The 57671-nt window shown below is 67.4% G+C and carries 47 protein-coding genes (2 of these 47 running past the window's edge); 22 read left to right on the forward strand and 25 right to left on the reverse strand.

Going from position 1 to position 57671, the window contains the following annotated elements; translation table 11 throughout:
- On the forward strand, positions 1–795 hold the 3' portion of the coding sequence (locus ACZ75I_RS16270; protein WP_180867611.1) for an LpxL/LpxP family Kdo(2)-lipid IV(A) lauroyl/palmitoleoyl acyltransferase. It extends 123 nt beyond the left edge of the window; 795 of the gene's 918 nt are visible here — the last part of the coding sequence; its start codon lies off the left edge, out of view; the stop codon is at positions 793–795.
- A 147-nt stretch (positions 796–942) separates the two neighbouring features.
- On the opposite strand, the gene ACZ75I_RS16275 is transcribed toward ACZ75I_RS16270, so the two are convergent.
- The 4 genes from ACZ75I_RS16275 to ACZ75I_RS16290 form a co-directional block, all read right to left on the reverse strand.
- On the reverse strand, positions 943–1392 hold the full coding sequence (locus tag ACZ75I_RS16275) for an REP-associated tyrosine transposase (protein WP_072167598.1): 450 nt from the start codon (positions 1390–1392) through the stop codon (positions 943–945).
- 150 nt (positions 1393–1542) lie between these two features.
- Positions 1543–2874 (reverse strand): O-antigen ligase family protein, encoded by a 1332-nt coding sequence (locus ACZ75I_RS16280; protein WP_180867615.1) that lies wholly within the window; start codon positions 2872–2874, stop codon positions 1543–1545.
- The gene (locus ACZ75I_RS16285) at positions 2855–3970 is read right to left on the reverse strand and encodes a glycosyltransferase (protein WP_061479571.1); all 1116 of its coding nucleotides are present in this window, start codon (positions 3968–3970) and stop codon (positions 2855–2857) included. The genes ACZ75I_RS16280 and ACZ75I_RS16285 overlap by 20 nt, the downstream gene beginning before the upstream one ends.
- A gap of 15 nt (positions 3971–3985) precedes the next feature.
- On the reverse strand, positions 3986–4183 hold the full coding sequence (locus ACZ75I_RS16290) for a zinc-finger domain-containing protein (RefSeq protein WP_005410967.1): 198 nt from the start codon (positions 4181–4183) through the stop codon (positions 3986–3988).
- Positions 4184–4601: 418 nt separating this feature from the next.
- Here ACZ75I_RS16290 and ACZ75I_RS16295 point away from each other — a divergent pair, with 418 nt between their 5' ends.
- Positions 4602–7946, forward strand: coding sequence for a GH92 family glycosyl hydrolase (locus ACZ75I_RS16295; protein ID WP_472958307.1), 3345 nt, complete (start codon positions 4602–4604; stop codon positions 7944–7946).
- The gene (locus ACZ75I_RS16300; protein ID WP_472958308.1) at positions 7943–8686 is read left to right on the forward strand and encodes a basic secretory protein-like protein; all 744 of its coding nucleotides are present in this window, start codon (positions 7943–7945) and stop codon (positions 8684–8686) included. The genes ACZ75I_RS16295 and ACZ75I_RS16300 overlap by 4 nt, the downstream gene beginning before the upstream one ends.
- Positions 8687–9071: 385 nt before the next feature.
- On the opposite strand, the gene ACZ75I_RS16305 is transcribed toward ACZ75I_RS16300, so the two are convergent.
- Positions 9072–11363 (reverse strand): NADP-dependent malic enzyme, encoded by a 2292-nt coding sequence (locus ACZ75I_RS16305; protein ID WP_012481213.1) that lies wholly within the window; start codon positions 11361–11363, stop codon positions 9072–9074.
- Positions 11364–11593: 230 nt separating this feature from the next.
- A complete protein-coding gene (locus ACZ75I_RS16310; RefSeq protein WP_180867619.1) occupies positions 11594–12937 on the reverse strand; it encodes a dicarboxylate/amino acid:cation symporter in 1344 nt (447 codons plus the stop codon).
- A gap of 332 nt (positions 12938–13269) precedes the next feature.
- Here ACZ75I_RS16310 and ACZ75I_RS16315 point away from each other — a divergent pair, with 332 nt between their 5' ends.
- Both ACZ75I_RS16315 and ACZ75I_RS16320 read left to right on the forward strand, forming a co-directional pair.
- On the forward strand, positions 13270–14439 hold the full coding sequence (locus tag ACZ75I_RS16315) for an OprO/OprP family phosphate-selective porin (RefSeq protein WP_180867621.1): 1170 nt from the start codon (positions 13270–13272) through the stop codon (positions 14437–14439).
- Between the two features lie 66 nt (positions 14440–14505).
- Positions 14506–17148 (forward strand): hybrid sensor histidine kinase/response regulator, encoded by a 2643-nt coding sequence (locus tag ACZ75I_RS16320; RefSeq protein WP_180867623.1) that lies wholly within the window; start codon positions 14506–14508, stop codon positions 17146–17148.
- A gap of 444 nt (positions 17149–17592) precedes the next feature.
- Here ACZ75I_RS16320 and ACZ75I_RS16325 read toward each other — a convergent pair whose 3' ends face one another.
- From ACZ75I_RS16325 to ACZ75I_RS16340, 4 genes are read right to left on the reverse strand one after another with little or no spacing between them, the layout of a single operon-like run.
- Positions 17593–18243 (reverse strand): response regulator, encoded by a 651-nt coding sequence (locus ACZ75I_RS16325; RefSeq protein ID WP_154351399.1) that lies wholly within the window; start codon positions 18241–18243, stop codon positions 17593–17595.
- A 28-nt stretch (positions 18244–18271) separates the two neighbouring features.
- Entirely contained in the window at positions 18272–19327 is a 1056-nt protein-coding gene (locus ACZ75I_RS16330) for an ABC transporter substrate-binding protein (RefSeq protein WP_180867625.1), read from the reverse strand.
- Entirely contained in the window at positions 19324–20715 is a 1392-nt protein-coding gene (locus tag ACZ75I_RS16335; RefSeq protein ID WP_072167687.1) for a sensor histidine kinase, read from the reverse strand. The genes ACZ75I_RS16330 and ACZ75I_RS16335 overlap by 4 nt, the downstream gene beginning before the upstream one ends.
- Entirely contained in the window at positions 20708–21397 is a 690-nt protein-coding gene (locus tag ACZ75I_RS16340) for a response regulator transcription factor (protein WP_005419188.1), read from the reverse strand. Before ACZ75I_RS16340 ends, ACZ75I_RS16335 begins: the two co-directional genes overlap by 8 nt.
- A gap of 242 nt (positions 21398–21639) precedes the next feature.
- On the opposite strand from ACZ75I_RS16340, the gene ACZ75I_RS16345 reads away from it, so the two are divergent.
- The 4 genes from ACZ75I_RS16345 (at position 21640) to ACZ75I_RS16360 (ending at position 27448) form a co-directional block, all read left to right on the forward strand.
- Positions 21640–22779, forward strand: a complete 1140-nt coding sequence (locus tag ACZ75I_RS16345) for an OprO/OprP family phosphate-selective porin (RefSeq protein ID WP_472959064.1) — start codon at positions 21640–21642, stop codon at positions 22777–22779.
- Between the two features lie 75 nt (positions 22780–22854).
- Positions 22855–24183: a CitMHS family transporter gene (locus ACZ75I_RS16350; RefSeq protein ID WP_005419191.1), complete on the forward strand. Its 1329-nt coding sequence runs from the start codon at positions 22855–22857 to the stop codon at positions 24181–24183.
- A gap of 24 nt (positions 24184–24207) precedes the next feature.
- A complete protein-coding gene (gene phbB / locus ACZ75I_RS16355; protein WP_005419193.1) occupies positions 24208–24948 on the forward strand; it encodes an acetoacetyl-CoA reductase in 741 nt (246 codons plus the stop codon).
- Between the two features lie 202 nt (positions 24949–25150).
- Positions 25151–27448: a TonB-dependent receptor gene (locus ACZ75I_RS16360; RefSeq protein ID WP_472958311.1), complete on the forward strand. Its 2298-nt coding sequence runs from the start codon at positions 25151–25153 to the stop codon at positions 27446–27448.
- Positions 27449–27889: 441 nt separating this feature from the next.
- Here ACZ75I_RS16360 and ACZ75I_RS16365 read toward each other — a convergent pair whose 3' ends face one another.
- On the reverse strand, positions 27890–29143 hold the full coding sequence (locus tag ACZ75I_RS16365; protein ID WP_472958313.1) for a flavohemoglobin expression-modulating QEGLA motif protein: 1254 nt from the start codon (positions 29141–29143) through the stop codon (positions 27890–27892).
- Positions 29144–29266: 123 nt separating this feature from the next.
- Positions 29267–30376, reverse strand: coding sequence for a ribosome small subunit-dependent GTPase A (gene rsgA / locus ACZ75I_RS16370; RefSeq protein ID WP_472958314.1), 1110 nt, complete (start codon positions 30374–30376; stop codon positions 29267–29269).
- 113 nt (positions 30377–30489) lie between these two features.
- Here rsgA and ACZ75I_RS16375 point away from each other — a divergent pair, with 113 nt between their 5' ends.
- The 3 genes from ACZ75I_RS16375 to ACZ75I_RS16385 are packed head-to-tail and all read left to right on the forward strand — an operon-like array spanning position 30490 to position 33109.
- A complete protein-coding gene (locus ACZ75I_RS16375; RefSeq protein WP_061479586.1) occupies positions 30490–31764 on the forward strand; it encodes a pyridoxal phosphate-dependent aminotransferase in 1275 nt (424 codons plus the stop codon).
- Positions 31765–31767: 3 nt separating this feature from the next.
- Positions 31768–32385, forward strand: a complete 618-nt coding sequence (locus ACZ75I_RS16380) for an SGNH/GDSL hydrolase family protein (RefSeq protein ID WP_472958315.1) — start codon at positions 31768–31770, stop codon at positions 32383–32385.
- Positions 32386–32389: 4 nt separating this feature from the next.
- Entirely contained in the window at positions 32390–33109 is a 720-nt protein-coding gene (locus ACZ75I_RS16385; RefSeq protein WP_180867633.1) for a class I SAM-dependent methyltransferase, read from the forward strand.
- 125 nt (positions 33110–33234) lie between these two features.
- Here ACZ75I_RS16385 and ACZ75I_RS16390 read toward each other — a convergent pair whose 3' ends face one another.
- Positions 33235–34014 (reverse strand): polysaccharide deacetylase family protein, encoded by a 780-nt coding sequence (locus ACZ75I_RS16390; RefSeq protein ID WP_472958318.1) that lies wholly within the window; start codon positions 34012–34014, stop codon positions 33235–33237.
- Between the two features lie 59 nt (positions 34015–34073).
- On the opposite strand from ACZ75I_RS16390, the gene grxD reads away from it, so the two are divergent.
- Positions 34074–35000 (forward strand): Grx4 family monothiol glutaredoxin, encoded by a 927-nt coding sequence (grxD, locus tag ACZ75I_RS16395; protein WP_180867637.1) that lies wholly within the window; start codon positions 34074–34076, stop codon positions 34998–35000.
- Positions 35001–35121: 121 nt separating this feature from the next.
- On the opposite strand, the gene ACZ75I_RS16400 is transcribed toward grxD, so the two are convergent.
- From ACZ75I_RS16400 to ACZ75I_RS16410, 3 genes are all read right to left on the reverse strand, one after another.
- A complete protein-coding gene (locus ACZ75I_RS16400) occupies positions 35122–35661 on the reverse strand; it encodes a DUF924 family protein (RefSeq protein ID WP_005419210.1) in 540 nt (179 codons plus the stop codon).
- A 43-nt stretch (positions 35662–35704) separates the two neighbouring features.
- A complete protein-coding gene (locus tag ACZ75I_RS16405) occupies positions 35705–36481 on the reverse strand; it encodes an AMP nucleosidase (RefSeq protein ID WP_049415280.1) in 777 nt (258 codons plus the stop codon).
- Positions 36482–36606: 125 nt separating this feature from the next.
- Positions 36607–40200, reverse strand: a complete 3594-nt coding sequence (locus ACZ75I_RS16410; RefSeq protein WP_472958320.1) for an autotransporter domain-containing protein — start codon at positions 40198–40200, stop codon at positions 36607–36609.
- 245 nt (positions 40201–40445) lie between these two features.
- Between ACZ75I_RS16410 and ACZ75I_RS16415 the strand changes: the two genes are divergently transcribed.
- The 5 genes from ACZ75I_RS16415 to ACZ75I_RS16435 all read left to right on the forward strand — a co-directional run bounded on the left by ACZ75I_RS16415 (position 40446) and on the right by ACZ75I_RS16435 (position 45228).
- Entirely contained in the window at positions 40446–41855 is a 1410-nt protein-coding gene (locus ACZ75I_RS16415; protein ID WP_235646793.1) for an amidohydrolase, read from the forward strand.
- The gene (locus ACZ75I_RS16420) at positions 41855–43117 is read left to right on the forward strand and encodes an amidohydrolase family protein (protein ID WP_472958321.1); all 1263 of its coding nucleotides are present in this window, start codon (positions 41855–41857) and stop codon (positions 43115–43117) included. The genes ACZ75I_RS16415 and ACZ75I_RS16420 overlap by 1 nt, the downstream gene beginning before the upstream one ends.
- A 25-nt stretch (positions 43118–43142) precedes the next feature.
- On the forward strand, positions 43143–43775 hold the full coding sequence (locus ACZ75I_RS16425) for a DsbA family protein (protein WP_472958323.1): 633 nt from the start codon (positions 43143–43145) through the stop codon (positions 43773–43775).
- Positions 43776–43870: 95 nt separating this feature from the next.
- Positions 43871–44812, forward strand: a complete 942-nt coding sequence (locus ACZ75I_RS16430; protein WP_019662081.1) for a DegV family protein — start codon at positions 43871–43873, stop codon at positions 44810–44812.
- 77 nt (positions 44813–44889) lie between these two features.
- Positions 44890–45228 (forward strand): hypothetical protein, encoded by a 339-nt coding sequence (locus ACZ75I_RS16435; protein ID WP_006469105.1) that lies wholly within the window; start codon positions 44890–44892, stop codon positions 45226–45228.
- A gap of 114 nt (positions 45229–45342) precedes the next feature.
- Here the strand turns inward: ACZ75I_RS16435 and ACZ75I_RS16440 are convergent, their stop codons facing one another.
- The 5 genes from ACZ75I_RS16440 to frmR form a co-directional block, all read right to left on the reverse strand.
- Positions 45343–46788, reverse strand: coding sequence for a GGDEF domain-containing protein (locus ACZ75I_RS16440; RefSeq protein ID WP_180867651.1), 1446 nt, complete (start codon positions 46786–46788; stop codon positions 45343–45345).
- A gap of 188 nt (positions 46789–46976) precedes the next feature.
- Positions 46977–47807: an S-formylglutathione hydrolase gene (fghA, locus tag ACZ75I_RS16445; RefSeq protein WP_180867653.1), complete on the reverse strand. Its 831-nt coding sequence runs from the start codon at positions 47805–47807 to the stop codon at positions 46977–46979.
- Positions 47808–47829: 22 nt separating this feature from the next.
- Positions 47830–48177, reverse strand: a complete 348-nt coding sequence (locus ACZ75I_RS16450; protein ID WP_111190672.1) for a YqcC family protein — start codon at positions 48175–48177, stop codon at positions 47830–47832.
- A gap of 8 nt (positions 48178–48185) precedes the next feature.
- Positions 48186–49295 (reverse strand): S-(hydroxymethyl)glutathione dehydrogenase/class III alcohol dehydrogenase, encoded by a 1110-nt coding sequence (locus ACZ75I_RS16455; RefSeq protein ID WP_134970494.1) that lies wholly within the window; start codon positions 49293–49295, stop codon positions 48186–48188.
- 59 nt (positions 49296–49354) lie between these two features.
- The gene (frmR, locus tag ACZ75I_RS16460) at positions 49355–49630 is read right to left on the reverse strand and encodes a formaldehyde-responsive transcriptional repressor FrmR (RefSeq protein WP_005411009.1); all 276 of its coding nucleotides are present in this window, start codon (positions 49628–49630) and stop codon (positions 49355–49357) included.
- Between the two features lie 331 nt (positions 49631–49961).
- Between frmR and ACZ75I_RS16465 the strand changes: the two genes are divergently transcribed.
- Positions 49962–50849 (forward strand): hypothetical protein, encoded by an 888-nt coding sequence (locus ACZ75I_RS16465; protein ID WP_472958326.1) that lies wholly within the window; start codon positions 49962–49964, stop codon positions 50847–50849.
- On the opposite strand, the gene ACZ75I_RS16470 is transcribed toward ACZ75I_RS16465, so the two are convergent.
- Positions 50831–51736 carry a LysR family transcriptional regulator gene (locus ACZ75I_RS16470; RefSeq protein ID WP_472958328.1) on the reverse strand — a complete coding sequence of 302 codons (906 nt, stop codon included), beginning with the start codon at positions 51734–51736 and terminating at the stop codon, positions 50831–50833. The genes ACZ75I_RS16465 and ACZ75I_RS16470 overlap by 19 nt on opposite strands.
- 129 nt (positions 51737–51865) lie before the next feature.
- Between ACZ75I_RS16470 and ACZ75I_RS16475 the strand changes: the two genes are divergently transcribed.
- Complete coding sequence (locus ACZ75I_RS16475) at positions 51866–52969, forward strand: alkene reductase (protein ID WP_472958330.1); 1104 nt, start codon at positions 51866–51868, stop codon at positions 52967–52969.
- A 48-nt stretch (positions 52970–53017) separates the two neighbouring features.
- On the opposite strand, the gene ACZ75I_RS16480 is transcribed toward ACZ75I_RS16475, so the two are convergent.
- Complete coding sequence (locus ACZ75I_RS16480) at positions 53018–53695, reverse strand: SMI1/KNR4 family protein (protein WP_180867662.1); 678 nt, start codon at positions 53693–53695, stop codon at positions 53018–53020.
- 114 nt (positions 53696–53809) lie between these two features.
- On the opposite strand from ACZ75I_RS16480, the gene ACZ75I_RS16485 reads away from it, so the two are divergent.
- A complete protein-coding gene (locus ACZ75I_RS16485) occupies positions 53810–54226 on the forward strand; it encodes a VOC family protein (RefSeq protein ID WP_053500596.1) in 417 nt (138 codons plus the stop codon).
- A 126-nt stretch (positions 54227–54352) separates the two neighbouring features.
- On the opposite strand, the gene ACZ75I_RS16490 is transcribed toward ACZ75I_RS16485, so the two are convergent.
- On the reverse strand, positions 54353–55237 hold the full coding sequence (locus ACZ75I_RS16490) for a LysR family transcriptional regulator (RefSeq protein ID WP_061479601.1): 885 nt from the start codon (positions 55235–55237) through the stop codon (positions 54353–54355).
- 107 nt (positions 55238–55344) lie between these two features.
- Between ACZ75I_RS16490 and ACZ75I_RS16495 the strand changes: the two genes are divergently transcribed.
- Positions 55345–56403 (forward strand): NAD(P)-dependent alcohol dehydrogenase, encoded by a 1059-nt coding sequence (locus tag ACZ75I_RS16495; protein WP_180867664.1) that lies wholly within the window; start codon positions 55345–55347, stop codon positions 56401–56403.
- A gap of 92 nt (positions 56404–56495) precedes the next feature.
- Here ACZ75I_RS16495 and ACZ75I_RS16500 read toward each other — a convergent pair whose 3' ends face one another.
- Positions 56496–57671, reverse strand: the 3' portion of a protein-coding gene (locus tag ACZ75I_RS16500; RefSeq protein WP_061479603.1) for a glutamate--cysteine ligase. Its footprint extends 189 nt past the window's final position; only the last 1176 of its 1365 coding nucleotides appear in the window; the start codon falls outside the window, past its right edge; its stop codon occupies positions 56496–56498.

A 57671-nucleotide genomic window follows, 5' to 3' on the forward strand; every position in this document is an offset into this window, starting at 1 on the left:
GGCCGGGGCGTCGGCTGGATCACCTGGCGCCTGCTCGGCAGCCGCCGCCGCGCCGCCGAGGTCAACCTGCAGCTGTGTTTCCCCGAGAAGGACGAAGCGTGGCGGCAGCGCCTGGTGCGCGACAGTTTCGATGCGCTGGGCGTCGGCGTATTCGAGTGCATCCGCGCCTGGTGGGGCAGCATCGACAGCATCCGCCCGCGGGTACGGATCGAAGGCCTGGAACACCTGCGGCAGATGCAGGCCGAAGGCCGCGGCGTCCTGCTGGTCTCCGGCCACTTCATGACCCTGGAGATGTGCGGCCGCCTGCTGTGCGACTACGTCGATCTTTCCGGCATGTACCGCAAGCACAAGAACCCGGTGTACGAGTGGGCGGTCAAGTTCGGCCGCCTGCGCTATGCCAAGGCGATGTTCGCCAACGAGGACATCCGCGCGACCGTGCGCCACCTGAAGAAGGGCGGTTTCCTCTGGTACGCGCCAGACCAGGACATGCGAGGCAAGGACACGGTATTCGTGCCGTTCTTCGGCCACACCGCTTCGACCATCACCGCCACCCATCAGCTGGCGCGCATGACCGGCTGTGCGGTGATTCCGTACTTCCACCGGCGAGAAGGCGGAAAGTACTTCCTGAAGATCGGCGCGCCGCTGGAGAACTTCCCCAGCGAGGATGTGGAAGCCGATACCACCCGGGTCAACCAGGCCATCGAAGCGATGGTGCGAGAGGCTCCCGACCAGTACCTGTGGATCCACCGCCGCTTCAAGCGCCAGCCCGGCGGCCGGAGTGATTTCTACAAATAGCGGTGCGGCGGGAGGGTTTCATCCACGCATGGCGTGGATCTACTTTCCTGTGCAGCTTCATCCACGCATGGCGTGGATTTGATGACGCGGAGCATTCTGAAGTAGATCCACGCCATGCGTGGATGCTCTACATCCGGATGGCGGCACCTACAACGGCCAACGGCACCATGCGTGCGGGTACTCACCCAACGTGCTGGCCAGGCCCGCACGGACCGGATTGGCCATGATGTACATCGCCTTCTCATGAAGGGATTCATCGCTGCGTACGGCGTGATCGTGGTAACCGCGCTGCCACAGCGGCCCTTGTCGCTCCAATCGCCGGTTCAACAGACGGCTGCTGCGTGATTTGAGCAGGGCCATACACTCGGCCAGGGTTCCTCCGCGCAGCTCCATCAGCCAGTGCAGATGGTCGGGCATGACCACCCAGGCGAGGCTATGGCTGAAGCCCTTGCGCTCTACGAAGCGCAGTGTGTCGATAAGGATCGCCACGTTTGCCGCATCGGCGAACAACGGTTCGCGGCCGAGGGTTGCTGTGGTCAATGAGTACACGTTGCCGGATCGGGAATACCGACCGTAGCGAAGTCTGGGGCTGGCCATGCCTCCAGCGTGCGATACGCATGGAAACACCGGTAGTGGTGGTTGACCGGTATTCGCGTCGGGAAAGCTCCATCCACGCATGGCGTGGATCTACCAAAGCAGGCTCCGTTCGGTACATGCAGTAGAGCCGCGCCATGCGTGGATGAACGATCAGACCACCGTCGGCGTGTCGCCCGCGTCCCGCGCCAGCAGGCTGCCGGCGAACAGGGCTGCCAGCAGCACCGTCAGGCCACCCCAGAACGCGGAATAGAACGCCAGGTGCGTATTGAGCGGGAACACCGTGACCGCCAGCGCCAGCATCGCCGGCCGGGCGCGATCACGCGCAGCCGCCGGGGCATAGCGCCAGGCCCGCCAGGCCTGCGCCACCGCCGCCAACCACAGCAGCAGGCCCAGAACGCCGGTCTCGGCAAGGATTTCCAGCACGATCTGGTGGGCGTGCAACGCCGGTTGGTTGCCCCACACGGCGGGGCCCTCATCTGACACGCAGGCCGGATACGCATCGCGGAAGCCGCGCGCACCGACACCGTTGACCGGATGCTCCTCGATCATGCACACCGCCGCGGTCCAGATGCGCGCGCGCCCCGAAAGCGCCTCGTCAACGCCCTGCCCGTCTTCGTTCCATGCCTGCGCCGTGCGCACGACACGCTCGCGCAGCTGCGGCACGCCCGCTGTCAGTGCGGCCGTACCCAGCGCTGCCACCAGGGCCAGCAGCAGCAGCCGCTTCCAGCCGAACTGGCGCATGCCGCTGTAGGCCAGCACCAGCACAAAGGTGATCCACGAGGCGCGCGAGCCTGCCAGCAGCAGCACGCACCCCAGTGCCGCAGCGGCCAGCAGCCACCCTGCATTGCCGAAACGCCGCGCCATCGGCAGCAGCAGGAACGGTGACAGGCTGGCCAGCACCTGGCCGAATTTCAGATTGCAGGGCCCAAGCGCGCCACTGAGGCGGTCGGCCAGTGCGGCTTCGTCGGCCGGGCACAGCGCCTGGCCACTCACGGCCAGCTTCAGGTGTTCCAGCGACCAGAACCACGGGCTGGTGCCAGCCAGCGCCTGCACCAGCGCGTCCAGCGTCCACACGCCGGTGATCAGCGCCAGGCCACCGAAGGTCAAGCGCCGCCGTTCCGGCGTGGCCACCGCGATCGCCACCAGCCACATGAAGGGCAGGTAGCGCAGTCCGGCGGCCGCCTTGGTCCACGAGGCCGAAGGGTCGATCGCATCGATGGCCGAAAACGCCTGCGGCAGCCAGTAGCCGAGGAACAGGATCGAGGTCAGCGCCCACGCCGCCGTGCTCAGCAGGTGCGGGCGGCGCTGCAGCCGGCGCATCACCATGCGCGCGGCAGCATAGACCGCGCCAAGGCCCAGCACGGTTTCGGCAATGCCCGGCAGCGGCCACATCGCCACGTACGCCAGCACCCACCAGGGCGCCCAGCGCCCGGCACGGTCGTCGCGCACGATGGCAGCGGGGTCAGCCGGCGAGATCGGCATAGAGGCGGAGGGTGTCGCGCTGCATGGCCTGCAGGGTAAACGGGATGCGGGTCGGCAGGGACGGCGGCTGCGCCAGCAGGGCCAGCGCACGTTCACCCAGCGCGTGCGCGTCGCCCAGCGGCACCGCACCGCTGGGCTGCAGCTGCTGCAGCAGTTCGCCGACGCCACCGTGGTCCCAGCCCAGCACCGGGCGGCCGACCGACAGCGCCTCGAGCACGGTGCGGCCAAAGGCTTCCGGCTTGTCCGACAGCTGCAGCACCAGATCGCTGGCGGCGTAGGCCTGGGCGATGCGGACGGTAGGCGTGCTGATCTGTACGGCCTCGGCCACGCCCAGCGCCGCGGCCTGGCGGCGCAGGCCAGCCACGTAGGCCTCGCGCCCGGGTTCGTCGGTGCCCAGCATCCACAGCTGGGCAGGCACGCCGGCGGCACGCACGTCGGCCAGCAGCTGCAGCGCGTGGGCGTGGCCCTTCAGTCGGGTGCCGCGCCCCGGCAGCAGCAGCAGCGGGCCCTCAACCTGCGCCAGCCACGGGTAGTCGGCCGCCAGGGCCAGCCGCGGACGGCGGTCGGCGCGCGCCACGCGCGGGAACTGGTTGACGTCGACACCTCTCGGTACGACCCGCAGTTTTTCTTCCGGCACCGTCGGGTAATGGCGTTGCACGTAGGCACGCACGGTGTTGGACACGCAGATCACGCGTTCGCCACTGGTCATCACCGCGCTGTAGCGGCTGGGCGAGTTCAACCCGTGCACGGTGGTCACCCAATGCGGGCGCTGTGCGGCGGGCATGGCGCGGATCGCGTACAGGCCCAACCAGGCCGGCAGCCGCGAACGGGCATGCACGATGTCCGCACCAACTTCGGCAAACAGCCGGCGCAGGGTCGGCAGATGGCGCAGGGTCAGCAGCGACTTGCGGCCGATATCCAGGGTGAGGTGCTCGGCACCGCTGTCCAGCAGCGGCTGCACCAGGCGGCCGCCGGCAGACACCACCAGCGCGCGATGGCCGGCGGCAACCAGGGCCGCAGCGATTTCCAGGGTCGAGCGCTCGACACCACCGGAGTGCAGCGCCGGCAGCAACTGCACCACGGTCAATCGGCGCATCGAAGGGGCCGCCGTTTAGTCGGCCAGCACGAACACGGACCCGCAGTAGGGGCACTGCGCTTCGCCGTTGGGCTCGTCCTCGATCGGCAGGTACACGCGCGGATGCGAGTTCCACAGCGCCATTTCCGGGGTCGGGCAGCTCAACGGCAGATCGCTGCGGTGCACGGTGTAGCGCTTCTCGGCGTTGGCGGGCGCGGTGGCGGTATGGCTCATGGCGGATTCGGTGAACGGGTTGCGAGGCCTGTGATTCTAGCATCTGGGCCGCAACGACATTGCCCCGCAACGGGCCTTTGCACGCCGCCGCCGATGCCTCGCATCTCCCCGCCGCACGCCGGGCGGCGGTGATTCCGGGGATTTCGCGGTCGTACCGGCAGGTTCGCTCGCCAGAATCGACTCCAGCGATATTTCCCGCATTTGGATCGAACTAAATGGCACTTGCCAGCGCGCGGCGGCTGTTGCAGGATCGGGCCAGGTCGCACCTCGACCCACCCAATCCAACCCGATCGCATGGCCCGCCCCCACCGGACCGGCATCGCCTCTTCCACTGCCAGCCTGGCGGGCGGAGCGATGCTGTCCGTGGTGTCCGCCGATGCGGGTTCGCCCGCCGCCAGCCCTTCCGGGAGACCCTTGCATGACCCTGTCCGATCCGCGCCGCGCCCTGCTTCCGCTCGCCCTGGCCCTGGCCTGTGCGACCCCTGCGATGCCGGTGCTGGCGCAGGGGCTGCAGACCTCGTTCGAACCGGGCGAACCTGCCCCGGCGCAGGCCACCGGTGCGCTTCAGGTCACGATCGGCAATGGACCGGCCGCGCCCTACGCCGCCAAGCGCAACGCCGGCTACAGCGGCCTGCATGCGCTGCGCTACAGCAGCGAAGGCGGCAGCGCGCGGCGCGAACTGTTCAAGGCCGACCTGCCCATCGAGGCCGATACCACGCTGTCGTGGCTGGTGCTGCCGGAAATCGTCGGCAAGGACACCGTCGCCTCGACCTATGTATCGCTGGATCTGCTGCTGGACGATGGCAGCCGCGTTTCGGCCGGTGCGGCACGCGACCAGCATGGCGTGGCGATCGGCGCGCGCGCGCAGGGCGAATCGAAGACGCTGTACCCGCAACAGTGGGCCCGCAAGGCGGTGCGGCTGGGCGACGTGCCCACGCTGAAGGGCCGCCGCGTGGTGGCGATCGAGCTGGAGGTGGCCAGCGCCGAGGGCGCGCCGGTCTCTGGCTGGATTGATGACGTGCGCCTGGATGCCCAACCGCGGCAGCGGCCGCAGCGCGTCTCCGACTGGGTGCTGACCACCCGCGGCACCCAGGCCAACGGCACCTTCTCGCGCGGCAACAATTTCCCGGCCGCGGCGGTGCCGCACGGGTTCAACTTCTGGACCCCGGTGACCGACGCCGGCGCACTGAACTGGCTGTACCGCTGGAACGAACAGAACGATGCGCAGAACCGCCCGCAGCTGCAGGCACTGGCACTGAGCCACCAGCCCAGCCCGTGGATGGGCGACCGCCAGACCTTCCAGGTGATGCCCTCGGCCAGCCGTGGCGTGCCGGACGCCGACCGCCGCAAGCGCGCGCTGTCGTTCGACCGCCGTCATGAAAGCGCGCGCCCCTACCGCTACGACGTGCGCTTCGACAATGGCATCGCTGCTGCCATCGCACCGACCGACCATGCCGCGCTGTTCCGCTTCGAGTTCCCCGAGGGCGGCGACGCCAACCTGCTGTTCGACAATGTCGATGTGCGTGGTGGCCTGACCCTGGACACGGCCACGCAGACCCTCAGCGGCTACACCGATACGCGCAGCGGCCTGTCCAACGGCGCCAGCCGCATGTACGTGGTGGCCAGCTTCGACAAGCCGTGGCGCAGCAGCGGCCGCCTCGACACCGGCCGCCCGACCGGTTACATCAAGTTCAATGCCGGCAGCGACCGGCAGGTGACGATGCGTATCGCCACCTCGCTGATCTCGGTGGAACAGGCGCGTCACAACCTGGCGCTGGAAATCGCCGCCGCCGACACGCTGGAAAGCGTGGCCGGCCGTGCGCAGGATGCATGGGACGCGCGCCTGGCCCGCTTCGACATCGGCAATGCCAGTGACGACCAGAAGACCACCTTGTATTCCAGCCTGTACCGGCTGTACCTGTATCCCAACTCCGGCCACGAGAATGCCGGCAGCGCGGCCGCGCCTGACTGGCGCTACGCCAACCAGGCCAGCGCCAGCGATGACAACACCGAGGGCAGCGCGACCCGCAGCTACGCCGCCGTGCGCGACGGCAAGGTATTCGTCAACAACGGCTTCTGGGACACCTTCCGCACCACCTGGCCGGCCTATGCGCTGTTCACGCCCGACGATGCCGGCCAGCTGGTGCAGGGCTTCATCGAGCAGTACCGCGCCGGCGGCTGGATCGCGCGCTGGTCGTCGCCGGGTTACGCCGACCTGATGGTCGGTACCAGCTCGGACGTGGCATTTGCAGATGCGTGGCTGAAAGGCGTCGGTGGCTTCGATCCGGCAGAGGCCTACGCCGCCGCGCTGAAGAACGCGACCGTGGTCCCGCCTGACCGCCACGTCGGCCGCAAGGGCATGGACCGCTCGACCTTCCGTGGCTACGCCAGCGCGGACGTGCACGAAGGCATGTCGTGGACGATGGAAGGCGCACTGAATGACTTCGGCATCGCCAACATGGCCGAGGCCCTGGCCAAGCGCGCGACCACGCCGGCCGCGCGCGAGCGCTACAGCACCGAGGCCGACTACTTCCGCCATCGCGCCGCCAGCTACGCGACGATGTTCGATCCGGCCGCCGGCTTCTTCCAGGGCCGCAAGGCCGATGGCCAGTGGCGCGTGGACGCCAAGGCCTACGACCCGCGCGTGTGGGGCCACGACTACACCGAATCCAATGGCTGGACCTTCGCCTTCACCGCCGCCCACGATGGCGAAGGACTCGCCGCGCTCTATGGTGGCCGTGACAAGCTGGCAGCGAAGCTGGATGCCTTCTTCTCCACCCCGGAAACCGCCGACCCCGCGTTTGCCGGATCCTACGGCGGCACCATCCACGAGATGACCGAAGCGCGCGATGTGCGCATGGGCATGTACGCGCACAGCAACCAGCCGGCGCACCACATCCCATGGATGTACCTGTACGCCGGGCAGCCGTGGAAGACCCAGCAGCACGTGCGCGAGATCCTGTCGCGGCTGTATGTGGGCAGCGAGATCGGCCAGGGCTATCCGGGCGACGAGGACAACGGCGAGACCTCCGCGTGGTACGTGCTGGCTTCGCTGGGCCTGTATCCGCTGCGCATGGGCGCCCCGGAGTACGTGATCGGTTCACCGGCGTTCGAACATGCGAGGGTGGAACTGCAGGGCGGTGCGGTGCTGACCGTGAACGCGGCCAACAACTCACGCGAGAACGTCTACGTGCAGTCGCTGAAGATCAATGGCAAGCCGTGGACGAAGACCTGGGTGCCGCATGAGCTGATCGCCAAGGGCGCGACGCTGGACTTCGTGATGGGGCCGCAGCCGTCGCGCTGGGGCAGCGGCGTGGACGATGTGCCGCGCTCGCTGACCGCGCGGGGCCAGCGCCCGCAGCTGCTGCACGACCTGCTCGGCAGTGGCGCCAAGGCGACGCTGGCCGATGGTCGCGCCCTGCCAGCGCTGGTCGACGACGATGCCGCCACGACCGTCAGCCTGGGCGGCGGCGCAACCATCGCACTGACCGGCCTGGGCGACGGCGTGCCGACCATGTACACGCTCACCAGCGGTGACGGCCGCATCCAGGGCGGCGAATGGACGCTGGAAGCGCGCAGTGGCAACGGCCGCTGGATCGTGCTCGACCAGCGCAGCGGCGAAGCCTTCGAGTCTGCCCGCCAGACCCGACCGTTCCGCATCGCCAAACCCGGTCGTTACAGCGAGTATCGGCTGCGCCTGGCCGCACCGGGCCGGCTGCCGCTGGCGGAGATCGAACTGTTGGCGCCCAGCGCCGTACAATGAGCCCCATGCGCTACCGTCTGCTGCCTCTGGCCCTTGTTGCCCTTTCCTTCTCCAGCTTCGGCCAGACCCAGGCCTTTGATGCGCAGCTGACCCGCGACGGCGTGACGCTGAACTACCAGGACGCCCGTGGCGCGCTGGCCGCGCCGCAGCGCAAGCGGGTGATCGATACGTTCTACTTCGCCTACCTGCGCGAACGTGCGGACTTCCACCCGGCCGCGCCGTCGATGGTGCGCATCGTGATCGACCCGGCCTACACCGGGATCGCCTTCGTCGGTGACAAGGACCAGGCCGCAACGATCACCATCAACCCGGGTTGGCTGGCGCAGCACCCCAACGACATCGACCTGGTCACCCATGAGGCCATGCACATCGTGCAGGGCTATCCCGACTATGGCGACGCACGGGTGCCGGGTTGGCTGGTGGAGGGCATCGCCGACTACGCACGCGACCGCTACGGCATGGACAATGCCGCTGCGGGCTGGGCACTGCCGGGCAAGGTCGAGAAGGGGCAGAACTTCGACAGCGGCTACCGTGTCACCGGTGCGTTCCTGAAATGGGCCGACGCCGAACATCCAGGCCTGGTGCTGGCACTGGACAAGGCCCTGCGCGACGGCCGCTATGCACCGGCGCTGTGGCAGAAGCACACCGGCAAGGCACTGCCGGCGCTGTGGGCGCAGTACGCCAAGCCGCGTTCCGACGCTCCGCCGCCGGCCCCTGCACGCCGCGGCAAGCGGCGCTGACGCCCACGCTGTCGCCGGCGCCTCAGCGCGACTGCACGAAACCGGCGTACAGCGCGAACAGCTGCTGGAAGTACCGCCGCGTCACTCGATTGCGCATGACACCCTCGCCGATGGGAAGTTGGTCGGGCCCAGGGTGGGAAGGCCGGTCCGGTCCCTTCCCACGGCCGGGCCGCGTGGGCGTATTGGGCCGCAGCGGCGTTGCAGGGAAATGACCGCCGGACTGCAATTCACCGGGTAGCGCCGGGCCATGCCCGGCGGAATGCGAGAAGCGCCGCGCTGCGCGCTCGCCGGGCATGGCCCGGCGCTACCCGATCCGGTTTCCGCTGGGCGGAAACGAAACGCGCCCCGAAGGGCGCGTTTCTGCAGATCGCAGCGGAGCGAAGGCTTACGCCTTCTTCTCCGCTTCGATCTGCTTGCGGATCTGCGCATCGACCGCCGCAATGGCGGTCATGTTCAGGATCCGGCGCGAGGTCGCGCTGGTGGTCAGGATGTGCACCGGCTTGTTCACGCCCATCAGGATCGGGCCGATCGCCACGCCGTCGGTGAACACGCGCACCAGGTTGTAGGCGATGTTGGCCGCTTCCAGGTTCGGCAGCACGAACAGGTTGGCTCGGCCCTGCAGGGTCGAGCCCGGCAGCAGCTTCTGGCGCAGCGCTTCATCCCATGCGGTGTCGCCCTGCATTTCGCCATCCACGTTCAGGCGCGGGTTGCGCTTGAGCAGCAGCTCGCGCACCTGGCGCATCTTCAGCGCATCCTTCGAATCATGGCTGCCGAAGTTGGAGTGCGACAGCAGCGCCACCTTCGGCTCGATGCCGAACAGCTTCATGCGATAGGCCGCCTGCAGGGTCGCCTCGCACAGCTGCTCGGCGGTCGGATCTTCCTGCACGTGGGTATCGACGAAGAAGAACACGCCCTGCTGGTTGATCACGCCGGTCATCGCCGAGGTCGAGGTGACCTTCGGCTCCAGCGGCAGCACGCTGCGCACGTAGCCCAGCTTCTTGTGGAAGCGGCCGACGATGCCGGTCAGCATCGCATCGGCCTCGCCACGGGCGACCATCACCGCTGCGATCAGGGTCGGGCGCGAACGCATCAGGTTCTTCGCCGCGGCCACGGTCACGCCACGACGGCCGGTCAGGCCGTGGTAGTACTGCCAGTATTCGTTGAAGCGCGGGTCGTCGTTGATGTTGGTGACTTCAACGTTCTCGCCGATCTTCAGGCGCAGGCCGAGGCGCTCGATGCGCGACTCGATCACTTCCGGGCGGCCGATCAGGATCGGATGCGCCAGGCCGTCATCGACCACGTTCTGCACCGCCTGCAGCACCACTTCCTCTTCGCCCTCGGCGTACACCACGCGCTGCTTGTCGCTGCGCGCGCGGTCGTACACCGGCTTCATCATCAGGCTGGTGCGGTAGACGAACTGGGCCAGCTTGTCGCGGTAGGCGCCCATGTCCTCGATCGGGCGCGAGGCCACGCCCGAATCCATCGCGGCCTGGGCCACGGCGGCCGACAGTTCCACCAGCAGGCGGCGGTCGAACGGGCGCGGGATCAGGTATTCACGCCCGAAGCTCGGGGTCTCGCCGCCGTAGGCCGAACCCATGTCGGTGGCTGCACGGCGTGCCAGTGCAGCGATGGCACGCACGCAGGCGATCTTCATTTCCTCGTTGATCGCGGTGGCGCCCACGTCCAGCGCACCACGGAACAGGTACGGGAAGCACAGCACGTTGTTGACCTGGTTCGGGTAGTCCGAACGGCCGGTGCCGATGATCGCGTCCGGACGCGCAGCGCGCGCCACCTCCGGCATGATTTCCGGGGTCGGGTTGGCCAGCGCGAAGATCACCGGATCCGGCGCCATGGTCTTGACCATGTCGGCAGTCAGGATGCCCGGTGCCGACAGGCCCAGGAAGATGTCCGCGCCGTCGACGATCTCGGCCAGGGTGCGCTTGTCGGTGTCACGCGCATAGCGCTGCTTTTCCGGGTCCAGGTCGGTACGACCGGTATGGATCACGCCCTCGCGATCGAAGGCCAGGATGTTCTCCGGCTTCAGGCCCAGCTGCACCAGCATGTTCACGCAGGAAATGCCGGCCGCGCCCATGCCCGTGGTCGCCAGCTTCACGTCCTCGATCTTCTTGCCGGTGATCGCCATCGCGTTGAGCACGGCCGCGCCGACGATGATCGCCGTGCCGTGTTGGTCGTCATGGAACACCGGGATCTTCATGCGCTCGCGCAGCTTGCGCTCGACCACGAAGCATTCCGGCGCCTTGATGTCCTCCAGGTTGATGCCGCCGAAGGTCGGTTCCAGCGAGGCGATGATGTCGACCAGCTTGTCCGGGTCGGTCTCATCCACTTCGATGTCGAACACATCGATGCCGGCGAACTTCTGGAACAGCACGCCCTTGCCCTCCATCACCGGCTTGCCGGCCAGCGCGCCGATGTTGCCCAGGCCCAGCACCGCGGTGCCGTTGGAGATCACCGCCACCAGGTTGCCGCGGGCGGTCAGCTCGCTGGCCTGCTGCGGGTCGGCCTTGATCGCTTCACAGGCGTACGCCACGCCCGGCGAATACGCCAGCGACAGGTCGCGCTGGGTCAGCATGGGCTTGGTAGCGGAAACCTTGATCTTTCCCGGCGGGGACATCCGGTGGTAATCGAGGGCGGCCTGTTTGAAATCTTCGTTGGACATCGATGTGGGTTACATGAATGGGCAGAAGGGACAGGGGATGATACCCCCGTTGGAGCGTCCGGACCTGTCGCTATCCTGTCGCAAGCATGCTGCGACCGCACAATTCCGTGCCGTATGCGACGGTACCGCGATACCAGCTTCGGCGCTGCCCATGACAGCCATGGGACGCCCTGAAATGCCGCGGGGCCGTACCACTGACGTGATCGGCCCCGCGGTACCACACACCTGGATCAGCCCTTGGCCGGCAGCGCCTCGGGCAGCGCATCGACCGGCGGCGGCAGTTCGCTCTCGCGGCCATCCAGCGCCAGCTGCAGGCGGTTGCGGTCCAGCGCGCCTTCCCAGCGCGAGACCACCACGGTGGCCACCGCATTGCCGATGAAATTGGTCAGCGAGCGGCATTCGCTCATGAACCGGTCCACGCCCAGGATCAGCGCCATGCCAGCCACCGGCACCTCCGGCACCACGGCCAGGGTAGCGGCCAGGGTGATGAAACCGGCGCCGGTGACACCGGCTGCGCCCTTGGAGCTGAGCATGGCGACCAGCAGCAGGGCGATCTGGTGGCCCAGGGTCAGTTCGGTGTTGGTGGCCTGGGCGATGAACAGTGCCGCCAGGGTCATGTAGATGTTGGTGCCGTCCAGGTTGAACGAGTAGCCGGTCGGGACCACCAGGCCCACCACCGACTTGCTGCAGCCGGCGCGTTCCATCTTCTCCATCAGCGACGGCAGCGCCGACTCCGACGAGGAGGTGCCGAGCACCAGCAGCAGTTCGGCCTTCAGGTAGCGCGCCAGCTTGAACACCGAGAAGCCGCACAGGCGGCAGACCACACCGAGGATCACCGCCACGAACAGGAACGCGGTGAGGTAGAACGAGCCCACCAGCCAGGCCAGGTTGATCAGCGAGCCGACGCCGTACTTGCCGATGGTGAAGGCGATCGCACCGAAGGCACCGATCGGGGCGGCCTTCATCAGGATGTGCACCAGCTTGAACACCGGGGCGACCAGCGCCTCCAGGAAGTTCAGCACCGGCTTGCCCTTCTCGCCCACCATCGCCAGCGCGATGCCGAACAGCACCGCCACGAACAGCACCTGCAGGATGTTGCCATCGACGAACGCGCTGATCAGTGTCTTCGGGATGATGTCCATCAGGAAGCCGACCAGGGTCAGGTCATGCGACTTCTCGACGTAGCTGTGCACTGCGGTCTGGTCCAGCTCGGCCGGGTTGATGTTCATGCCCGCGCCGGGCTGTACCACGTGCGCCACGATCATGCCGACAATCAGCGCCAGCGTGGAGAAGAACAGGAAGTACGCCATCGCCTTGGCGAACACCCGGCCCACCGTGCGCAGGTGGGTCATGCTGGCGATGCCGGTGACGATGGTGAGGAAGATCACCGGCGCGATGATCATCTTCACCAGGTTGATGAAGGCATCGCCGAGCGGCTTCATCTTCTCGCCGACCAGTGGCTCGTAATGGCCAAGGATGGCACCCAGGACGATCGCCACGATCACCTGGAAGTACAGCTGGCGATAGATCGGCAACGGCTTTGCAGGCACCGGTGCTGCGGTCGGGATGTGCATGGCGGACTCCGGAAGGGGCGTTTTCAGGCACGTACGGCCCCGGGACTGCACGGGAGCCGTTACCGTGGAAACTGATCGCAGGCCCTGTACTGCACGCACAGGGGGTGCGACCAATGGACGCCTTTGTACGCGCCAGGCACGCCGGCGCAGATAACCTATTGGTACTAGCCCCCCGGTTCAGGTGGCACAGGTGCCTACACTGGCGGCGCACCGCCCGGAAACGGGAAGGCCGGTGGCCCGGGCTGAACGGCTGGGCATGTCCCTGCGAAAGTTTCGGCCCCTGCGGCCGTTGATGTCCTGTCCACACGCAATCTGAGAGAGCCGCACCCTACATGCGCCCGAATCCCACCTTGCTGGCCCTGTCGCTGGCCGCCCTTCCCGCCTTCGCCTCGGCCGCCGATTTCGACAACTGGCCGACCAAGTACACCTTCGGCGATGGCACCGAGTTGGCCGCTACCGCCAACATCGCCTACGACTACAACGACTTTTCCTCGGCCAGTGGCCTCGAGGACGACGACGCCGTGCGCCGCAAGGAATTCGGTGCGACGCTGAAGAAGAAGGGCGTGTACGACGCGATGGTCTACTACGACTTCCAGGCCGATACTTGGCTGGACGTGTTCGTGCGCTTCGAGAGCAAGGCCTTCTTCGGCCGTGACGTCGGCCGCTTCCGCTTCGGCTACATGAAGACGCCGGTCGGCCTGGATGCGAACACCTCTTCGCGTGCCGGCAGCTTCCTGGAAACCTCGCTGCCGGTGCAGGCCTTCTACGAAGGCCGCCGTACCGGTGTGGAATGGGTGCTGGAGCGCCCGCAGTACCTGCTGCAGGCAGGCGCCTATGGCGGCAAGGACCTGCAGGGCGACAACCCCGGAACCACCCAGGCGGTGCGTGGGGTGTGGACGCCGGTGAAGGCGCCGGGTGACGTTATCCACCTGGGCCTGGCCTACTCGCAGGAGAACCCACGCGGCTACAGCGATGGCCGCGACGTGCACCACGAGGCCAGCGCCCGCCTGCGCGCGCGCCCGGAAGCCGGCCTGACCGACATCCGCTACGTCGATTCCGGCGCGCTGGTCACCGCCGACCAGATCCGCCGCACCGGCCTGGAAGGCATCTGGATCCGCGGCCCGTTCTCGCTGCAGGCCGAAGCGCTGCGCGCCACGGTCACCCGCCATGACGGCAAGCCCGACTTCACCGGCAGCGGCCAGTACGCGATGGCCAGCTGGGTGCTGACCGGCGAATCGCGGCCGTACAACGCCGGCGCGGTGGCCAACATCAAGCCGGCTCACAACTACGGTGCGGTCGAACTGGTGGCGCGTTACAGCCGCCTGGACCTCGACGATGGCGACATCCTGGGTGGCCGCCAGCACGACCTGACGTTGGGTGCGAACTGGTACCTGACCAGCCACTTCAAGTTCCAGGCCAACTACGTGAAGGTCGACGCCAGCCGTCGTGGCGTGCACAGCACGCCGGAGATCTTCGAACTGCGCGCGCAGATGCACTTCTGACACCTTCCACGTCAGACCCCGGCGGGCGTGCACGCCACGCCCGCCGGCCCTGCGTAGACTGCCGCCATGTACTGGCTCAGCCGCCACCGGATGCTGTTGCTGACGATCCTGGTGATGGTCGGTGGCACCGTGCTGTGCGCGGTCGCCGCTGGCCATTACGCCTGGCGGCGCGCGCTCGGCGCCGAAAGCAGCCAGGTGCAACGCCAGCTGCAGCTGTATGGCCAGGGCCTGCAACAGCGCATCGACCGCTTCGGCACCTTGCCGCAGGTCATGGCGCTGGATCCGGATCTGCTGCACGCACTGCGTGTGCCGCCCTCGCCCGGCGAACGGCAGCGACTGAACCTCAAGCTGCAACGTGCCAATGAAGTCACCCGGGCCTCGACCCTGACCCTGGTCGGCCACGATGGTGTGGCGGTCGCGGCCAGCAACTGGGACCAACCGACCAGCAACGTCGGCGAGAACTACAGCTACCGCCCCTACTACCGCCAGGCGCTGGCGCAGGGCCGTGGCCGCTTCTACGGCATCGGCATGACTACCGGCGTGCCCGGCTATTACCTTTCGCAGGCCATCGAGGATGACGGCAAGCGGCTCGGCGTGGTGGTGATCAAGGTCGAGCTGTCCGCGCTGGAACAGGAATGGTTGAGCAGCCCGGACGTGGTGCTGGCCAGCGACGACCATGACGTCGTGTTCCTGGCCAACCGGGACAGCTGGCGCTACCGGCTGCTGCGTCCGCTGCGTGCCGGTGAGCGCCGCGAAATGCTCGATGCACGTCAGTACGCCGACCGTGCCCTGCAGCCCTTGCGTGCACGTACCGAAGACGTGCTGTCCGATGGCGGCCGCATGGTGCGGCTGCTGGATCCTGCGCTGCCGCAGCCGATGCTGTGGCAAAGCCTGGCGCTGCCCGCCGAGGGCTGGAACCTGCACCTGCTGCACGACGCCGGCGCCGCTACTGCTGCCGGTCGCGCGGCCGCCCTGACCGGCGGTGCCGCGTGGCTGGCCTTGGGCTTCCTGGTGCTGTTCGTGCAGCAGCGCAGGCGCTTGGCCAAGCATCGCCTGCGCAGCCGCCGCGAACTGGAAACCCTGCTCAAGCAGCACGCACAGGAGCTGCGCACCGCACAGGATGGCCTGCTGCAGGCCGCCACCGACGCCGACAGTGGTCTCAGCCGCAGCCTCGAACACCTGCCGCAGGGTGTGGTGGTGATCGACCGCGACCTGCGCCTGGTCGCGTGGAATTCGCGCTATCTGGAACTGTTCCGGTTCCCGGCAGACCTGGTGCGCGTGGGCCGGCCGATCGAGGAACTGTTCCGTTTCAATGCCCGTCGTGGCCTGCTCGGTCCCGGCCCGGTGGACGAGGCCATCGAGCGCCGCCTGAACCACCTGCGCAGTGGCCGCCCGCACATGCGCGAGAGCGAAAAGGACGACGGCACGGTGCTGGAGATCCGCGGCAACCCGCTGCCCGACGGCGGCTTCGTCACCAGCTATGCGGACATCACCAGCTACAAGAACGCTGCGCGCGAACTACGCTCGCTGGCCGATGCGCTGGAACACCGCATCGCCGAACGCACCCGCGACCTGGACGAGGCGCGGCGCGAGGCCGAGCAGGCCAACCGCTACAAGACCCGCTTCGTCGCCTCGGCAGTGCACGACCTGCTGCAGCCGCTCAACGCTGCGCGCATGTTCGTCTCAGTGCTGCGCGGCAAGCTGGGCGACCCGGCGCAGCAGCAGACTGCCGATCATATCGATGCCGCGCTGGCGGCGCAGGACGCGATCCTCAACAGCCTGCTGGATATCGCGCGGCTGGAATCAGGCAGCCTGCCCACCCGCGTACAGGCGTTCCGGCTGGGCCCCCTGCTGCAGACACTGGCGCGCGAGTTCGGCATCGCCGCGCAGTCACGCGGGCTGGTGGTGGACTGGGTCGATAGCCATGCCGTGGTGGTCAGCGATGAAGCGCTGCTGCGCCGCATCCTGCAGAACTTCCTGTCCAACGCGCTGCGCTACAGCGAACGCGGTCGCGTGCTGCTTGGCTGCCGCCGCCGTGAAGGACTGCTGTGGATCGAAGTGCACGACCAGGGCCCGGGTATTCCCGACGCGTTGCAGGGCGAGATCTTCGAGGAGTTCCGTCGCCTGCACGACGGCCAGCAGCGCGGCGCCGGCCTTGGCCTGGCCATTGTCGACCGCATCGGCCGCCTCCTCGGCCATCCGATCCGGCTGCGCTCGCAGCTGGGCCGGGGCAGCGTGTTCGCGGTAGGCGTACCGTTCGGCGAAGCCAGCGCGATTCCGGCCACCGCGCCTGCGCGGGTACTGGCGCAGGAACCGGGCGCGGACAACCCGCTGCGTGGGCGTCGGGTGTGGGTGATCGACGACGATCCGCACGTGTGTGCGGCCAGCCGTGCGCTGCTGGAGCGCTGGGGCTGCGAGGTGGCGCTGGCCGATGGGCCACAGGCGGCGCTGCAGTTGGCCAGTGCCGAGACGGTTCCGGAGCTGGTGCTGCTGGATGTGCGCATGGGCGATCACCACGGGCCGGTGCTGTACGAGACGCTGGCGGAGTTGTGGCAGGCACGCCCGCCGGTGGTGCTGGTCACTGCAGAGCGCGATGCGGGATTGCGTGAGATGGCCGCCGAGCGCGGCTGGGGAATGATGGCCAAGCCGGTGAAGCCGCCGGCGCTGCGGGCGCTGATGAGTCAGTTGTTGATCCGGCATCGCGGGTAGTTTCCAGCCAACGGCGCAGCCCTTCGTGGGTGGTCGCGCAAAGCAGTTCATCGGTGGGGCCGGGTAGATGGGCTGCACAGGGGGCGCTGCAAGTACGTCCCTGTAAGCTCGGTCGCCGCATCCATGCGGCTCACGCCCCTGTGCAGCCCATCTACCCGGCCACGGACACGTGCCGTGCGCGTCCACCCTCGGAGAAGAAAATAAGATCAAAAGCAAGTCGCGCGCTGCGCTTGCTTGTGTAGAGCCGAGCCCATGCTCGGCTTCACCGACCGGCCAGAAAGCAGCCGAGCGTGGGCTCGGCTCTACAAAAAGCGGCCTGCCAGGCTGCCTTTGCTTTTGATCCTCTTTTCTCTTCCGTGGGTGGACGCGCACGGAACCTGCCCAGCCTCTCCCATGAACTGCTTTGCGCGACCACCCACGAGGGGCTGTGCCGTTGGCTGGAAACTACAGCCCGATGCCGGCGTCGCCTTCAGGCTCAAGCGCCTTCACCAGCACCGCGGCCTGGGTGCGGCTATGGCACTCGAGTTTTTTCAGGATGGCGGTGACATGCACCTTCACCGTGTTCTCAGCCAGCCCCAGCGTGTAGGCGATCTGCTTGTTGAGCAGGCCATCGGCCAGGCAGAGCAGCACGCGGAACTGCTGCGGGGTCAGTTGGGCCAGGCGGCTGGCCAGCAGCGCATCGGCCTCCGAGCGCTCGGCGGCCATTGCCGGGAACCACAGGCCGCCGTCGAGCACCGCCTGCACGGCCTCGCCGATGGTCTCGGCCGGGGCCGACTTCGGGATGAAACCGGCCGCGCCGAACTGCTGGGCACGGCGGATCACCCGCGGGTGGTCGTTGGACGAGAGGATCACCACCGGGATGTCCGGATGCGAGCCGCGCACGTGCAGCAGTGCGGAAAAACCGTGTGCGCCGGGCATGGTCAGGTCGAGCAGCACCAGGTCCACGTCCGGTTGTGCATCCAGCACCTCTGCCAATGCCTCGGCGCTGGCCACCTCGCGCACCTGCGCCAGCGGCAGGCTCTGCCGCAAGGACTGCACCACCGCCGAACGCAGCAGCGGGTGGTCATCGGCGATCAGGATGGTGTATTCGCTCATACCGCCATTGTACGGGCAGGTCGCCGCCTCAGCGCCCGGCCGGCTCGACGCTGCTGCGCCAGGCATCGAGGAACTGGCGACGCTTGAGCGCGTCCAGGTACACCAGCAGGCCCGGGCCGAGCTGGATCGGACGGCGGCTGCGGCCGGGCGCATCGTCACCCCGTGCGTTGCCGGTCACGATCGGCATCAGCCGCGCCTCGCGCGACAGCACCTGCTGGCCACGCGGCGACAGCAGGTAATCGAGGAAGCGCCGCGCTTCTTCCGGATGCGGGCCGGTGCGCGGGATCACCGCGGTACGCAGTACCACCAGCGTGTAGTCCTCGGGCTCGACGATGGCCAGCGGCGCGCCGGCATCGACACGTGCCTGCGCGTAGGAGCCGAGCACGTTGTAGACCAGTGACAGTTGGCCACTGGCCACCTGGTCCAGCAGCACGCCAGTACGCTCCTCGCGCACCACGTCGTTGTCGCCGAGCGCGCCCAGCAGCGCACCGGCAATGCTGCCGCGCTGCGCGTCCTGGGTCGCCAGCAGGTAGCCGACACTGCTGCGCTCGATGTCATAGGTGCCGACCTTGCCGCGCAGCGGTGCCCCTTCAGCACGCAGCCGGTCGAGCAGCTGGCGGCGCGTGTGCGGCACCTTCGCCGCCGGCAGTGCGCGGGTGTTGTAGACCATCACCACCGGCTCGTAGCTGATGCCGAATGCCTCGTTGCGCCATTGCGCCCACGCCGGCAGCGCCGCGGTCTGCGCCGAGCGGTGCGGCAGCGCATGGCCATCGTTGACCAACTTGGTCTGCAGGTCCATGCCGCTGGAGATCAGCAGGTCCGGTGATGCCGGCCCGCCACGGTCGTGCAGGTAACGCGCGTACAGGTCCTGGGTGATGATGTCCTCGTACACCACTTCGGTGCCGGGGTGAAGGCGCTGGTAGTCGGCGATGACCACCGCGAACACTTCGATGTCGGTGGTGCCGTGGATGCGCAACTGCGCGGTGGCCGCTCCCTGTGCGGGAAAACGGCGCACATCGCCGGGCGCGGCCAACACCGGCAGGGCCAGCAGCAGCGCAACAGTCGTCGCGAACAAGCGGATCATGGACTGCTCCGGGGCAGGCGGATGGTGGCGACCAGCCCGCCCTGCGGGCGGTTGCTCAGGTCAATGCGGCCGCCATGGCTGTCGACCACGCGCTTGACGATGGCCAGGCCCAGCCCGGCACCGCCGGATGGCGCGCCTTCGCCACGGGCGAAACGCTCGAATACGCGCTCGGCATCGGCCGGGGCGATGCCTGCGCCGTGGTCGGCGATGGTCAGCACGGCCTGCTCGCCTTCCACGGTAAGGGCAATCTGCAAGTCGCCGTCACCACCGTACTTCAGTGCGTTGTCGACCAGGTTCTTGATCGCCTCGCGCAGCAGCAGCGCATCGCCGTGCACCAGTGCCGGTTCGGCGGTCATCGCCAACTGCACGCGCGGCGCCGGACCGGCCTGCGGCAGCGCTTCATGCAAGGCCTGGTGCACGGTCTCGGCCAGGTCCACCGCTGCAAAGCGCTGCAGATGCGAACGATGGATCACGCTGGCATCGCTGAGCAGCTGGTTCAGCAGCCGGCTCATATGGGTGGCGTTGCGCTCGATCGCCTGCAGGCTGCGCCGCATGTCCTCCGGATCGTCATCATCCAGCGCCAGCTGTGCCTGTGCGCGCAACGCAGCCAGCGGCGTGCGCATCTGGTGCGCAGCCTCGGCCATGAACGCGCGCAGTGTCTCGTTGCTGCTGGACAGGCGTTCCATGAAGCGGTTCAGCGCCGCCACCATCTGGTCCATCTCGCGCGGAACGCGGGCATCCAGCGGCTTCAGGTCGGACGGCTCCCGTCGCGACAGCTCGCGCTCCACCCGCACCAGCGGCCGGAATGCGCGATGCACGCCGAACGCCACCAGTGCCAGCAGCAGCCCGGACAGCACGCCGATCGCGAGCAATGCGCGATTGACCATGTCCTGCGCGACCGCTTCACGCGCACGCCGGGTCTGGCCGACCTGGACCTGCACCTCGCCCTGCGCCGAGGCAGCGGCGAAGCTGCGACCGACCACCACGAAGCGCACGGTCTCGCCGCTGTAGGTGGCATCGAACAGCTGCGGCTGGGTACCGGGCCGGCGCGGCGGTGCCGGCAGGTCGCCATAGCCGGTGATCAGCGTGCCGCGGCTGTCGGCCACGCGATAGAACACGCGGTCTTCCGGCGCCATCGCCAGCAGGTCCAACGCCGCATACGGCAGATCGACCTGCCACTGGCCATCGACCAGGGCCACCGAATCGGCAATGGACAGCGCCGAGGACACCAGCAGGTGATCGTAGGATCGATTGGCGGCGCGCTGGCCGTAATCGCGCGCGGCGAACAGCAGGGCCACTGCGAACACCGCCAGCAGCACGCCGAGGTAGAGCAGCAGCGTGCGCCGCAGCGAGCCCGGCGCCGCAGTCGCAGCGCGCGCGTCAGCCATCGGCGTCGGCATGGGTATCGCTGGCCTCCAGCAGATAGCCGACACCGCGCACCGTGGTGATGCGCAGCGGTGCGCCGGCCAGCTTCTTTCTCAGGCGGCCAACGTACAATTCGATGGCATTCGGGCCCGCTTCGTCATCGAAGCCGAACAGGCCGTTGCCGATCTCATCCTTGCCGACCACTTGGCCGAGGCGCCCGACCAGGATCTCCAGCAGGCGGTACTCGCGGTTGGGCAGTTCGATCGGTTCGCCGTCGAGGCTGACCCGGTGCGCAGCGTTGTCGAACTGGAAGCCGCCGATCTGCACCACTTCGCTGGCCTGGCCACGCGCACGCCGCAGCAGCACGCGGCAGCGCGCTTCGAACTCGCGGAAATCGAATGGCTTGCCCAGGTAATCGTCGGCACCGACATCCAGCGCCTGCACGCGATCCTCGATGCCATCGCGCGCGGTCAGCATCAGCACCGGCGTGCTGTCACCGCGCTCGCGCATGCCGGCCAGCACGCGCAGGCCATCGAGCTTGGGCAGGCCGATGTCCAGCACCACCAGGTCGAAGCTCTGGTAGCGCAGCACGCTGGCGGCCGCCAGGCCATCGGCCTGCCAGTCCACAGCGTGCCCGCTACGGCGCATCCGGCGGATGATCGCATCGGCCAGATCCGGGTTGTCTTCGACCAGCAGCAGGCGCATGGGCACACGGGTGGGAGGGGAACCGAATGCTACCGCATGCCGCCGCCGCGCTTGCCGGGCACGGCACGGCGAGATCGGCGACACGCTTTTCGCTGCACCGCACAAACCGCTGACAGGACGATGACAGCTTGCCCGACCCAGACTGCGGCCGCGCACCGTCCGGTGCCCACGATTGCCGCGCGCCTGGCGCGCACCTGGGAGGGTTTGTGGAATTCACGTTTGCCTGGCGGCGTCCTGCCGCCATGATGGCGCTGGCTGCCCTGTCGGCGCCGGCCTTCGCTGCCGAAGACGACCGCCCGGTCACCGCCACTCTCGGTGGCCGCCTGCACCTGGACTTCGCCACCTTCGACAACGACAACCGCGGCACCCCGAACAAGGACGACACCGAGATCCGTCGTGCTTGGCTGGACGTGTCCGGCAGGTTCTTCGTGGTCGACTACAAGCTGGAAGCCGACTTCTCCGGCGACCGCGTCGAGGCCAAGGACGTGTACCTGGCGCGCAGCTTCGGCAAGGCCGGCAAGCTCACCGTCGGCCAGTTCAAGCAGTACTTCTCGCTGGATGACCGTACCAGCTCCAACTACGGCAGCTTCCTGGAGCGCGGCAACGCCGGCACCACGCTGGCGCCGCTGTACCGCCTGGGCGCTTCGTGGCAGGCCAACCCGGGTGACTTCACCTGGGCGGCCAGCATCTACAGCCTGGAAAGCATCGACGCCTGGCAGGTGAAGGGCCGCGCGGCCGGTGGTCGCGTCACCTGGGCGCCCACGCCCAGCGACGGTGACGTGCTGCACCTGGGCCTGTCGCTGGCCCGCGAGGCCTACGACAACCCGGGGGCCAACGGCGTGCCCGGCCTGCGTATCCGCCCGCGCCCGGCCGGCCACCTGTCCGACAACAGCCGCCTGACCCTGGTCGACTTCTCCGCCGGCCGCGATACCGACGTCAACAAGTGGTCGCTGGAATACGCGCAGGTGCGCGGCCCGCTGTCGTGGCAGGGCGAGTTCAGTGGCGCCACCTTCGATGATGGCGCCCAGCGCGGCGACGTGATGGCGGCCTACGGCATGCTCAGCTGGTTCGTCACCGGCGAAAGCCGTGCCTACGACCGCAAGACCGGCCGCTTCGCACGGGTCAAGGACATCCGCCACAAGGCTGGGGCCTTCGAAGTGGCGCTGCGTTACGACCAGATGTGGGGCGCGCAGCACCTCGATGGCGCGCCGGACCTGCGCCGTGGCAGCACCGAAGCGTGGACGCTGGGTGGCAACTGGTACCTGCGCGATAACCTGCGCTTCATGCTCAACGTGATCGAAAGCCGCAATCGCGACCGCCTGGCCGGGGTCACAGTGGACCGCACGCGCGCGGTCACCGGCCGCCTGCAGTACGACTTCTAAGCCAGCTGTCCCGGGCAAACCGGCCGGCCCCCTTCCACTCCCCCATATCCTGTTTTTGCAAGGAGTCCGCAGATGATGCTGAGCATCCTCGGCTTTGGCATGGTCATTACGTTCATGTACTTGATCATGAGCAAACGCCTGTCGCCGCTCGTCGCCCTGATCACCATCCCCATCCTGTTCGCGCTGATCGGCGGCTTCGGTGCCGGCATCGACGAGATGATGCTGGAGGGCATCAAGAAGATCGCGCCGACCGGCGTGATGCTGATGTTCGCCATCCTCTACTTCGGGGTGATGATCGATGCCGGCCTGTTCGATCCGCTGGTACGGGTGATCCTGCGCTTCGTCAAGGGCGATCCGATGAAGATCGTGCTCGGCACCGCGGTGCTGGCGATGCTGATCTCGCTCGATGGCGACGGTTCGACCACCTACATGATCACCGTCTCGGCGATGCTGCCGCTGTACCAGCGCCTCGGCATGAACGCGCTGAACATGACCTGCGTGACCATCCTGGCCGGCGGCGTGATGAACCTGACCCCGTGGGGCGGCCCGACCGCACGCGCGGCCACCGCGCTGCACGTGGACCCGGCCGATGTGTTCGTGCCGCTGATCCCGTCGATGGTGATCGCCTGTGCCGGCGTGCTGCTGCTGGCCTGGTACCTGGGCCTGAAGGAACGCCGTCGCCTTGGCGTGGTGACCCTGCCCAAGGGCGGCAGCTGGATGGACAACAGCGTGTCCGATGACAGCAATCCGCTGCCGACCGTGGAAGACGCCGAGGACATCAAGCGTCCGAAGCTGCTGTGGGTCAACCTGGCCCTGACCGTGGCGCTGATGACCGCGCTGATCATCGGCGTGCTGCCGATGCCGGTGCTGTTCATGGTCGGCTTCGCCATCGCCCTGGTGATCAACTACCCGAACCTGGCCGAGCAGCGCCGCCGCGTGGTCAACCACGCCGGCAACGTGCTGTCGGTGGTGTCGCTGATCTTCGCCGCGGGCATCTTCACCGGCATCCTCAACAACACCGGCATGGTCGAGGCGATGTCACACAGCTTCCTGGCGGTGATTCCGGAATCGTGGGGCCCGTACCTGGCGGTGATCACCGCCGTGGCGTCGATGCCGTTCACCTTCTTCATGTCCAACGACGCGTTTTACTTCGGCGTGCTACCGATCCTGTCCGAGGCCGCCGGCAACTACGGCATCACCCCGGTGGAGATGGCGCGCGCCTCGCTGGCCGGCCAGCCGGTGCACCTGCTCAGCCCGCTGGTGCCGTCCACCTACCTGCTGGTGGGCCTGGCCAAGGTCGAATTCGCCGACCACCAGAAGTTCACCCTGAAGTGGGCCATCGCCATCTCGATGCTGCTGATGATCGGCAGCCTGCTGTTCGGCCTGTATCCCCTCGCCGCCTGACCCTTTGCCAAGGAGCCTTCTGCAATGACGCTTCGAATCGCTTACGTCACCAGTGGAATGGGCAGTGTCGGCACTGCCATCTGCCAGAGCCTGGCCCGCAGCGGCCACACCGTGGTCGCCGGCTGCGCGCCCAACTCGCCGCGCAAGGCCAACTGGCTGCGCGAGCAGCGCGAACAGGGCTTCGACTTCATCGCCTCCGAAGGCAACGCCACCGACTGGGCCTCGACCAGCGCCGCGTTCGCCAAGGTCCGTGCAGAAGTCGGTGAAGTGGACGTGCTGGTCAACAACTCCGGTGGCAGCCGCGACCTGCTGTTCCGGCAGATGACGGTGGAAGACTGGAACGCGGTGATCGCCTCCAACCTCAATGCGCTGTTCAACCTGACCAAGCAGGTGGTCGATGGCATGGCCACGCGCGGCTGGGGCCGCATCATCAACATCGGTTCGGTCAGCGCCCACAAGGGCCAGATCGGCCAGGTGAACTACGCCACCGCCAAGGCCGCGATGCACGGTTTCAGCCGTGCACTGGCCGCCGAAGTGGCCTCGCGCGGCGTTACCGTCAACACGCTGTCGCCGGGTTACATCGCCAGCCAGGCGATCAGCAGCTTCCCGCCGGATGTACTGGATCGGCTGGCCGCCTCGGTGCCGGTGCGCCGGCTGGGTCGGCCCGAGGAAGTGGCCGGCCTGTGCGCGTGGCTGGCCTCGGATGAAGCCTCGTACGTGACCGGTGCCGACTATCCGGTCAACGGTGGCCTGTACATGGGTTGAGCCCTCCCCCACGGAGTGCGCGGGGCCGGTGAATCTTCGTTCGCGAGGGGGATCCGGCCCCTTTTTCTATCGGGTTGCAGGACACGCACGGGGGCCTGCGTCGTTCGTTGGTTTCTCGTAAAGAAGGTTTCATGTTCCGTTCGCATAGTGGCCATGCACCGCGCACGCGTGCCGGTGACCACCCCCCATGCAACGGACCACCATGCAGACCCGACACCTGACGATCGCCGTGGCGATCGCGCTCTCCGCCGCCGCCAGCGCCCATGCCGCCACCGCCGCCGATACCGGCGCCAGCACCGATGCCGCGCTGAGCGCGCAGACGCTGGATACCGTCTCCGTGATCGGCCAGGGCGAGACCCGCCAGGTGCAGCGCATCACCACCGTCGACAAGCAGGTGCTGCCGCCGGGCACCAGTGGCCAGAAAATCCTCGACCGCCTCCCGGGCGTGTCGGTGCAGTCCAACGATGCCTTCGGCGCGAACGAAGAATCGCAGACCATCAGCCTGCGCGGCTTCGACAAGAGCCGCCTCGGCTATACGCTGGACGGCATCCCGCTGGGTGACAACAGCTACGGCAACTACAACGGCCTGAGCATTGCCCGCGCGATCATTGCCGAGAACCTGGCCGGTGCCGAGCTGTCGCAGGGCATCGGTTCGCTGGGCGTGGCTTCGACCAGCAACCTGGGCGGCACCATCCAGTATTTCTCGATGGACCCGTCCACTGAATTCGGTGGCCGTGCCAGCGTCACCGTCGGCGACAACAACCAGCGCCGTGGCTACCTGCGCGTGGATACCGGCGACCTCAACGGCTTCTCGGCCTATGTGTCCGGCGTGCACCAGGACCAGGACATGTGGGCCGCGCCGTACCAGAACCAGACCACCCGCCAGTTCAACGCCAAGGCCGTGTGGAATGTCGGCGACCACCGTTTCGGTGCGTTCGTGGCGACCTCGCGCGCCAGCCAGGCCAACTACGCCTACCTGTCCAAGGACATGCTGGCCCGCGGCCTGGGCTATGACTGGAACATCTACGCGCCGGACTGGGACCGCGCCGTCGCTGCCGCGTACTGCGCGCCGGGCACCTACAACAAGGCGCGCTGCAGGTTCAGCGGCGGCGTCAACAGCATCGACGATGCGTACTACCAGAGCCGTGCACTGCGCGACGACAACCTGTATTCGGTCGATGCCGACCTGCGCCTGGGCGAGCAGGGTCGCCTGAAGCTGCTGGCCTACCACCACGACAACCGTGGCCAGGGCCACTGGTGGGCACCGGGCCAGCCGTCCTACCCGGGCACCGACAGGATGCTGCCGATTTCGATCCGCAGCACCAACTACACGATCAACCGCGATGGTCTGACCGCCGCGCTGTCGTGGACGGTGGGCATCCACGAACTGGAGGCCGGCCTGTGGTACGAGCAGAACGACCATAACGTGTCGCGCAACTTCTACTACATCAGCGGCCCGTTCCTGGACGACCTATACCTGAAGAACCCGGACCGCCTGCTGTTCAACCAGGACTTCGACATCCGCACGCGCCAGTTCTACGTGCAGGACCGCATGCGCTTCCTCGACCAGCGCCTGACCGTGGACGTAGGCATCAAGAGTCCGAACACCCGCATGCGCGCCACCGCCCAGCCGGGCGTGGAAACCAGCATCGCCTCGGGCACGCTGACCGCCAAGAAGTCGGTGCTGCCGCAGGTGGGCCTGGGCTTCAAGCTCAACGCCAACAATGAACTGTTCGCCTCGTACGCCGAGAACATCGCCGCCTTCGTCGGTGGCGGCAGCGGTGGCCCGTTACAGGTGTCGCCGGAATCGTTCGCAGCCAGCGCCGGGCTGGAACCGGAGAAGTCCAAGAGCCTGGAAGCCGGCTTCCGTACCTTCGGCGAGAAGTACCAGGCGTCGATCGCGGCCTACAACGTGAAATTCGACAACCGCCTGCTGTCGCTGAACCCGTGTTCCAGCATCGAAGTCGGCACGCGTCCGGAGTGCGTAACGCGCTTCATCAACGTCGGTTCGGTGAAGAGCCACGGCGCGGAACTGACCTTCATCCTCAAGCCGATCGACGGCCTGCAGTGGTACAACGCGCTGTCCTGGAACAAGACCACCTACGAGGATGACTACACCTCGGGCGGCGCGATCGTGCCGGTGGCCGGCAAGATCACGGTGGATACGCCGCAGCGCATGGCCTCCAGCGAGATCAGCTGGAACCGCGATGGCTTCTTCGCCAGCCTGCGCGCCAAGTACACCGGCAAGCGCTACTACACCTACACCAACGACCAGTCGGTACCGGGCGTGACCACCTTCGACGCCGGTGCAGGCTACGACTTCGGCCCGGGCCTGGGCCTGCGCAACGTTCGGGTGTCGTTGAATGCGACCAACCTGACCAACAAGCGCTACGCCGGCCAGCTGAGCTCGTTCGCACCGACCGATCCGAAGGGCACGCGCTATGCGATCCATGCGAGCGCACCGCGGCAGCTGTTCATGACGGTGGCGGCGGAGTTCTAAGTCGAAAGCGTTGCGCTGCGGCGCATCGGTACCACAGCGGGGCGAGGTGGGACGGGCCGAGGCAGGACACGCCGCAAGTACGTCCATGTAGGCTCGGTCGGCGCATCCATGCGCCTCACGGTCCTGCCTCGGCCCGTCCCACCTCGCTCAACAATCCCCTGCGCCGGCACGGAGGCAATGGAAAGCAAGAGCAAAAAGCAAAGCGCCGGGCAGTGCCCGGCGCTTTGCTTTTCAAGCTTTTCAAACGCAATCCCTCTGGTGGATTGCTGGCCGTCTCGCGGAAATTGTCCAGAGCGGGGGGCTTGCGCTGGCCAGGACCGTCCACGGCATGGATGCCGTGGCCGAGCCTACAGGGACGTACTTGCGGCGTGTCCTGGCCAGCGCAAGCCCCCCGCTCTATCCGATATCAATCAAGACGCCACAAACCGCCAACGCATTTCATCATTCCGGCGCCAGCTGGTCCATCCGTATCCGGTTGGCGAACAGCGAGAACGCCAGCATGCCGGCCAGCCCGTTCGCCCGGCTCACCCAATGCGGCAGCCAGCGCGGAGGCTTCAGCACCCCCGCCTCGAACAGCGGCGCGAACGCGATCGCATCGGTCAAGCTCATCTTGCCGGCGAACAACCAGCGGCAGACCTGCAGGCGGTCCTCGGCCAGCATGTGCCGGAAGAAGGTGTGCACCGACACCAGGCCGCGCAGGTACACCGTGTCCTTGGTGAAGGCCAGGCCGCCATTCGGCGGCACGCCGCGGAACACGCGCTGTGCCGAGGCGAAACTCTCCTCTGCGTTCTGCCCCGCATCGCAGAAATAGCGGAACACTTCGATGAAATCGGCGCCTTCGCGTGCCATCGCAATCGCTTCGGTACGCAGGCTGATGCGCTTGAGGCGCTCGATGTCGATGCTGCCGGTGATCTGCTCGGCGAAGGTGGCCAGCCCTTCCTGGGTGGCGGTCACCCGTGGCGAGGACAATGCCAGGCTCGGCAGCACCGGCTGTTCGCGGCCGTTCAATGCGGTCAGCGAATGCACCAGCGCTTCGTGGTGGAACAGCTGCGCGCGGTCGTAGGCACTGAAGCGCGCACTGGTACGCAGGCGGATGCGGGTCGGGCCGGCAGCCGCCTTGGACACCAGCTCCGGATCCAGCTGCACCTGGATGATGCGCGATTCGAAGAACGCATCCAGGTCGTTCTGCAACTGCAGTTGCAGGGCGATGGCCGAGACCGGCACCTGCTCTTCCGGTGCCAGCAGTTCGTGGTCCAGTTCGGCGGCAATCTGGATGAAGTGGCGTGCCGCGTCGCGCGTGCTCGGGCCATTGCCCGGCAGTGGCTGCTCGGGCGCGCCGAACAGCTGCACCGAACAGGTATCGACGGCGGCAGTGCCCAGCCCTTCCAGCAGCTGCGCGGCCAGGTCCCAGCTCTGCGCCGACTGCTGCACATAGTGGCCCAGCGGGTGGCTGTCATCGCAGTCGGCAGCGATCGCGGCCAGCGCACGGCGCTCTTCGCTGAAGTCCAGCCGAGGGTAATCCACCTTCGGCAGCACTGGCTGGCCGCGCGCCACGCTGTCCAGGAACGGTACCTGCACCGTGGCCGGCCAGCTGGTCAGCCCCAGCAGGCGGATGCCTCCCACGGCCTCGACCAGGCGCGCATCGAGCGCTGCATGGTGGGCCACCTCACGGTCCAGCGTCGCGGTCGGTTCCATGCGCGGACTATAGCGCCCTGCCGTGCCAGGCGCAGTGCGCCGCCGCCCGAGCATTGGCTCGGGCGCTACAAGGTGTCCCGGGATACAACCGTTGTAGAGCCGAGCCCACGCTCGGCTGCCCTGTTACCGCCGGCGCGGCTTGGCGGCCGGGCGGAACTGCTGGCCTTTGCCCTTCTTGCCGCCACGTTCCTGCGCGGTCTCGGCCTGGCGCACCGCCAGCTTGGCGGCAGCGGCAGCCACTTCTTCCTTCAGCTTGAAGTAGTTCAGCAGCCGGCTCTCTTCGATCTCGCCAGCGTCGATCGCTGCACGAACAGCGCAGCCCGGTTCCTGCTGATGCTTGCAGTCGTTGAAACGGCACTGCGTGGCCAGCGCTTCGATATCGGCGAAGCCACCTTCGGACAGCGTTTCTTCGCCGGTCGGTTTCAGCTCGCGCATGCCGGGGGTGTCGATCAGGCAGGCGCCGGTCGGAAGCGGCATCAACGCGCGATGGGTGGTGGTGTGGCGGCCGCGCGAATCGTTGGCGCGCACCGCGTTGGTCTTCATCCGCTGCTCGCCGAGCAGGGTGTTGGTCAGCGTGGATTTGCCGGCACCGGAGGAGCCCACCAGCACCACCGTGCGCCCCGGGCCCAGCCACGGCCGCAGCACCGCCACGCTGTCGGCATCCAGGCCGTTGATCGCATGCAGCGCGATGCCCTGCATCTCCAGCTCTTCCAGCACTGCCAGCGCATCCTCGCTGTACTCGGTCTGGTCGGCCTTGGTCAGCACCACCACCGGTTCGGCGCCGCCACCACCGACCAGCAGCAGGTAGCGCTCGATGCGGCGCGGATTGAAGTCGGCATCCAGGCCACAGACGATGAACACCGTATCGATGTTCGCTGCGATCACCTGCTGGTGGTAGTGCTCACCGGCGGCGCCACGCTTGATCGCGGTGCGACGCGGCAGCAGCGCAACGATGCGGATGCCGTCCAGCAGCACCCAGTCGCCCACGGCCGGCCGCTCGTGGCTGGGAAAGCGCGGGCGCTGCCACTCCGGCAGTGACTCGGCCTTGATCGCCGCATCCGGGCCATCGGCCACCACGTAATGGGTCCGGTGCTGCTCGATCACCCGCGCCGGGCGGGCCTGCGGGTGTGCGGCCATCACGGCCTGCCAGTCGGCCTGCTGCGCCGGGCCCGGCCAAGGCCAGCCGATGGTCTGCAGGGCGATGAAATCGGGGGTCTGGGTCATCGCCGCCATTCTACCTGTGACGGCCCCCGGCCAGCCCAGCAATAGCAGGCCCGGAGCCATTGCCATGCACTGCAGCAATTCCGGTAGGATGGAATCCCCATGCCTTTTGACGGCCCAGCCTCATGTCCACCATCTCGCCCAAGCCCCTGGCCATCCGCGAGCGCCTTTCCGAAGTGCGCTACGAAATCCGCGGAGAACTGGCCCGGCGAGCGCGGGAGCTGGAGGCGCAGGGCCGCAAGCTGATCAAGCTCAACATCGGCAACCCGGGCAACTTCGGTTTCCGCGCACCCGAGCACCTGCAGCGCGCGATCGCCGACGACATGGGCCGCACCGACCCGTACACCCACCAGCAGGGCCTGCCGGTGGCGCGTGAAGCCATCGCCGATTACTACGCCCGCCGCGGCGCACCGGATGCACACCCGGACCGCGTGTTCGTCGGCAACGGTGTCAGCGAGCTGATCGACCTGTCGCTGCGCGCACTGCTCAATCCGGGCGACGAGGTGCTGGTGCCGTCGCCGGACTACCCGCTGTGGTCGGCCTCCACCATCCTCAACGATGGCCGACCGGTGTACTACCGCTGCGCCGCCGAAAACGGCTTCCAGCCGGACCCGAGCGAGATCGAGACGCTGGTGTCCTCGCGCACCCGCGCCATCGTGCTGATCAACCCGAACAACCCCAGCGGCGCCAGCTACCCGCGCGAACTGCTGGAGCGCGTGGTCGAGATCGCGCGCCGCCACAACCTGCTGCTGCTGGTCGATGAGATCTACGACCAGATCCTGTACGACGATGCGGTGTTCCAACCGGTCGCGCCGCTGGCCGGCGACCATCCGTGCCTGACCTTCAGCGGCCTGAGCAAGGTGCACCGTGCCTGCGGCTGGCGCGTGGGCTGGGCCCATCTCAGCGGCGACGACGCGCGCCTGGGCGACTTCCGCGCCGCGCTGGACCTGCTGGGCGCGCTGCGCCTGTGCGCCAACGTACCGGGCCAGTACGCCATCGAGGCCGCAGTGAATGGCCCGGACACCATCTCCGAACTGTGCACCCCGGGTGGCCGCCTGTATGAAACCCGCCGTGCGGTGATCGACGCCTGCGAAGCCAGCGAACACCTGTCGCTGGTCGCGCCGGCCGGTGCGCTGTATGCGTTCCCGGCCGTGGTCGGTGCCGCTGCCAAGGGCTTTGACGACCACACCTTCGCGCTGGACCTGATGAACAACGAAGGCGTGCTGGTGGTACCGGGTTCCAGCTTCAACGTGCCCTACCGCCATCATTTCCGCGTGACCCTGTTGCCGGAAGCCTCGGTGATGCGCGATGTGTTCGCCCGCATCGACCGCGTGCTGGCCCGGCGTGCCGAGGACGCGACCAAGGTCGTGCCGCTGAAGCCGCGCCGTTCGGTGGCCTGAGCGGTGGCGCTGTCCTACCTGGCGCTGGGCGACTCGTACACCGTCGGAGAAGCCGTTGCTGTCGAAGGCCGCTGGCCGCACCAGCTGGCCGCCGCCCTGCGTGCGCAGGATGTGGCGCTGGCCGACCCGCAGACCATCGCCACCACCGGCTGGACCACCGACGAGCTGGACGCCGGCATCGATGCGGCTGCGCCCCAGGGCCCGTTCGATTTCGTCAGCCTGCTGATCGGCGTCAACAACCAGTACCGCGGCCGGCCGCTGGACGAGTACCGCGTACAGTTCCAGGCCCTGCTGCAGCGGGCGATCAGCTTTGCCGGTGGCCGCCCCGGGCGCGTGCTGGTGCTGTCCTTCCCCGACTGGGGCGCGACGCCGTTCGGTGCCGGCAGCGGCCGCGACCTGGCCACCATCGAGATCGAGACCGACGAGTTCAACGCAGCTGCCGAGGTGATCAGCACCCAGCAGGGCGTGGCCTTCGTCGACATCACCGACATCAGCCGTGACCAGGGCGGCAACCCGGCAATGATCGCCGAAGACGGCCTGCACCCGTCGGCGCGGATGTACGCATTGTGGAGCGCGCGCGCGCTGCCGGTCGCCGCACGCCTGCTCGATGGAACGGACTGACACGATGGATGGTACGCCACGGAACGGCCCGCCCCTGCCCTGCACACCGCTGACCGCCCCGCAGGCCCGCGCGATCGCCGAAGCGTTCCGCCCGGCACGGGCCTGGGGCAGCCGTCGCGACTACTACTACACCCGCGGCAAGCTCGGCAGCGACCCGTTGTATGACGGCGTGCTGCAGCATCTGCGCGACGACGGGCAGCCGGTGCTGGACCTGGGCTGCGGGTTGGGGCTGTTCGCCCATGTGCTGCGCCAGCGCGGCGGCACCCACCCCTACCTCGGCGTGGACGTGGATGCCAGCAAGATCACCCGTGCCCAGCGTGCCGCCACCGGCCTGCACGCTGTGCGCTTCGACTGCCTGGACGTGCAGGCGCCACTGCCGGCGCAGCCCGGACACGTCCTGTTGCTGGATGTGCTGCAGTACCTGGACGCGGGCCCACAACTGGCACTGCTGCGTGCGGCCAGCGCGCGGGTGGCCGCCGGCGGCCGCCTGCTGCTGCGCACGCCGCTGGCCACCGGCGATGGTCGCGACCGCACCACGCGGGTGGCGGACCGGTTGGCCTGGCTGGTCGGCTGGATGGGCATGCGGCCGCGGCATTACCCCGACCCGCACGTGCTGCAAGCGACACTGGCCGAGGCCGGATTGCAGGTGACGGCGCCGCGTCCCCTGCATGGGCGCACGCCATTCAACAGCTGGTTGCTGGTGGCCGAACGCCCCGCGCTGTAGAGCCGCGCTGCGACGTTTTTCCGGTGCTGCGCACCGCCGCCCGAGCATCGGCTCGGGCGCTACAGTAGCGCCCCCCTTGTAGAGCCGAGCCCATGCCCGGCTGCTCTACATCACCAGGGCCGGCGTTACGGGACCGGCAGCCGCGCTTTCAGCCCGCGCTCGTCCAGTGCCTGCAGCACGCCCTCGATGATCGCCAGGTTGTGACCGTGGGCGGCTCCCTCATGCAGCAGCACGATGGCCCCCGGTCGCAGATCCGGCAGCAGGCGGTCGAGCACCCCCTGCGCCGTGCAACCGATGCCGTCGAAGCCGCGCGCGCTCCAGCCGACCCGGACCAGGCCCAGCCGCTGCAGCACCGGCGCCACGAACGGATTGGTCATGCCCACCACCGAGCGGTACCAGCGCACCGGGCGACCGCTTACCGCCTGCAACGCGTGCTGGCAGCCCTCGATCTCGGCGCGCATCGCCGCCGGGCCCAGCCGCCAGAAGCGCGCCTGCGGATGGCTGTGGCTGTGGTTGCCCAGGTCGTGGCCGCGGCGCAGGATCTCCTGCACCAGTTCCGGCTGCGCCAGCGCGCGCTCGCCCACCAGGAAAAAGGTGGCATGGGCCTGGTGGCGGTCCAGCAGGTCGAGGACGGCACGGGTTTCCGGGCCAGGACCGTCATCAATGGTCAACCAGACGCTGTTGCCGGCATCCGGCAACCGGCTCAGCACCGGCGCATAGAAGCGACTGTTGGGCAGGAACACCGGCACCAAGAACAGTGCGTGGCTGGCCACCATCAGCGGCACCCCCCAGGGCCAGCCCGCCAGGACCCAGACCAGGATCACCAGCAGCTGCGACGCCACCAGCCAGGGCAGCCAGCGCCAGGGCCGGGTCGGAATGCGATGCAATGTTCCTGCGTTGCTCATCCCCCATGATGCCATGAGGGGTAGAATCGATGGTTCGAATTCCCGGAACCCCGACGTCCATGTCCCTCGATCCCGCCCTGCGTTCGCGCATCGAATCCATCCTCAACGCCAACCGCGTCGTGCTGTTCATGAAGGGCCAGCCGTCGATGCCGCAGTGCGGTTTCTCGGCCAAGGCCGTGGGCGCCCTGCAGGACCTGGGCGTCGAGTTCGCCCACGTCAATGTGCTGGCCGACCAGGAAATCCGTGAAGGCATCAAGGCCTATGGCGACTGGCCGACCATCCCGCAGCTGTACATCGACGGCGAACTGGTCGGCGGCAGCGACATCGTGCTGCAGATGGCCGCCAGCGGCGAGCTGAGCAGCGTGCTGGGCCTGGCTGCGCCGGACCGTACCCCGCCGAGCATCACCGTCACCCCGGCCGCCGTGGAAATGCTCAAGGGCGCGCTGGCCGATGCCCCGGGCGCGGCCCTTCAGCTGTCCATCGACGCCGGTTTCCAGCCGAACTTCCAGCTGGCCCCGCACGACGAAGGCGCGATCGCTGCCGAGTCCAATGGCCTGCGCGTGCAGTTCGACCTGGCCAGTGCCCGTCGCGCCAACGGCATCACCATCGACTGGGTGGACGACATCCGCGGCAAGGGCCTGGCCATCGACAACCCGAATGCGCCCAAGCCGGTGCAGGAAATCAGCGTGCGCGATGCCGACGACCTGGTGCGTGCCGGCAACATCACCCTGGTCGACGTGCGCCCCGCCGACGAACGTGAGATCGCCGCCGTCGGCGTGCCGTTCAGGACCTTCGACGGCAACGGCCGTGCCGCGCTGGAAGCCCTGCCGAAGGACACTGCACTGGCCTTCATGTGCCACCACGGTGGCCGCAGCGCGCAGGCCGCCGAGCAGTTCCGCGCCCTGGGTTTCACCAAGGTGTTCAACGTCACCGGCGGCATCAACGCCTGGTCGGAAGACGTCGACAACGGCGTGCCGAAGTACTGATTGACGGCGCGGGGTCAGCGCCCTTTCCTGCGGAAAGCGGATCTGGCCCCCAAAAAAAGGGGACGGAGGGGATTAAGTCGTTTATGCCACAAACGACTTAATCCCCTCCGTCCCCTTTCTTTCAGCCGGCGAAACCGCCTTCGGCCAGGTAGTCCAGTTCCTCCGGCGAGGGAATGCGCCCCAGCACGGCGTTGCGATGCGGGAAACGGCCGAAGCGGCGGATGATGTCGCGGTGCAGCTCGGCGTACTGCAGGTATTCCTTGTCGCCCAGCACATCGAACATCGCCACCGAACGGTCCTGGTCCAACGGGTCCTCGGAGTGCTCGAACGGCAGGTAGATGAAGGCGCGCAGCTTCGGCACCAGCTGCAGGTCCAGGCCTTCCTCGATGGCGCGCATGGCGTAGTGCCGGGCCAGGCCATCGGTGGCATAGGAATGGGCAGTACCGCGGAAGCAGTTGCGCGGGAACTGGTCCAGCAGCAGCATCAGCGCCAGTGCGCCCTCGGCACTGCCCAGCCAGTGTTCACGCCCACGCGAAGCGGCGGCGAAATGCTCATCCAGGAACAACTGGCGGAACTGCGCGTCGAACGCATCGTCGCGGGCGAACCACTTCGCAGGGCCCGCTTCTTTCCAGAAATCCACCACTTGCGCGGCAACGTCCATGACCTACTCCCCAGGGCCGGCGCGCAGCGCCAGGCCATCATCATCATTCATCGAAGCGCAGGTGGCGGACCGACTTGCCGTTGCGCCGGATAAGCTTAAGCGCCTCGATACCGATCTGGATATGGTTTTCCACGAACTGGGAGCTGACCTTGGCATCGGAGGCCTCGGTCTTGACCCCGTCGGGGATCATCGGCTGGTCCGAGACCAGCAGCAGCGCGCCACTGGGAATGTGGTTGGCGAAACCGGCCGCGAACACCGTGGCGGTTTCCATGTCGATGGCCATGCAGCGCATCGCCCGCAGCCGCTCCTTGAAGGCCTCGTCGTGCTCCCAGACCCGGCGGTTGGTGGTGTAGACGGTGCCGGTCCAGTAGTCGTGGCCGAGGTCGCGGATCATGGTCGAGACTGCACGCTGCAGCGCAAACGCCGGCAAGGCTGGCACTTCCGGCGGCAGGTAGTCGCCCGACGTACCCTCGCCGCGGATCGCCGCGATCGGCAGCACCAGGTCACCCAGCTGGTTCTTGCGCTTGAGGCCACCGCACTTGCCCAGGAAAAGTACCGCCTTGGGCATCACCGCCGACAGCAGGTCCATGATGATCGCGGCATTGGGGCTGCCCATGCCGAAGTTGATCATGGTGATGCCATCGATGGTGGCGCTGGCCATCGGCCGGTCCAGGCCGATGATGGGCGCACCGGTCAGCTCGGAAAAGGTGTGCAGGTAGCCGCCGAAGTTGGTCAGCAGGATGTGCTGGCCGAACTGGTCCAGCGGCACGCCGGTGTAGCGCGGCAGCCAGTTGTCGACGATTTCCTGCTTGCTCTTCATGGGCGGTCCGGTACGGCGTGGGGGCCGCCATTGTAGGCGTGCACGGGCCAACCCACACCTGGGCCGGCAACGAAGAAGGGCGGCCCTGCGGCCGCCCTCCTGGTTTCCCTGCGGGAAGCGGTGGCTTAGAAGCGCACCGACCAGCGCAGGTTGGCACTGTGGTCACGGCTTTCGTCGCCAAACTGGCCGCTATAGCCCAGCTCCAGCTGCTGGCGTGTGGTCAACCATGCCGACAGCCCCAGTTCGGCCACCACTGTCCTGTCAGCCACCGGGGCACCGCTGACCACGAAGCTGTCGCTGCCGGTGGCAAAGGCGAAGCGGGCCGCCGGGTCGCGGTCACCGCTGGCATGGCGGTACCCGACGCCACCGCGCAGGTGCAGCCAGCTGTCCTGCTGGAACGAAGCCTTCAGGCCCTTGTCAAAACGCAGGCCGGCCGTGGCCACGGTGGTACGCAGATCGTCCACCTCACCCTGCAGTGCAGCCGCACCGCCGCGTTCGTTGACGCGCTTCATGTCCACTTCCACACGTGCGAGCTGCAGGTAAGGTTCCAGCCCCGCCTCGCGGCCGCCGAAGCGATAGCTCGCCTCGACGAACGCCTGGCGGGTGCGGCCGTCATAGCGTGCCGCCAGCGTATCGCTGTAACCGGAGAAGGCCAGCTCACGGGTGCTCTTCACCTCATGCTCGCTCCAGGCCAGGCCACCCCGCAGGCCGAAGGCGCCCCAGTCGTGACTGGCATAGGCCCCCAGGTGCGTATTGTCGACCTTGGCACGCGCACGGCGTCCTTCCTGCTGCTTGGCATCGGTACGGCCGGTACCGGCCAGCATGCCCACCTGCCAGCCGTTGATCTCGCGGTCCACGCCTACCAGCAGGCCGCTGCTGTTGGCTTCGGTGCGTGCGGTGTTGCCATTGCCGTCCAGCGTGGTGCTGCCACCGATGGCCTGTACCCAGACCCCCGTGGCGGCGTCGCCGTCTGCTCCCGGCGCGCGTACACCGACGCGGCGCGACAGTGCGGCATCACGCACGTAGCGGCTGCCCTCGACCAGGACCATCGCGGTGGCCGCATGCAGCTCGCCGCTGAGGCCGTCCAGTGCAGCGCCCACCTGTTGAGGGAACAGCAGGGTCAGTGGGCGCGGCAGGCCCTGGTTGACCGCCAGCCGGTCGGCCACAGTGGCCACCGCGCGCTGGTTGTCGGTACTGGCGGCACTGGCGAGCGGATTGCCACGGGTGACTTCAATGCGCGCGCCACCGGTGCCATAGGACAGCCCGAATTTCAGGAACGGCGAGAACGCACTGAAGTCGGTGGTGGCGAACTGGCCACGGATTCCGCCGTCGGCACGGATGAAGTTGAACTGCTCACCCAGGTAATAGGTGCCCGCTTCCGGCAGGGCGATCAGGGTGCCGCCCAGGGTGGCGGTACCGGTGACGCGCAACTGGTCACTGTGCCCGCCCGGGGCCAGCTCGGCCTGGTACACACCGGTGGCGGTCTGCACGTAGTCGCCGTTGATGGTCAGCGTGCCGATCGAGTTGCCCGGTGCAACGATACCGGCCACGGTGGTATCGCCCAGCTGGCCGATGCCCTTCAGCGTGCCGTTGAGGCCAACGAGGGTGTGACCACCGGTCTGCGTGCCGTTGAACGACAGCACCCCACCGTTGACGGTCAGGTCGGAGCCTGCGAGTACCCCGCCTGCATTCACACGGCTGTTGCCCAGGCTGGTCAACGCGCTGTTTTCCAGCCTTCCGTTCAATTCGAACGTCCCCTGCGCGGCCACCGAGGTGTGGGCGCCGCGCTGCACGCCGTCGAAGATGACCACGCCACCGTTGACGTTCAGGTCGGAGCCATCCAGCACACCGCGTGCGTTGATGTGGCTGGAGCCCCCCTGGCTGTTCAGCGCAGTGTTCTTCAACGTGCCATTGAGCAGGAAGCTGCCGCCGGCCACGTCCACCGCTCCGGTGAGCGTATTGACGCCATCCAGTTCCAGCACGCCCTCGCGCACCAGCGCACCGTTGAAGCTGTTGTCGCCGCTCAAGCGCAGCCAGCCGATGCCGCTCTTGGTCAGCTTGCCGGGGCCGCCAACGTCGTTGGTCCAGTTGTCCCAGGCATCGCCTTCCCACACTTTCAGGCCACCGGCACGCTGGTTCATCACCACGTCGGTGTCCACGCGCAGCGAACCGTAACCCTCGATGGCCTTGGCCAGGTTCAACAGGCCCCAACCGTAGATGTCGTCGATGCCGGGCGCGCCCAGATCGGTGGTCGTGGTCAGCAGCACATCGCGCACCTGAGCGCTGTCCAGATAGGGGAAGCGTTCAAACAGCAGGCCCAGCGCGCCGGTGACGTGGGGCGCGGCCATGGAGGTTCCACTCAGCAGCGCATAGCCATAGGTAGGCACGCGCTGCTGGATGTCCAGGCTGACGTTGCCGTTGGCGTCGATGCCGACGCTGCCGGCCAGGCTGGAATCATCACCATAGGCGGTCGATACGATGTCCGAACCCGGTGCGGCAAGGCACCAGTTGGCACTCAGGCCGCACTTGTTGGAACGATTGCTCAGGGTCAGATTGGTACCGACGTTGACCACGCTCAACCAGTACGGCTCGATGTCGGCGAATGCGCGCGGCAGCGTGGCGTAGAGGCCGGCGATGGGGCTCTGCGCAGGCGTCGGAATGACCGAACTGGTATTGCCGGCCGCCCACACCTGGATCATCCCGCGCGCACGCGATCCGTCGGCAAAGGTGTTCAGGTACTGGCGGTCGTCCGGGTCGTTGTAGATCGCGTCCATGTCCGTCGCTGTCGTCGGTTCCGTGACCAGGCCCCAGCTATGGTTGATGGCACGCACGCCCTGCGCGTTCATCTGGGCATACAGGTCCTGGAAGGCGCTGACTTTCGGGCCGATCGCGCCCAGTGTCACGACCGAGTAGCCAGTCGCCGTGCGCTGCCACTCGCGGATGCTGTCGGAGAACAGCCGGCCAACGGTCAGGTCCGAACCGAAGGACACACCGTGCATGCCGCTTCCGTCCCGGTTCGCCGCGATGGTGCCAGCAACGTGCGTGCCATGGATCTCGAACTGCATCCCCGGCTGCACATAGGGGCCCGACTCGATGATCCTGCGGATGTTGTCGGGCACGTTGGCGTTGTACCCGACATAGCTGATCTGGACGTCATCGCCATCACTGGCGAAGCAGGCCGCCGGCCCACGCACTGCGGTGGTGTTGGTGCAGCGCGTGCCGTCAGCCATCAGATCGGCGATGCGGATGCTGCGGTTGTCCTTGCCGGCGAATTCCGGATGGTCCAGACCCGTGCCACTGTCGAATACGCCCAGGCGGATGCCCGCACCGGTCAGCCCGCGCGCATAGGCCACGTCGGCATTGATCGCAGCCAGGCCCCAGTCGAGTTCGAATTCACTGGTACGCCAGCTCGCAGCGTCGCCGGGCTTGCCCATGACCGGCTCCGCCGAAGCACCGGCGCTGGGAGCCAGCGCCGCCACCGGAATCGCTACCGAGGGAGCGATCATCGCGGGAGCGGAGTCGCTCATCCCGCTGTGCGCGGCGAACGCCGACTGCAGGCTGCGCTGCAGCTGGTAACGGGCCAGGGCGTCGTCACTGTCCTGGGCCAGTACCGGCAGTGCGGTGGCCACCAGTAACGAACCGACAATGGCCGACGCCAGCGGCGAGGGGAGGAAGGAACGGCGCGAAACGGTCGAACGGCGGAGCTTTGCAGCAGTCATCGGTTGCGTCCTTGATTCCATGAGAGGTACGGGCCCGGCTCCATCGTTGGAGCAGGTGCGTAAGCTGGTGACACAGGTCAGCGCAAGACGTAATCAGCCCATTGCTTCATCCAACGTTAATATTTCCTTCACAAATCCTCCATCAGAAAATTCCTACCCCCCACGCCCCTGTCCAAGGTCACTTGGCAAGCCACACCGGCCCCGGCTAGCGTCGGTGGATTCATGTTTCTGGCGAGGGGAACTGCATGGCATCGACGTTGTTGCGCACCGGGGTGGCACTGGCGCTGGTTTCATTGAGCACGGCACCGGCGGTGGGCGCCTCGCGCTTCGTCGCCGATCCCTACCCCAGCACCTACCAGGCACACCCCGATGCACCGGTGCTGATCCAGAACGCCACCGTGCTGACCGGCACCGGCCAGCGCCTGGACAACGCCGACGTGCTGCTGCGCGAGGGCCGCATCGTTGCCGTCGGCCGCCAGCTGCAGGCCGATGCCGGTGTCACCCGCATCGATGCGCAGGGCAAGTGGGTCACACCCGGCCTGATCGACGTGCACTCGCACCTGGGCGTGTACCCCAGCCCGGGCGTCGGCGCGCACAGCGACGGCAACGAGATGACCGCGCCGGTCACCGCCAACGTCTGGGCCGAACACTCGGTGTGGCCGCAGGACCCGGGTTTCGCCACCGCACTGGCCGGCGGCGTGACCAGCATGCAGGTGCTGCCGGGCTCGGCCAACCTGGTCGGTGGTCGTGGTGTGACCCTGAAGAACGTCCCCGCCATCACCTACCAGGCGATGAAGTTTCCCGGCGCACCGTGGGGGCTGAAGATGGCCTGTGGCGAGAACCCGAAGCGGGTCTACGGCGGAGGCAAGGGCGTCGCCCCAGCCACGCGGATGGGCAACGTTGCCGGTTACCGCGCCGCCTTCATCGATGCCGCCGACTACATCGCCAAGAACAAACCGAAGCCGGCCAAGCGCAAGGGCTGGTTCGGCAGCGATAAGGGCGACAGCGCCGGTGATGCCGGCGGCAAGCGCGATCTCAAGCTGGACACGCTGGCCGGCGCGATCGAAGGCGACATCCGCGTGCACATCCACTGCTATCGCGCCGACGAGATGGCCACCATGCTCGACCTGGCCAAGGAATTCGGCTTCAAGGTGGCCGCCTTCCACCACGGCGTGGAGGCCTACAAGCTGGCCGACCGGCTGGCCGCCGACGGCGTCTGCGGCGCGCTGTGGGCCGACTGGTGGGGATTCAAGATGGAAGCCTTCGACGGTATTCCGGAGAACATCGCACTGGTCGATCGGCCGAAGAACAGCTGCGCCATCGTCCATTCCGATTCACCCGAAGGCATCCAGCGCCTGAACCAGGAAGCGGCCAAGGTGATCGCCGCCGCGCGCCGCGCACGCATGCCGGAGATCCCCCCCGAACACGCCATCACCTGGATGACCGCCAACGCCGCCAGGGCGCTGGGGATTGAAGGCCAGACCGGCACCCTGGAGGCCGGCAAGATGGCCGACGTGGTGGTGTGGAACGGCAACCCCTTCAGCTCGTACGCGCTGGCCGAGCAGGTCTTCATCGACGGCCGCCGCCTGTACGACCGCAGCGCACCTGCGGCCACGCCACGTTCCGACTTCCAGCTTGGCCAGGAGGTGCACTGATGGGCGCGTTGAACAAGCGTCGCCGGGCATGGCTCGGCGCTACGGTCATGGTGCTGGCCTGCCTCTCCGCATCCGCGCAGGCGCAGGACCTGCTGGTGCGCAACGCGACCGTGCATACGGCCAGCACGCGCGGCAGCCTGCAGCACGCCGATGTGCTGGTGCAGGGCGGGATCATCCGCGCAGTCGGCAGCGGGCTGTCCGCCCCGGCCGGGGCCAGCGTGGTCGAGGCCGATGGCCGCCCGCTGACACCGGCGCTGTTCGGGGGCATCACCGAGATCGGCATCGAAGAGGTCTCCGGTGAAGCGAGCACGGTCGACAGCACGTTGAAGATCGGCGAACAACCGTTGCGCCCCGAGTTCGATGTCACCCTGGCCTACAACCCGGCCTCGGTGCTGATCCCGGTGGCACGCCTGGACGGCATCGGCTTCACCGCCCTGGGGGCGGCCACCGGCGGCGGCTTCGTTGCAGGCCAGGGTGGCGTGATGCGGCTGGACGGCAGCGCCGATCCCCTCGGGCCGCGCGCGCTGTTCCTGCGCCTGGGGTCGGCCGCAGTGGAGCTGACCGGGCAGTCGCGTGCAGCGCAATGGATGCTGCTGCAGCAGATGATCGACGAGGCACGCGGACAGGTGGCTGCCGACTCGCCGCACGCGCTGCTGACGCCGGCCGGGCGCCGCACGCTCAGCCGCTACCTGGCCGGGCACGGCCGCATCGTGGTGGAGGTGGACCGCGCGGCGGACATTCGCCAGCTGCTGCGCTGGGCCGCCCGCGAAAAGGTGAAGATCGCCATCGCCGGTGGCAGCGAAGCCTGGCAGCTGGCGCCGGAGCTGGCCGCCGCACAGGTACCGGTGTTCGTCGATGTGTTGTCCAACCTGCCGGCCAGCTTCGACCAGATCGGCGCCACGCTGGAAAATGCGGCACGCCTGCAACGTTCCGGCGTGGCGGTCTCGTTCGTGCAGCGTGGCGACGCCTCGCACAACGCCCGCAAGATGCGCCAGCTGGCCGGCAATGCCGTGGCCAATGGCCTGCCCTGGGCCGACGGCCTGGCCGGCCTGACCCGGGTGCCGGCGCAGGCGTTCGGCGTGGCCGACCAGATCGGCAGCATCGAGCCGGGCAAGCGTGCCGACCTGGTGCTGTGGGAGGGCGACCCGCTGGACGTGGCGCACTATGCCGAACAGGTCTGGCTGGGCGGCCGGGCGATGCCGATGCGCTCGCGCCAGACCGAACTGCGCGACCGCTACCTGCAGCGCAACGCGCAGCCCTGACTTCCAGTTATTCAAGGAAACCTGCATGGCCACCCTGCGCTGGTACTTCGACTTCGTCTCGCCCTATTCCTACCTGCATTGGCAGAAGCTGAAGCAGCTGCCCCGGTTCGCACGGATCCAGACCGTGCCGATCGCCTTCGGTGCGGTGCTGCATCACCTGGGCAACCTCGGGCCGGCCGAGATTCCGGCCAAGCGCCGTTTCATGTACCGCCAGCTGCTGTGGACTGCGCAGGCCGAAGGAACACCGCTGCGGTTCCCGCCGGGCCACCCGTTCAACCCGTTGTCTGCCCTGCGGCTGTGCTTGGCCGCCGGTGGCAGCGTGCAGGCGGTGGACGTGCTGTTCGACTGGATCTGGCGCGACGGCAATGCCGCCGATAGCGCCGAGGCCCTGCGCGAACCGGCTGCGCGGCTGGGGATCGAGGATGTCGCCAGCGCCATCGCGGCCCCCGCGGTCAAGGAGCAGCTGCGGAGGAACACCGAGGCCGCCATTGCTGCCGGCGTGTTCGGCGTACCAACCCTGGCCATCGATGACGAACTGTTCTGGGGCAACGACGCCCATCCGTTGATGGCCGCCGTGCTGGCCGATCCCGCCCTGCTGCAGCAGCCCGAATGGCAGCGCCTGGCCGAACTTCCGGTGGCCGTGCAGCGCAGTCGCTGAACAGGGCCTGGCGCGTTTCCCTCGCGCGCCACGCCGAAATTTGAGATAGATTTCACGTTTCCGAACCTACAACCGCCCTGGAGGGGGAGCCGCGGATGCGCATCGGAATCGTCGTCGACTCGGCCTGCGACCTGCCGCAGGACTTCATTGCCGAGCACAACATCGTGCTGCTGCCGATCACCGTCCGCATCGGCGAAGCCGTGCTGGCTGATCATCGCGATGAGCAGGCCACGCTGAGTTTCCTGCATGCACACGTGGCCGAGCACGGTGCCGAGGCAGAGACCATCCCCTTCAGTGTCAACCAGATCCGCGACCTGTTCCTGCAGCAGCTGGTGATCGATTACGACCACGTGTTCTGCATGACCATCACCAAGACCCGCAGCCCGATCCACGACAATGCGCTGCAGGCCAGCTTCGCCATCCTCAACGACTACAAGCCGGTGCGGCAGGCGGCGGGCTACAACTCGCCGTTCGCGCTGCGCGTGCTCGATACCCAGAACCTGTTCGCCGCGCAGGCGGTGACTGCGGTGGAGGCGGTTCGCCTGCGTGACAGTGGCGCCAGCGTGCAGCAGATCCGCGAGCGGCTGGAAGAACTGGCCGGCAACGTGCACGGCTACATGGTCACCCGTGATCTGTACTACATGCGTGCGCGCGCCCGGCACAAGGGCGACCGCAGCGTCGGCCTGCTCAGTGCGGCGCTGGGCAGCGCACTGGACATCAAGCCGGTGCTGCACGGCTACCGCGGCGAAACCGGGCCGGTCGCCAAGATCAAGGGCTTCGACAGCGCCGTGCAGAAGCTGTTCGCGGTGGTCGGCCAGCGCGTACGTGCCGGGCTGATGACGCCGACGGTGTGCGTCAGCTACGGCGGAGAACTGGACGAGCTGCGTGCCCTGCCCGGCTACGCACAGCTGAAAGAGGTCTGCGCCGGCCATGGCGTGACCGTGTACGAATCGGTGATGAGCCTGACCGGCATGGTCAATGTCGGCAAGGGCGCGGTCACGGTGGGTTTCGCCGATGGGCCACATCGGTTTGAATGAAGGCCGACCGTGGCTGGAATCTGCACATCGATTCCACCGCGGTTGTGCCAGTCTTGCCGCACTTCAAGGAGAACTTCATGCCTGCGCAGTACCACATCAGCCTGCCCGACCCGTCCAAAGCCCGCGGCAACGACCCTGACCTGTCCTTCCATTCGCAGGGCGCCGCCGGTTTCGCCGAAGAGCTGCAGGACGCCCTGCGCAGCGGCACGCTGTTCGAGCGCTGGAAAGCCAAGCAACCCGACCCGGATGCGGTGGAACCGCAGTGGGGCGTGACCGATCCGGACGCCACCGTGACCGGCGAGCAGAAGGACCTGCGCATCAACCTGGTCGCCACCACCCGTATCGACAGTGACGTGTTCAAGCAGCGCCTGCGCCTGCTGGCCGGCCACCACTGGGAACTGCGCGACGTGCGTTGAGGCCACGCCGTGGTAGTGCTGGCCGGTGGCCGGCAACCGAGGAGATGCCGGCCAGCGGCCGGCACTACCCAGTGCAATGTCCCTGGACGGGCGGCACGCCATGGGCTGGTCCGCTCAACAGTCCATGGTGCCGTGCGCGTTGCCCTCGTCATCCAGCACGCGCGCATGCAGGACCACCCGGTTGCGGCCGGCACGCTTTGCGGCATACAGGCCGGCATCGGCATCGGCCAGCAGCTGGTCGGCACTGGCCAGCGCCGGTGGGTGCAGGTAGCCCACGCCGACGCTGATGCTGACCGGGCCTTCCGGCAATGGCAGCGCTTCGACCGCTTCGCGCAGGCGCTCGGCCAGCGCCAGCACGCCCGACAGTGGGCTTCCAGGCACGATGACAGCGAATTCTTCACCGCCATAACGCGCAACGCTGTCACCGCCGCGACCTGCGACGCCCTTCAGCACCCCGGCCACCGCCTGCAGGCAACGATCACCGGCCGGATGGCCGTGCCGGTCGTTGAAGGCCTTGAAGTGGTCGATATCCACCAGCAGCAGGCCCAGCTCGGTGCCGCTGCGCCGCGCGCGATTCCACTCGGAGGTCAGCCGCGCGTCGAACTCGCGGCGATTGGCCACGCCGGTGAGGCCATCCTGCCGCGCCAGTTGATCCAGCGCCGCCTGACGCTCCAGCAGATCGGTCTGCAGCAGGACGCTGCGCAGGCCGAAACCAAGGGTGGCTACGACGAAGCCCGCGACGGCCAACGGCCGCGCATGATCGACCACCAGCGTGCCGACCACCAGCAGCAGCAACGGCAGGATGATCGGACCGGCGGCCTGCACCGTCCTCGCCAGCCGCGGGTGTGCCGTGGTGCCTGTGTCCGGCGCCGTGTCCAGCGCCATGCAGGCGATCAGCAGAAAAGGTACGTCGATCAGCAGGTCGTTGAACGCACCGAATGCATCATCGGAGGTGTAGTGGTTGATGTAGTAGGCCACCAGCAGATAGGCCAGTGCGTACAGCGCCAGTGCACGGAAGAACCTGCGCCGTTCGGGCACGTCGCCGGCCAGCCATCGCACCACGGCGAACGCGGCGATACACAGGTTCTGGATGTCGAACATGCGCTGCATGTTGGACATCGCATGGGCGTCGACCTCGACACGGGCGGCGAACGATGCGGTGTGCACGAAGAACAGCACACCCAGCAGCGCCGCCATCGCCGCATCGATCAGGCTGATGCTCGGGCGCTCGCGGCGTGCCCGGGCCAGGATGAACACCAGCGGCACGCCATACAGCACGTACAACAACAGGCTGACGCGTGGGGTGAAGTCAGCCCGGCCGGCGCCCAGCGCATCCACCATGTTGAACGTCATGCCACCGGCCCACAGCAGCAGTGCCATCGCGGTAGAACGCCAGCCCAGAGCGGCGCGGTCACGTTGCGCCCGCACCAGGCACGCGGCGGCGGCCAGCAGCGGTGCGCCGGTCAGGAACAGGAAAGAACCCATGCCCGCCGGGCTCGGCCAGAACGCCACGGCCAGCCCATGGCAGAGCACGTACAGCAGCGCCAGCACTACCGGCATGCATCCCCCCGATCCGCAAGGCCGTCTGAGCGCACGATAGCGCGCCGGCACGCCACAGCGGCGTGATCCACTGCGGCAAAACGACACTCCGCGTGCATCACCATGGTAGTGCCGGCCGCTGGCCGGCAATCCCAGGGAATTGCAGGGCTGCGGGTTGCCGGCCAGCGGCCGGCACTACCGGAGAGCCCTCAGGAGTGCAGGGCGCGGGCGTGGTGGGCGATGTGCTCGCCGATGAAGCTGGCGATGAAATAGTAGCTGTGGTCGTAACCCGGCTGCAGGCGCAGGGTCAGCGGATGGCCGGCGGCCGCGCAGGCCTCCTGCAGGCGCTGCGGCTGCAGCTGGGTCTGCAGGAACTCGTCCGCCTCGCCCTGGTCGACAAGCAGCGGCAAGCGCTCGCTGGCCGCCTCCAGCAGCGCGCACGTATCCCACTGCGCCCAGTCGGTCGGGTTGTCGCCCAGATAAGCCGTGAACGCCTTCTGCCCCCACGGTACACGGCTGGGCGCGACGATCGGCGAGAACGCCGACACACTGCGGTAGCGCCCCGGGTTGCGCAGCGCGATCACCAGCGCACCATGGCCGCCCATCGAATGGCCGCTGATCGCGCGTGCATCGGTCACCGCGAAGTTCGCCTCGATCAGCGCCGGCAGTTCCTGCGCCACGTAGTCGTGCATGCGGTAGTGCTTCGCCCACGGAGCACGGGTGGCATTGAGGTAGAAGCCTGCCCCCTTGCCCAGGTCGTAGCCTTCGGCATCGGCCACGTCATCACCGCGCGGGCTGGTATCCGGCGCGACGATGATCACACCGTGCTCGGCCGCATAGCGCTGCGCGCCGGCCTTGGTGATGAAATTCTGCTCGGTGCAGGTCAGGCCGCTCAGCCAATACAGCACCGGCAGCTTCTGCGTTTCCGCCTGCGGCGGCAGGTACACGGCGAACTGCATGTCGCAGCCCAGCGTGGTGGAATGATGCCGGTAGACGTCCTGCCAGCCGCCGAAACAGGCGCGGTGTTCAATGCGTTCCATGGTGCTCTCCTGCGCGGCGGCGTCAGCCGTCACGTGTGTTGATCAACTCATCCAGCTGCGACAGCAGGCGCAGAAGCGATTCGACGCCAGGCTGGCCATCCAGATTGCGGTACGCCGCCACCGCCACGTCGCTGCGCGGTGGCCACTGGCCGTCGGCGCGGGCTTCGTGCAGGCGCGGCAGGAACACCTGCGCAAGCCACTGCTCGAACGGCATGCCATCGTCGCTGCCGAAGGCCGAAGTCACCGCACGCGGCGGCCCCACCTCGCCGTCGACCCAGCCTAGCGCACGCAACGCCTGCTCGATCGGGTCGACCAGCGCCGCGCGCGGATCTTCCGCACGCGGCCTGCGCAAGGCATCGAACCAGCCCACGCCGCGCCTCAGTAGTGGACCACCGAACGGATCGACTTGCCTTCATGCATCAGGTCGAAGGCGTCGTTGATCTTGTCCAGGTCCATGGTGTGAGTGACGAACGGGGCCAGTTCGATGTCGCCCTTCATCGCGTCCTCGACCATGCCCGGCAGCTGGCTGCGGCCCTTCACGCCACCGAAGGCAGTGCCCATCCACTTGCGGCCGGTTACCAGCTGGAACGGGCGGGTGGAGATCTCCTGCCCGGCACCGGCCACGCCGATCACCACGCTCTGGCCCCAGCCACGGTGCGCGCATTCCAGCGCCGCGCGCATCACGTTGACGTTGCCGATGCACTCGAAGCTGTGGTCCACACCCCAGGTGGTCATTTCCACGATGACCTGCTGGATCGGCTTGTCGAAGTCCTTCGGGTTGATGCAGTCGGTGGCGCCGAATTCGCGCGCCAGTTCGAACTTGGACGGATTGGTGTCCACCGCGATGATGCGGCCGGCCTTGGCCTGGCGCGCACCCTGGATCACCGCCAGGCCGATGCCACCCAGGCCGAACACCGCCACGCTGTCGCCTTCCTGTACCTTGGCGGTGTTGTGCACCGCGCCGATGCCAGTGGTGACGCCACAGCCGAGCAGGCAGACGTGTTCCGGGTTGGCGTCCGGGTTGATCTTCGCCAGCGAGACTTCGGCAACAACGGTGTACTCGCTGAAGGTCGAGCAGCCCATGTAGTGATACAGCGGCTCGCCGTTGTAGCTGAAGCGGCTGGTGCCGTCGGGCATCACGCCCTTGCCCTGGGTGGCGCGCACCGACACGCACAGGTTGGTCTTGCCGCTCTTGCAGAACAGGCATTCGCCACACTCGGCGGTATACAGCGGAATCACGTGGTCGCCCGGCTTGACGCTGGTCACGCCCTCGCCCACTTCCACCACGATGCCCGCACCTTCATGGCCCAGCACCACCGGGAACAGGCCTTCCGGGTCATCGCCGGACAGGGTGAACGCATCGGTGTGGCAGACACCGGTGTGGGTAATCTTCACCAGCACTTCGCCCTTCTTCGGCGGGGCGACGTCGATCTCGACGATCTGCAGCGGCTGGCCGGGACCAAAGGCGACGGCGGCACGGGATTTCATGGGTGGACTCTCCAGAGACAGGCAATGACAGGATGGGCGGCGCCATGTTGCGCCGTCGTTTACTTCAGGTACGAGCGGATCAACGCGCTCATGTCGCGCACGCGTTCGGCGCGTTGTTCGTCGGAGGCGGCGGGCTGGCCGAATTCCTCGCGCAGATGGGCCTCCATCACCTCGGACATCAGGCCGTTGACCGCGCCACGGATGGCGGCGATCTGCTGCAGCACCGGCCCGCAGTCGGCGCCGGCTTCCAGCGCGCGGTCAAGCGCATCGCACTGGCCGCGGATGCGGCGCACGCGGGCCAGGACCTTCTTCTTCTCTTCGGGGGAGTGCGGCATGACTAGGCCACCTCGAAACTATACTGGGGCATAGTATACATAGCCTGGGTGCCAGTGCCACCGGCCGCTCCCTGCCGCCATCTCGATCCGCCGGCAGACCCGGCTAAAGAACACCGCCACGCAGCCGATATCCGGTGCCTGATGGCGAATGGGTCGCCTGCAATGACACGGAGTTCTGCTGATGGTGCGTTCCCTGCTGCCCGCCTGCCTGGCCATGGCCCTGGCGTTTCCCGCACGGGCCGAGCAGGCCTCCACCTCTGCGGTGGCCCAGGTGGATCTGCAGCAACCGGCGCGCATCCGCCTGTTCAGTGCCAATGGCCAGTATCTGTCGATGCGCAAGAACCACACGCGCAGCGGTGCCGAAGCCGAGGTGGTCAGGGTGGAGAGCAAGGCGTCCAAGGGCGTGTTCAGCACGATCGCCTCGTTGGCCACCGGCAATGAAAGCACCTCGATCGGCATGCCCGGATCATTCGCCACCGGTACGCTGGGCGGGATCCGCAAGCCCTTCTATCGCGAATTCGCACTGGTGCCGGGCCAGCTGGTCAATGTGATGGCCAACTTCGAGGGCAATCGCCGCTGCGTTCCCGCAGGCGAAAGGGTTCGCGACCTGCGCTTCACGCTGCCGCCCTCGCTCCTGCTGACGCCGGAACCCGGTCTGGATTACGAAGTATCGTTCGGAACCGACGGCAGCAGCTGCGGCTTGAACGCCAGGCTGCTGCTGGCAGACGGACGCTCAGTGCCGCTCCCCACCGAGTTGCAGCGGCAACGCTCACCAAGGACGTACAAGGTGGAAGGAACGCATCTGTATACCTTCCTGTTCCGCCCTGGCAGCGTGTACTACCGCCCGGTCGGCGAGGCGGAGGACCTGCAGCTGCGCATCGACGATGCTGATCATGCCGACGCATTTGAAACGGCGATGCGCGAGATCGTCTCGCGGCCCGGCACCCAGATGTGCATCGTGCTGCCGGACTTCTTCTACAAGAGCCCGCTGAAAGACCGGCTTGATCGCGTCCTGGACGAGCAGGACAAGAATTTTCCGGCCATCCTCGAACCGATCGGAGGACTGCGCAAAGTCCGCCAGCTTGAGGACCATGTGCCCACAACCTTCCTGGATGCTGCCGCGTACTGCCAGTTGGCAGGGATGATGGCGTTCCCGCCACGCAATACGATCGATGGGGCACCCGAAGTGGCAGCCCCGGCTCAATCAAACACGCCCTGAGCGGCCAACCGCGCCAGCTCATCCACCACGTAGCGCACCTTGGGCCGCAGGTGGCGGGTCGGTGGCCACAGCGCATGGATGTCGATATGCCGCTGCATGTGCGCATCCAGCACCGATTGCAGCGCCCCGGATTCCAGATGACGGCGTACCAGTGAAACGGGCATCTGGCAGATGCCCAGCCCAGCGATGGCCGCATCGATCACCGCGTCACCATCGTTGAGCTGGTAGGTCGCATTCGGGATGAACGTTCCCTCGGCATCGTCCCTGCCGATCCGCCACGCCACCGGCTGGCCGTGGCGGAAACCAACGACGCTGCGGTGCTGCACCAGATCCTCCACGGAGGCCGGCACGCCATGCGCCTGCAGGTACTCCGGCGATGCGCAGGTGACCAGTCGTTGGCGACCCAGCCGGCGCGCGACCAGATGCTCGGCCTGGTGCAATCCGCCGAAGCGGATCAGCAGGTCGATGCCCTCTTCGACCGGATCGACGAAGTGATCGGTGAAGGTCATCGTCAGTTGCAGGTCCGGGTATTGCCGGCACAGGCGCAGCAGCACCGGCAGCACCACCAGGCGCCCGAACGAGGATGGCATGTCGATGCGCAGCCGTCCGCTGGGCAGGCCGGCCGACCCCAGGCAGGCCTCGGCGGCGGAGATTTCTTCCAGCGCCGCCGCACACGATGCGTAGTACGCCTCGCCGTCGGTGGTCAGCGCGATGCGCCGCGTGGTGCGGTGGAACAGGCGCACGCCCAGCCGCGCTTCCAGCCGGGCGATGGCCTTGCCCACCGCCGAGCGTGAGATGCCCAGCGCGTCGGCAGCCTCGGTGAAACTGCCTGAGCGGGCCGTGGTAACGAACGTGACCAGGCCATTCAATGATTCCAGCGGCAGCATCTATCGCGCTCCATTGGGGACAAATAGTCCCGAACCTGGGGAGATCGAAGCGCTTTATGCGCCTGCATGTCAACTCCAATCTGTGTGCATCGCGCCGCTGGCGCCTCCCCCCGCACCGAGATGACCGACATGACCGCCGCCCTGTTCCGCCCCTTCGATCTGGCAGGCATCGCCCTGCGCAACCGCATCGTGATGGCCCCGATGACCCGCGCCCGCAACCCCGGCGCGGTGGCCAATGAACTCACCGCGCAGTACTACCGGCAGCGCGCCAGCGCGGGCCTGATCATCAGTGAAGGCACCCCGGTCTCGCCGCAGGGCCAGGGTTACATTGACGTGCCGGGTATCTGGTCGGCCGAGCAGGTCGCCGGGTGGAAGCTCGTCACCGAGGCGGTGCATGCCGCACAGGGCACGATCTTCGCCCAGCTCTGGCACGTCGGCCGCATGTCGCATTACTCGCTGCAGCCCGACGGTGACCAACCGGTAAGCGCCGGTACCCGGCCGGTCGCCAGCGCACCGAAGAACACCTCGTTCGTCTATCTGGACGACGGCAGCCGCGGCCACGCCGATCCCACCCCGGCACGTGCGCTGGCCACCGAAGAGATCCCCGGCATCGTCGACGACTTCGCGCGCGGCGCCGACAACGCCATCGCCGCCGGTTTCGATGGCATCGAACTGCATGCCGCCAACGGCTACCTGTTCGAACAGTTCCTCAACCCGCTCATCAACCAGCGCGAGGACCGCTATGGCGGCTCGCTGCCCAATCGTGCGCGCTTGATCCTGGAGACCGTCGATGCGATGTCCCAGCGCATCGGTGCGCAGCGGATCGGCGTGCGCCTGGCGCCGAACAACCTCACCTTCGACATGCCGCTCTACCCCGACAACGAGGCCACCTACCTGTACCTGGCCGAGGAACTGGGCAAGCGCGGCCTGGCCTATGTGCATCTCAACGACAACCTGCAGGCGGGCCAGTCGGTGCTGGGCGAGGTGTTCCTGCGGCAGTTCAAGCAGGCCTACGGCGGCACCGTCATCCTGGCAGGTGGCATGACCCGCGAACGCGCCCTGCAGCTGGTCGAAGCGGGCACCATCGACCTGGCCGCGTTTGGCCAGCCGTTCATCGCCAACCCGGATCTGGTCGAGCGCCTGCAGCGCAACGTCGCGCTGGCCACGCCGGACCGCAGCACCTATTACGGGGGCGGCGAGGCAGGCTACCTCGATTACCCGGCCGCAGGCTGATCCCGCACGGGGTCGGATCCCCGCCACAGGTGGGCTCCGACCCTTGGTTCAAGCCTCCTCGCGCACGTAAGCGAACGACTCGTCCAACCGCTCGAAGCCGATCACTTCAACGACGATGGCCTGTGCGTCGTCTTCGCTGATGTTTCCTTCTTCAATATCGTCAACGCGGGCGAACAACCGCTGCAACGCCGCGAACTGGCCGCCGCGCAGGAACGACTGGTGGCTCTGCAGCCAGCGCTGCAGATTGCCGGCCAGCTCGCCGTGCGACAGCAGCGTATACGGCGCTTGGTAGTCGGCAACGGCTTCGACCATCTTGCGGAACAGGAAATCCTGGTAGTTGGCGGCCAGCACATCGGCACGATCATCGTCATGCCACACGAGCACGACGGGCGGCTCGGCAGAATCGGGCGCGTTGCTCCAGAAGCAGTAGCTGTCGCCGCCGCCGGTCCGCGCAAACGGCAGGAGCTGCAGGTCGGGACGCAGGGGATTGTAGTGGTCCTCGGCGGTCAGCTCCTGCCACGCTTCGAGCAGCTCATCGTGTTCCAGTGGTTCGTATTCCTGCGCGTACAGCAGCACCGGCGGATCCGCCTGCAGCGTCGGGAACACCACCTCGGACCATTCCGAATGCGGACTGCCCCAGCTCAACCGACCCGCTGCATGCAACTGCTTGAACAGGGGCGGGAAGGCCTGGCCGGTGGCCTGTTCGATGTCGGATAGCGCGCTCATGGAAGTCCTTGTCGATAGAGGTCGCCCAGCTTGCCCGAATCCTCGCAGGAGATGAACCGGCAGCAACAGGTGGCGGGACTAGACTGCAATCACCGGATGCTGGAAATCACTGCCATGAACGCCACTGCCCGCAACTTCATCGTCAACATCGACGTGCCCGACCTGGCCGCCGCCGAAGCGTTCTACCTGGCCGCGTTTGGATTGCGCATCGGTCGTCGGCTCGGTACCGGCGCGGTGGAACTGCTCGGTGGGCCAACACCGCTCTATCTGCTGCAGAACGAGGCTGGCAGCGCCGCCACCGAAGACGGCGACGTGCGTGACTACGAGCGCCACTGGACCCCGCTGCACCTGGACTGGGTGGTGGAGGACATCGATGCCGCGTTGATGCGTGCGGTCGCGGCCGGGGCGATGCTCGAGCAACCGGTGCGCGAGCGCCGCTGGGGCCGTATCGCCGTGCTGGCCGATCCGTTCGGGCACGGCTTCTGCCTGATCCAGTTCAGTGGCGAAGGCTACGACGCGCTGGTCGAATGAATTGCTGGCTGCGTCGCGGGCGCCAATCCACGCATGGCGCGGATCTACTGATCCGCTTCAAGCAACGCGTGGAGGTTGTCGTTCGGCAGTAGATCCACGCACGGCGTGGATGCAAACCACCGCACCTCACTCCCGCAACATATCCACGAACGCACGCAACGCACCGGGCATCTGCCGTTGCTTCGGGTAGTACAGCGCAAACCCGGCGAACGGTTCGCTCCAGTCTTCCAGCACCGCCACCATCTGCCCCGATTCGATATACGGCCGCGCGGTGTCTTCCAGCACGTAGGCCAGGCCGATGCCATCAAGCACCGCGCCGACCACGGTGCCCTGCTCGCTCAGCGTCAGCCGTCCGGGCACGTCGATTTCCAGCGCCTGCCCACCGCGCTCGAACTGCCACTTGTACAGATGCCCGCTGGCAAAGCGGAAGCGGATGCATTCATGCGCGGCCAGGTCGCGCGGATGCAGCGGCGCCGGATGCCGCCGCAGGTAATCCGGCGAGCCGACGATCAGCCCACGCAGCGGCGGCCCCATCGGCACCGCCACCATGTCCTCGGGCACGAACTCGTGCAGGCGCACGCCCGCGTCGTAGCCCTCGGCGACGATATCGACCAGCCCATCATTTTCGGTCAGCTCCACCCGCACGTCGGGATGAGCGTGCAGGAAGCGCGCCAGCCGAGGCCGCAGCTGGGTCGCCACCGCCGCGCGGGTGGCGTTGATGCGCAGCAGGCCGGCCGGGGCGGCGCGGAAGTGGTTCATTTCTTCCAACGCGTCATGCACCTGCCCCAGCGCCGGCTGCAAGCGCTCCAGCAGGCGCTGCCCGGCCTCGGTCAGGGCCACGCTGCGCGTGGTGCGGTGGAACAGGCCCACGCCCAGTCGTTCTTCCAGCGCGCGGATCGCATAGCTCACCGCCGAGGTCGACAGCGCCAGCTCGGCGCCAGCGCGGCGGAAGCTGCGGTGGCGGGCAACCGCCGCGAACGCGGCCAGGTGAGAAAGGTTGTCAGTGGCCATGATTGTGCAGTTTCACTTGATGAATCATGCCGATATCCACGCTTCTTGCCATTGCGAACGCGGCGTATTGTAAAGCGCCTTTCGATAAACCCTGCCAAGGATTCCCCATGTCCCTCGCCCGTGGTTACGCCGCCCATTCCCATACCGCCCCGCTGGTCCCCTATGAGTTCGAACGCCGTGCGGTCGGTCCCAACGACGTGCGCATCGAGATCCTCTACAGCGGCATCTGCCACTCCGACCTGCACCAGGCCCGCGATGACTGGGGTGGCTCGATCTACCCGATGGTGCCGGGCCACGAGATCATCGGCCGCGTCACCGAGGTCGGCAGCAACGTCACCCGCTTCAAGGTCGGCGACCACGCCGGCGTGGGTTGCATGGTCGACTCCTGCCGCCACTGCGACGCCTGCCAGCACGACCTGGAGCAGTACTGCGCCGAGGGCGCGACCTGGACCTACAACGGCCGTGAACGCGAAAGCGGCGCACCGACCTACGGCGGCTATTCCGACCACGTGGTGGTAGAGCAGCGCTTCGTGGTGAAGGTCTCCGATACCCTCGACCTGAAGGCGGCCGCACCGCTGCTGTGCGCCGGGATTACCACGTGGTCGCCGCTGCGCCATTGGAAGGTCGGCCCGGGCCAGAAGGTCGGCGTGATCGGCCTCGGCGGCCTCGGCCACATGGGCGTGAAGTTCGCCAAGGCGCTCGGCGCGCACGTGGTGATGATCACCACCACCCCGGAAAAGGGCGCCGATGCCAAGCGCCTGGGCGCCGATGAGGTGCTGGTCTCGCGCGATGCGGCGCAGATGAAGGCGCACGCCGGCAGCTTCGACTTCCTGCTCAATACCATCCCGGTCAGCCATGACACCAATCCGTACATGGGCCTGCTCAAGCGCGAAGCCACCATGTGCCTGGTGGGCGTGCTGACCGAACTGGACCCGCCGCTGACCGGCGGCAGCGTGATCTTCGGCCGCAAGCACCTGACCGGCTCGGCGATCGGCGGCATGGCCGAAACCCAGGAAATGATGGACTTCTGTGCCGAGCACGGCATCGTCAGCGATGTGGAGATGATCGACATCAGGAACGTCAACGAAGCCTGGGAGCGCATGGCGAAGAACGATGTGCGCTACCGCTTCGTGATCGACATGGCGACGTTGAAGAACGCGGCCTGAGCCAAGACGGATCTGGAAATGAAAAACCCCGGCAATGCCGGGGTTTTTCTTTTGGGTAATGCCGGCCGCTGGCCGGCAACCCCGCATGACGGTCAGTACGCGAACTCGCGGAACACCGGATCGACGTCACCATGCCAGCGGCCATGGAACAGCGCCAGCTTGCGCTCGGCCGGGGTCAGGCCGGATTCGACGATCTCCTGCAGCACGTCCAGGAACTTGCTCTCGTCCTGGCCATCGGCATTGCGCGCCGCACGGCGCTTGAGGCCTTCCACGGAAATCCTGACCGCTTCCCGGGCCAGGTCGCGCACCGTGCCGTTGCGGAACGGCAGGTTCATTGCATGCTTCGGCACGCCGTCACGCAGCGCATGGCGCTCGGCCAGGGTGAAGTCACGCACCAGGTCCCAGGCAGCGTCCAGCGCAGTGTCGTCGTACAGCAGGCCGACCCAGAACGCCGGCAGCGCACACAGGCGGCTCCACGGGCCACCATCGGCGCCGCGCATTTCCAGGTACTTCTTCAGGCGCACTTCCGGGAACGCGGTGGTCATGTGGTCCGACCAGTCGCGCAGGGTCGGCAACGCGCCCGGCAGCACCGGCAGCTTGCCCTGCATGAAGTCGCGGAAACTCTGCCCGCTGGCGTCGTGGTAGGTGCCGTCGCGATAGGAGAAGTACATCGGCACGTCGAGCAGGTAATCGACATAGCGCTCGTAGCCGAATCCATCCTCGAACACGAAGTCGAGCATGCCGGTGCGGTCGGCGTCGGTGTCGGTCCAGATGTGCGAGCGATAGCTCAGGTAGCCGTTCGGCTTGCCTTCGGTGAACGGCGAATCGGCGAACAGCGCGGTGGCGATCGGCTGCAGCGCCAGCGACACGCGGAACTTCTTCACCATGTCCGCTTCGGTGGCGTAGTCCAGGTTCACCTGCACCGTGCAGGTGCGGGTCATCATGTCCAGGCCCAGCGAACCGACCTTGGGCATGTACGAACGCATGATCTTGTAGCGGCCCTTCGGCATCCACGGCATTTCATCGCGCTTCCACTTCGGCTGGAAGCCCATGCCGAGGAAGCCCAGCTGCAGTTCGCCGGCCACCTGCGCCACTTCGTTGAGGTGGGTGCCGGTCTCCACGCAGGTCTGGTGGATGGTCTCCAGCGCCGCACCGGACAGCTCCAGCTGGCCGGCCGGTTCCAGCGTCACCGAGGCCCCATCGCGCAGCAGGGCGATGGTGCGGCCATTCTCCTGTACCGGCTCCCAGCCGAAGCGGACCAGGCCGTT

It is taken from the genome of Stenotrophomonas sp. X (genome assembly GCF_055721025.1).

Excerpts from the sequence above, each read along its gene's own strand:
- ACZ75I_RS16275 (WP_072167598.1), bottom strand. The coding sequence starts at position 1,392 with ATGGCCAGCCCCAGACTTCGCTACGGTCGGTATTCCCGATCCGGCAAC.
- ACZ75I_RS16280 (WP_180867615.1), bottom strand. The coding sequence starts at position 2,874 with ATGCCGATCTCGCCGGCTGACCCCGCTGCCATCGTGCGCGACGACCGT.
- ACZ75I_RS16285 (WP_061479571.1), bottom strand. The coding sequence starts at position 3,970 with ATGCGCCGATTGACCGTGGTGCAGTTGCTGCCGGCGCTGCACTCCGGT.
- ACZ75I_RS16290 (WP_005410967.1), bottom strand. The coding sequence starts at position 4,183 with ATGAGCCATACCGCCACCGCGCCCGCCAACGCCGAGAAGCGCTACACC.
- ACZ75I_RS16295 (WP_472958307.1), top strand. The coding sequence starts at position 4,602 with ATGACCCTGTCCGATCCGCGCCGCGCCCTGCTTCCGCTCGCCCTGGCC.
- ACZ75I_RS16300 (WP_472958308.1), top strand. The coding sequence starts at position 7,943 with ATGAGCCCCATGCGCTACCGTCTGCTGCCTCTGGCCCTTGTTGCCCTT.
- ACZ75I_RS16305 (WP_012481213.1), bottom strand. The coding sequence starts at position 11,363 with ATGTCCAACGAAGATTTCAAACAGGCCGCCCTCGATTACCACCGGATG.
- ACZ75I_RS16310 (WP_180867619.1), bottom strand. The coding sequence starts at position 12,937 with ATGCACATCCCGACCGCAGCACCGGTGCCTGCAAAGCCGTTGCCGATC.
- ACZ75I_RS16315 (WP_180867621.1), top strand. The coding sequence starts at position 13,270 with ATGCGCCCGAATCCCACCTTGCTGGCCCTGTCGCTGGCCGCCCTTCCC.
- ACZ75I_RS16320 (WP_180867623.1), top strand. The coding sequence starts at position 14,506 with ATGTACTGGCTCAGCCGCCACCGGATGCTGTTGCTGACGATCCTGGTG.
- ACZ75I_RS16325 (WP_154351399.1), bottom strand. The coding sequence starts at position 18,243 with ATGAGCGAATACACCATCCTGATCGCCGATGACCACCCGCTGCTGCGT.
- ACZ75I_RS16330 (WP_180867625.1), bottom strand. The coding sequence starts at position 19,327 with ATGATCCGCTTGTTCGCGACGACTGTTGCGCTGCTGCTGGCCCTGCCG.
- ACZ75I_RS16335 (WP_072167687.1), bottom strand. The coding sequence starts at position 20,715 with ATGGCTGACGCGCGCGCTGCGACTGCGGCGCCGGGCTCGCTGCGGCGC.
- ACZ75I_RS16340 (WP_005419188.1), bottom strand. The coding sequence starts at position 21,397 with ATGCGCCTGCTGCTGGTCGAAGACAACCCGGATCTGGCCGATGCGATC.
- ACZ75I_RS16345 (WP_472959064.1), top strand. The coding sequence starts at position 21,640 with ATGATGGCGCTGGCTGCCCTGTCGGCGCCGGCCTTCGCTGCCGAAGAC.
- ACZ75I_RS16350 (WP_005419191.1), top strand. The coding sequence starts at position 22,855 with ATGCTGAGCATCCTCGGCTTTGGCATGGTCATTACGTTCATGTACTTG.
- phbB (WP_005419193.1), top strand. The coding sequence starts at position 24,208 with ATGACGCTTCGAATCGCTTACGTCACCAGTGGAATGGGCAGTGTCGGC.
- ACZ75I_RS16360 (WP_472958311.1), top strand. The coding sequence starts at position 25,151 with ATGCAGACCCGACACCTGACGATCGCCGTGGCGATCGCGCTCTCCGCC.
- ACZ75I_RS16365 (WP_472958313.1), bottom strand. The coding sequence starts at position 29,143 with ATGGAACCGACCGCGACGCTGGACCGTGAGGTGGCCCACCATGCAGCG.
- rsgA (WP_472958314.1), bottom strand. The coding sequence starts at position 30,376 with ATGGCGGCGATGACCCAGACCCCCGATTTCATCGCCCTGCAGACCATC.
- ACZ75I_RS16375 (WP_061479586.1), top strand. The coding sequence starts at position 30,490 with ATGTCCACCATCTCGCCCAAGCCCCTGGCCATCCGCGAGCGCCTTTCC.
- ACZ75I_RS16385 (WP_180867633.1), top strand. The coding sequence starts at position 32,390 with ATGGATGGTACGCCACGGAACGGCCCGCCCCTGCCCTGCACACCGCTG.
- ACZ75I_RS16390 (WP_472958318.1), bottom strand. The coding sequence starts at position 34,014 with ATGAGCAACGCAGGAACATTGCATCGCATTCCGACCCGGCCCTGGCGC.
- grxD (WP_180867637.1), top strand. The coding sequence starts at position 34,074 with ATGTCCCTCGATCCCGCCCTGCGTTCGCGCATCGAATCCATCCTCAAC.
- ACZ75I_RS16400 (WP_005419210.1), bottom strand. The coding sequence starts at position 35,661 with ATGGACGTTGCCGCGCAAGTGGTGGATTTCTGGAAAGAAGCGGGCCCT.
- ACZ75I_RS16405 (WP_049415280.1), bottom strand. The coding sequence starts at position 36,481 with ATGAAGAGCAAGCAGGAAATCGTCGACAACTGGCTGCCGCGCTACACC.
- ACZ75I_RS16410 (WP_472958320.1), bottom strand. The coding sequence starts at position 40,200 with ATGACTGCTGCAAAGCTCCGCCGTTCGACCGTTTCGCGCCGTTCCTTC.
- ACZ75I_RS16415 (WP_235646793.1), top strand. The coding sequence starts at position 40,446 with ATGGCATCGACGTTGTTGCGCACCGGGGTGGCACTGGCGCTGGTTTCA.
- ACZ75I_RS16420 (WP_472958321.1), top strand. The coding sequence starts at position 41,855 with ATGGGCGCGTTGAACAAGCGTCGCCGGGCATGGCTCGGCGCTACGGTC.
- ACZ75I_RS16425 (WP_472958323.1), top strand. The coding sequence starts at position 43,143 with ATGGCCACCCTGCGCTGGTACTTCGACTTCGTCTCGCCCTATTCCTAC.
- ACZ75I_RS16430 (WP_019662081.1), top strand. The coding sequence starts at position 43,871 with ATGCGCATCGGAATCGTCGTCGACTCGGCCTGCGACCTGCCGCAGGAC.
- ACZ75I_RS16435 (WP_006469105.1), top strand. The coding sequence starts at position 44,890 with ATGCCTGCGCAGTACCACATCAGCCTGCCCGACCCGTCCAAAGCCCGC.
- ACZ75I_RS16440 (WP_180867651.1), bottom strand. The coding sequence starts at position 46,788 with ATGCCGGTAGTGCTGGCGCTGCTGTACGTGCTCTGCCATGGGCTGGCC.
- fghA (WP_180867653.1), bottom strand. The coding sequence starts at position 47,807 with ATGGAACGCATTGAACACCGCGCCTGTTTCGGCGGCTGGCAGGACGTC.
- ACZ75I_RS16455 (WP_134970494.1), bottom strand. The coding sequence starts at position 49,295 with ATGAAATCCCGTGCCGCCGTCGCCTTTGGTCCCGGCCAGCCGCTGCAG.
- frmR (WP_005411009.1), bottom strand. The coding sequence starts at position 49,630 with ATGCCGCACTCCCCCGAAGAGAAGAAGAAGGTCCTGGCCCGCGTGCGC.
- ACZ75I_RS16465 (WP_472958326.1), top strand. The coding sequence starts at position 49,962 with ATGCGCAAGAACCACACGCGCAGCGGTGCCGAAGCCGAGGTGGTCAGG.
- ACZ75I_RS16470 (WP_472958328.1), bottom strand. The coding sequence starts at position 51,736 with ATGCTGCCGCTGGAATCATTGAATGGCCTGGTCACGTTCGTTACCACG.
- ACZ75I_RS16475 (WP_472958330.1), top strand. The coding sequence starts at position 51,866 with ATGACCGCCGCCCTGTTCCGCCCCTTCGATCTGGCAGGCATCGCCCTG.
- ACZ75I_RS16480 (WP_180867662.1), bottom strand. The coding sequence starts at position 53,695 with ATGAGCGCGCTATCCGACATCGAACAGGCCACCGGCCAGGCCTTCCCG.
- ACZ75I_RS16485 (WP_053500596.1), top strand. The coding sequence starts at position 53,810 with ATGAACGCCACTGCCCGCAACTTCATCGTCAACATCGACGTGCCCGAC.
- ACZ75I_RS16490 (WP_061479601.1), bottom strand. The coding sequence starts at position 55,237 with ATGGCCACTGACAACCTTTCTCACCTGGCCGCGTTCGCGGCGGTTGCC.
- ACZ75I_RS16495 (WP_180867664.1), top strand. The coding sequence starts at position 55,345 with ATGTCCCTCGCCCGTGGTTACGCCGCCCATTCCCATACCGCCCCGCTG.